The sequence below is a fragment of the Escherichia sp. E2586 genome, from assembly GCF_005781105.1.
Lineage (GTDB): Bacteria > Pseudomonadota > Gammaproteobacteria > Enterobacterales > Enterobacteriaceae > Escherichia.
This window is the reverse complement of record NZ_VATN01000007.1, coordinates 57672-114217: the sequence shown is the minus strand read 5'-3', so window position 1 is coordinate 114217 and position 56546 is coordinate 57672. Positions and strand designations below refer to the sequence as shown.

Annotated in this window: 58 protein-coding genes and 1 pseudogene (2 of these 59 cut by a window edge); 22 read left to right on the top strand and 37 right to left on the bottom strand. The window is 50.0% G+C overall.

Annotated elements, in window-relative coordinates; all coding sequences use genetic code 11:
• The 7 genes in view from lptG to FEK50_RS08445 are tightly spaced (at most 46 nt apart) and all read right to left on the bottom strand, a layout consistent with a single transcriptional unit that may run on beyond the window.
• On the bottom strand, positions 1–371 hold the 5' portion of the coding sequence (lptG, locus tag FEK50_RS08475; protein WP_131162502.1) for an LPS export ABC transporter permease LptG. It extends 709 nt beyond the left edge of the window; 371 of the gene's 1080 nt are visible here — the first part of the coding sequence; its start codon is at positions 369–371; its stop codon lies beyond the left edge, outside the window.
• Positions 368–1438, bottom strand: a complete 1071-nt coding sequence (gene lptF, locus FEK50_RS08470) for an LPS export ABC transporter permease LptF (protein ID WP_131162503.1) — start codon at positions 1436–1438, stop codon at positions 368–370. Before lptF ends, lptG begins: the two co-directional genes overlap by 4 nt.
• A gap of 30 nt (positions 1439–1468) precedes the next feature.
• Entirely contained in the window at positions 1469–2026 is a 558-nt protein-coding gene (locus FEK50_RS08465; protein WP_130259458.1) for a YtfJ family protein, read from the bottom strand.
• An 11-nt stretch (positions 2027–2037) separates the two neighbouring features.
• Positions 2038–2862 (bottom strand): hypothetical protein, encoded by an 825-nt coding sequence (locus FEK50_RS08460; protein ID WP_131162504.1) that lies wholly within the window; start codon positions 2860–2862, stop codon positions 2038–2040.
• Positions 2859–4211 carry a lipopolysaccharide biosynthesis protein gene (locus FEK50_RS08455; protein ID WP_131162505.1) on the bottom strand — a complete coding sequence of 451 codons (1353 nt, stop codon included), beginning with the start codon at positions 4209–4211 and terminating at the stop codon, positions 2859–2861. The genes FEK50_RS08460 and FEK50_RS08455 overlap by 4 nt, the downstream gene beginning before the upstream one ends.
• A 46-nt stretch (positions 4212–4257) precedes the next feature.
• A complete protein-coding gene (locus FEK50_RS08450; RefSeq protein ID WP_131162506.1) occupies positions 4258–5016 on the bottom strand; it encodes a hypothetical protein in 759 nt (252 codons plus the stop codon).
• A gap of 31 nt (positions 5017–5047) precedes the next feature.
• A complete protein-coding gene (locus FEK50_RS08445) occupies positions 5048–5761 on the bottom strand; it encodes a dTMP kinase (RefSeq protein ID WP_131162507.1) in 714 nt (237 codons plus the stop codon).
• A gap of 173 nt (positions 5762–5934) precedes the next feature.
• Here FEK50_RS08445 and FEK50_RS08440 point away from each other — a divergent pair, with 173 nt between their 5' ends.
• On the top strand, positions 5935–6627 hold the full coding sequence (locus FEK50_RS08440; protein WP_130208019.1) for a dTMP kinase: 693 nt from the start codon (positions 5935–5937) through the stop codon (positions 6625–6627).
• A gap of 47 nt (positions 6628–6674) precedes the next feature.
• Here the strand turns inward: FEK50_RS08440 and pitB are convergent, their stop codons facing one another.
• Together pitB and gss are read right to left on the bottom strand one after the other, a co-directional pair.
• Positions 6675–8174: an inorganic phosphate transporter PitB gene (gene pitB, locus FEK50_RS08435; protein ID WP_130208021.1), complete on the bottom strand. Its 1500-nt coding sequence runs from the start codon at positions 8172–8174 to the stop codon at positions 6675–6677.
• 302 nt (positions 8175–8476) lie between these two features.
• A complete protein-coding gene (gss, locus tag FEK50_RS08430) occupies positions 8477–10336 on the bottom strand; it encodes a bifunctional glutathionylspermidine amidase/synthase (RefSeq protein WP_130208023.1) in 1860 nt (619 codons plus the stop codon).
• 204 nt (positions 10337–10540) lie between these two features.
• Here gss and yghU point away from each other — a divergent pair, with 204 nt between their 5' ends.
• Complete coding sequence (gene yghU / locus FEK50_RS08425; RefSeq protein WP_131162508.1) at positions 10541–11407, top strand: glutathione-dependent disulfide-bond oxidoreductase; 867 nt, start codon at positions 10541–10543, stop codon at positions 11405–11407.
• Positions 11408–11538: 131 nt separating this feature from the next.
• On the opposite strand, the gene hybG is transcribed toward yghU, so the two are convergent.
• The 10 genes from hybG to yghX all read right to left on the bottom strand — a co-directional run bounded on the left by hybG (position 11539) and on the right by yghX (position 19566).
• Positions 11539–11787 carry a hydrogenase maturation factor HybG gene (gene hybG / locus FEK50_RS08420; RefSeq protein ID WP_131162509.1) on the bottom strand — a complete coding sequence of 83 codons (249 nt, stop codon included), beginning with the start codon at positions 11785–11787 and terminating at the stop codon, positions 11539–11541.
• Between the two features lie 12 nt (positions 11788–11799).
• Positions 11800–12141, bottom strand: a complete 342-nt coding sequence (gene hypA, locus FEK50_RS08415) for a hydrogenase maturation nickel metallochaperone HypA (RefSeq protein ID WP_000544956.1) — start codon at positions 12139–12141, stop codon at positions 11800–11802.
• The gene (gene hybE, locus FEK50_RS08410; protein ID WP_000134014.1) at positions 12134–12622 is read right to left on the bottom strand and encodes a hydrogenase-2 assembly chaperone; all 489 of its coding nucleotides are present in this window, start codon (positions 12620–12622) and stop codon (positions 12134–12136) included. Before hybE ends, hypA begins: the two co-directional genes overlap by 8 nt.
• Positions 12615–13109: a HyaD/HybD family hydrogenase maturation endopeptidase gene (locus FEK50_RS08405; protein ID WP_001221940.1), complete on the bottom strand. Its 495-nt coding sequence runs from the start codon at positions 13107–13109 to the stop codon at positions 12615–12617. The genes hybE and FEK50_RS08405 overlap by 8 nt, the downstream gene beginning before the upstream one ends.
• A complete protein-coding gene (gene hybC / locus FEK50_RS08400; RefSeq protein ID WP_000083065.1) occupies positions 13109–14812 on the bottom strand; it encodes a hydrogenase 2 large subunit in 1704 nt (567 codons plus the stop codon). The genes FEK50_RS08405 and hybC overlap by 1 nt, the downstream gene beginning before the upstream one ends.
• Entirely contained in the window at positions 14809–15987 is a 1179-nt protein-coding gene (gene hybB, locus FEK50_RS08395; protein WP_000017694.1) for a Ni/Fe-hydrogenase cytochrome b subunit, read from the bottom strand. The genes hybC and hybB overlap by 4 nt, the downstream gene beginning before the upstream one ends.
• A complete protein-coding gene (hybA, locus tag FEK50_RS08390) occupies positions 15977–16963 on the bottom strand; it encodes a hydrogenase 2 operon protein HybA (protein WP_001081870.1) in 987 nt (328 codons plus the stop codon). Before hybA ends, hybB begins: the two co-directional genes overlap by 11 nt.
• Positions 16964–16965: 2 nt before the next feature.
• Positions 16966–18084, bottom strand: coding sequence for a hydrogenase 2 small subunit (hybO, locus tag FEK50_RS08385; RefSeq protein ID WP_130208025.1), 1119 nt, complete (start codon positions 18082–18084; stop codon positions 16966–16968).
• A 188-nt stretch (positions 18085–18272) separates the two neighbouring features.
• The gene (gene yghW / locus FEK50_RS08380; RefSeq protein WP_001059136.1) at positions 18273–18560 is read right to left on the bottom strand and encodes a DUF2623 family protein YghW; all 288 of its coding nucleotides are present in this window, start codon (positions 18558–18560) and stop codon (positions 18273–18275) included.
• 118 nt (positions 18561–18678) lie between these two features.
• Positions 18679–19566, bottom strand: coding sequence for a YghX family hydrolase (gene yghX / locus FEK50_RS08375; protein WP_131162510.1), 888 nt, complete (start codon positions 19564–19566; stop codon positions 18679–18681).
• A 156-nt stretch (positions 19567–19722) separates the two neighbouring features.
• On the opposite strand from yghX, the gene gpr reads away from it, so the two are divergent.
• Positions 19723–20763, top strand: a complete 1041-nt coding sequence (gene gpr, locus FEK50_RS08370) for an L-glyceraldehyde 3-phosphate reductase (protein ID WP_131162511.1) — start codon at positions 19723–19725, stop codon at positions 20761–20763.
• Between the two features lie 39 nt (positions 20764–20802).
• Here gpr and FEK50_RS08365 read toward each other — a convergent pair whose 3' ends face one another.
• Complete coding sequence (locus tag FEK50_RS08365; protein ID WP_000439331.1) at positions 20803–21297, bottom strand: TIGR00645 family protein; 495 nt, start codon at positions 21295–21297, stop codon at positions 20803–20805.
• Between the two features lie 190 nt (positions 21298–21487).
• Here FEK50_RS08365 and yghA point away from each other — a divergent pair, with 190 nt between their 5' ends.
• Entirely contained in the window at positions 21488–22372 is an 885-nt protein-coding gene (yghA, locus tag FEK50_RS08360) for an NADP(+)-dependent aldehyde reductase (RefSeq protein WP_131162512.1), read from the top strand.
• 278 nt (positions 22373–22650) lie between these two features.
• Here the strand turns inward: yghA and exbD are convergent, their stop codons facing one another.
• On the bottom strand, positions 22651–23076 hold the full coding sequence (gene exbD / locus FEK50_RS08355; protein WP_130208035.1) for a TonB system transport protein ExbD: 426 nt from the start codon (positions 23074–23076) through the stop codon (positions 22651–22653).
• Between the two features lie 6 nt (positions 23077–23082).
• The gene (exbB, locus tag FEK50_RS08350) at positions 23083–23817 is read right to left on the bottom strand and encodes a tol-pal system-associated acyl-CoA thioesterase (protein WP_131162513.1); all 735 of its coding nucleotides are present in this window, start codon (positions 23815–23817) and stop codon (positions 23083–23085) included.
• Between the two features lie 251 nt (positions 23818–24068).
• Here exbB and metC point away from each other — a divergent pair, with 251 nt between their 5' ends.
• Together metC and yghB are read left to right on the top strand one after the other, a co-directional pair.
• Positions 24069–25256: a cystathionine beta-lyase gene (gene metC, locus FEK50_RS08345; protein ID WP_130223967.1), complete on the top strand. Its 1188-nt coding sequence runs from the start codon at positions 24069–24071 to the stop codon at positions 25254–25256.
• A 138-nt stretch (positions 25257–25394) separates the two neighbouring features.
• On the top strand, positions 25395–26054 hold the full coding sequence (gene yghB, locus FEK50_RS08340; RefSeq protein WP_064529651.1) for a DedA family general envelope maintenance protein YghB: 660 nt from the start codon (positions 25395–25397) through the stop codon (positions 26052–26054).
• A 39-nt stretch (positions 26055–26093) separates the two neighbouring features.
• Here yghB and yqhC read toward each other — a convergent pair whose 3' ends face one another.
• Positions 26094–26993, bottom strand: coding sequence for a DNA-binding transcriptional regulator YqhC (yqhC, locus tag FEK50_RS08335; protein WP_138211663.1), 900 nt, complete (start codon positions 26991–26993; stop codon positions 26094–26096).
• Between the two features lie 193 nt (positions 26994–27186).
• On the opposite strand from yqhC, the gene yqhD reads away from it, so the two are divergent.
• The 5 genes from yqhD to yqhH all read left to right on the top strand — a co-directional run bounded on the left by yqhD (position 27187) and on the right by yqhH (position 31010).
• On the top strand, positions 27187–28350 hold the full coding sequence (yqhD, locus tag FEK50_RS08330) for an alcohol dehydrogenase (protein ID WP_131162515.1): 1164 nt from the start codon (positions 27187–27189) through the stop codon (positions 28348–28350).
• A gap of 103 nt (positions 28351–28453) precedes the next feature.
• Positions 28454–29281: a 2,5-didehydrogluconate reductase DkgA gene (gene dkgA / locus FEK50_RS08325; RefSeq protein WP_131162516.1), complete on the top strand. Its 828-nt coding sequence runs from the start codon at positions 28454–28456 to the stop codon at positions 29279–29281.
• Between the two features lie 199 nt (positions 29282–29480).
• A complete protein-coding gene (locus FEK50_RS08315; protein WP_131162517.1) occupies positions 29481–30407 on the top strand; it encodes a YbjP/YqhG family protein in 927 nt (308 codons plus the stop codon).
• A 35-nt stretch (positions 30408–30442) separates the two neighbouring features.
• A complete protein-coding gene (locus FEK50_RS08310; protein WP_131162518.1) occupies positions 30443–30691 on the top strand; it encodes a hypothetical protein in 249 nt (82 codons plus the stop codon).
• A 61-nt stretch (positions 30692–30752) separates the two neighbouring features.
• Positions 30753–31010, top strand: a complete 258-nt coding sequence (yqhH, locus tag FEK50_RS08305; protein WP_130210313.1) for a lipoprotein YqhH — start codon at positions 30753–30755, stop codon at positions 31008–31010.
• 41 nt (positions 31011–31051) lie between these two features.
• Here the strand turns inward: yqhH and FEK50_RS08300 are convergent, their stop codons facing one another.
• Positions 31052–33271, bottom strand: coding sequence for a YgiQ family radical SAM protein (locus FEK50_RS08300; RefSeq protein WP_000095187.1), 2220 nt, complete (start codon positions 33269–33271; stop codon positions 31052–31054).
• Positions 33272–33520: 249 nt separating this feature from the next.
• Between FEK50_RS08300 and FEK50_RS08295 the strand changes: the two genes are divergently transcribed.
• From FEK50_RS08295 to FEK50_RS08265, 7 genes are all read left to right on the top strand, one after another.
• On the top strand, positions 33521–34270 hold the full coding sequence (locus FEK50_RS08295; RefSeq protein WP_130210319.1) for a FadR/GntR family transcriptional regulator: 750 nt from the start codon (positions 33521–33523) through the stop codon (positions 34268–34270).
• A gap of 376 nt (positions 34271–34646) precedes the next feature.
• Positions 34647–36119: a mannitol dehydrogenase family protein gene (locus FEK50_RS08290; protein ID WP_131162519.1), complete on the top strand. Its 1473-nt coding sequence runs from the start codon at positions 34647–34649 to the stop codon at positions 36117–36119.
• Positions 36116–37132 (top strand): zinc-binding alcohol dehydrogenase family protein, encoded by a 1017-nt coding sequence (locus FEK50_RS08285; RefSeq protein ID WP_131162520.1) that lies wholly within the window; start codon positions 36116–36118, stop codon positions 37130–37132. The genes FEK50_RS08290 and FEK50_RS08285 overlap by 4 nt, the downstream gene beginning before the upstream one ends.
• 10 nt (positions 37133–37142) lie before the next feature.
• Complete coding sequence (locus FEK50_RS08280; RefSeq protein WP_131162521.1) at positions 37143–38153, top strand: Ldh family oxidoreductase; 1011 nt, start codon at positions 37143–37145, stop codon at positions 38151–38153.
• A gap of 72 nt (positions 38154–38225) precedes the next feature.
• On the top strand, positions 38226–39209 hold the full coding sequence (locus tag FEK50_RS08275; protein ID WP_130210327.1) for a TRAP transporter substrate-binding protein: 984 nt from the start codon (positions 38226–38228) through the stop codon (positions 39207–39209).
• Positions 39210–39250: 41 nt separating this feature from the next.
• Positions 39251–39733 carry a TRAP transporter small permease gene (locus FEK50_RS08270; protein WP_130210329.1) on the top strand — a complete coding sequence of 161 codons (483 nt, stop codon included), beginning with the start codon at positions 39251–39253 and terminating at the stop codon, positions 39731–39733.
• A gap of 10 nt (positions 39734–39743) precedes the next feature.
• Complete coding sequence (locus FEK50_RS08265) at positions 39744–41048, top strand: TRAP transporter large permease subunit (protein WP_130210331.1); 1305 nt, start codon at positions 39744–39746, stop codon at positions 41046–41048.
• 91 nt (positions 41049–41139) lie between these two features.
• On the opposite strand, the gene ftsP is transcribed toward FEK50_RS08265, so the two are convergent.
• The 6 genes and pseudogenes from ftsP to ygiW all read right to left on the bottom strand — a co-directional run bounded on the left by ftsP (position 41140) and on the right by ygiW (position 47912).
• Complete coding sequence (gene ftsP, locus FEK50_RS08260) at positions 41140–42552, bottom strand: cell division protein FtsP (protein WP_130210333.1); 1413 nt, start codon at positions 42550–42552, stop codon at positions 41140–41142.
• 72 nt (positions 42553–42624) lie between these two features.
• On the bottom strand, positions 42625–43362 hold the full coding sequence (gene plsC, locus FEK50_RS08255) for a 1-acylglycerol-3-phosphate O-acyltransferase (protein ID WP_000965725.1): 738 nt from the start codon (positions 43360–43362) through the stop codon (positions 42625–42627).
• A 234-nt stretch (positions 43363–43596) separates the two neighbouring features.
• Positions 43597–45846, bottom strand: a complete 2250-nt coding sequence (gene parC, locus FEK50_RS08250; protein WP_130210335.1) for a DNA topoisomerase IV subunit A — start codon at positions 45844–45846, stop codon at positions 43597–43599.
• Between the two features lie 137 nt (positions 45847–45983).
• Positions 45984–46958: pseudogene (locus FEK50_RS08245) on the bottom strand (ABC transporter substrate-binding protein); the annotation flags it as partial.
• Positions 46959–46985: 27 nt separating this feature from the next.
• Positions 46986–47468, bottom strand: a complete 483-nt coding sequence (locus FEK50_RS08240; protein WP_131162522.1) for a GyrI-like domain-containing protein — start codon at positions 47466–47468, stop codon at positions 46986–46988.
• Between the two features lie 51 nt (positions 47469–47519).
• Positions 47520–47912 carry an OB fold stress tolerance protein YgiW gene (ygiW, locus tag FEK50_RS08235; protein ID WP_096251400.1) on the bottom strand — a complete coding sequence of 131 codons (393 nt, stop codon included), beginning with the start codon at positions 47910–47912 and terminating at the stop codon, positions 47520–47522.
• Positions 47913–48063: 151 nt separating this feature from the next.
• Between ygiW and qseB the strand changes: the two genes are divergently transcribed.
• Together qseB and qseC are read left to right on the top strand one after the other, a co-directional pair.
• A complete protein-coding gene (gene qseB, locus FEK50_RS08230; RefSeq protein ID WP_130261290.1) occupies positions 48064–48723 on the top strand; it encodes a quorum sensing response regulator transcription factor QseB in 660 nt (219 codons plus the stop codon).
• Positions 48720–50069, top strand: a complete 1350-nt coding sequence (gene qseC, locus FEK50_RS08225; RefSeq protein WP_131162523.1) for a quorum sensing histidine kinase QseC — start codon at positions 48720–48722, stop codon at positions 50067–50069. The genes qseB and qseC overlap by 4 nt, the downstream gene beginning before the upstream one ends.
• A gap of 45 nt (positions 50070–50114) precedes the next feature.
• Here qseC and FEK50_RS08220 read toward each other — a convergent pair whose 3' ends face one another.
• From FEK50_RS08220 to FEK50_RS24475, 3 genes are read right to left on the bottom strand one after another with little or no spacing between them, the layout of a single operon-like run.
• Positions 50115–50447: a DUF2645 family protein gene (locus FEK50_RS08220; protein ID WP_131162524.1), complete on the bottom strand. Its 333-nt coding sequence runs from the start codon at positions 50445–50447 to the stop codon at positions 50115–50117.
• A 6-nt stretch (positions 50448–50453) separates the two neighbouring features.
• A complete protein-coding gene (locus FEK50_RS24480; protein ID WP_240780289.1) occupies positions 50454–51164 on the bottom strand; it encodes a hypothetical protein in 711 nt (236 codons plus the stop codon).
• A gap of 2 nt (positions 51165–51166) precedes the next feature.
• Positions 51167–51646 (bottom strand): Hcp family type VI secretion system effector, encoded by a 480-nt coding sequence (locus FEK50_RS24475; RefSeq protein WP_135524394.1) that lies wholly within the window; start codon positions 51644–51646, stop codon positions 51167–51169.
• A 248-nt stretch (positions 51647–51894) separates the two neighbouring features.
• Here FEK50_RS24475 and mdaB point away from each other — a divergent pair, with 248 nt between their 5' ends.
• Positions 51895–52476 carry an NADPH:quinone oxidoreductase MdaB gene (mdaB, locus tag FEK50_RS08210; RefSeq protein ID WP_000065430.1) on the top strand — a complete coding sequence of 194 codons (582 nt, stop codon included), beginning with the start codon at positions 51895–51897 and terminating at the stop codon, positions 52474–52476.
• Positions 52477–52506: 30 nt separating this feature from the next.
• Positions 52507–52821: a putative quinol monooxygenase gene (locus FEK50_RS08205; protein ID WP_000633737.1), complete on the top strand. Its 315-nt coding sequence runs from the start codon at positions 52507–52509 to the stop codon at positions 52819–52821.
• A 44-nt stretch (positions 52822–52865) separates the two neighbouring features.
• Here FEK50_RS08205 and FEK50_RS08200 read toward each other — a convergent pair whose 3' ends face one another.
• The 4 genes in view from FEK50_RS08200 to FEK50_RS08185 are tightly spaced (at most 10 nt apart) and all read right to left on the bottom strand, a layout consistent with a single transcriptional unit that may run on beyond the window.
• Positions 52866–53753, bottom strand: a complete 888-nt coding sequence (locus FEK50_RS08200; RefSeq protein ID WP_000614953.1) for a MurR/RpiR family transcriptional regulator — start codon at positions 53751–53753, stop codon at positions 52866–52868.
• Positions 53750–54697, bottom strand: a complete 948-nt coding sequence (locus FEK50_RS08195; protein ID WP_130261294.1) for an iron-siderophore ABC transporter substrate-binding protein — start codon at positions 54695–54697, stop codon at positions 53750–53752. Before FEK50_RS08195 ends, FEK50_RS08200 begins: the two co-directional genes overlap by 4 nt.
• A gap of 10 nt (positions 54698–54707) precedes the next feature.
• On the bottom strand, positions 54708–55745 hold the full coding sequence (locus FEK50_RS08190) for an iron ABC transporter permease (RefSeq protein ID WP_130210371.1): 1038 nt from the start codon (positions 55743–55745) through the stop codon (positions 54708–54710).
• A gap of 8 nt (positions 55746–55753) precedes the next feature.
• On the bottom strand, positions 55754–56546 hold the 3' portion of the coding sequence (locus FEK50_RS08185) for an iron ABC transporter permease (protein WP_131162525.1). Its footprint extends 191 nt past the window's final position; only the last 793 of its 984 coding nucleotides appear in the window; its start codon lies beyond the right edge, outside the window; its stop codon occupies positions 55754–55756.

Below are 56546 nucleotides of genomic sequence, written 5' to 3'. Positions count from 1 at the left end.
GGCGACGCCACCCACTCATCTATCGCGCCTAACGAAACAGTCCACAGTATCCCGGCGACCAGCGCCACCAGTGCAATACGGAAAATAGAAAAACCGGTGCTGCGAATGGCGGTAAGCTCACTGTTTTTCGATAGCTGCCCAAGACCAACAATCCCACCCAATAACGCGATAAACGGCGAAAGTTCGACCAGTGTGCGCGGTAAGGTCATCAGTACCACCAGCACCGCCTGAGTCCAGAGATAACCACCCGGACTGACATCATCCAGTTCGTTAATCAAGTTGAAGGTGGTAAAAAGCGGCAGCAGTAGCCCGGCAGCGGCAGCAAAACCGAGGAAGAGATGGCGGATTAAATAGCGACTGAAAACATTCATCGGGAAAATTTCTGCAGCAAGGAGAAGTCGCGTGCGACCAGCATCAACAGGCCCATTAGCATGAGTCCGGGCACTAACCACAAACCAGGAATGAGGGGAATCGTGCCGTTAGCCACCAGCGTACGGCAGACGTCACCGCCATAAAAAATGGCAACAAACAGCAACGTCAGTGGCAGTAACGTTGAAAATCGCCCTTGCCGCGGTTTTACCCGACTTAAAGAGATGGCCAGCAGAGCCATCAACAACGCTGTCAGGCCACGGCTTTGTCGCCATTGCAGTTCGGCATGATCGGCAGGAAATACAGAGCGCGCCAGTTCCGCGACCGATTTTGCTTTACGTTTGACGTTGGCACTTTGATCCAGTGGATTAAGATGTAATTGCAGATTACGGTAGATCTGTTCGTTGTCGTCACGACCCTGATGATCAAGAAGATAGGCGGTCCCGTTGTACAACATAACGGTCGGTTTCTCGGGTGATGGGTCAACCACATCAACCGAACGGGCGCGGAAAACACGGGTTCGATTGGCAGTAGAAGTATAAATCAGCGCGTCAGTCAGGCGATTATTATCCTGATCAACCGTCTGCGAAATGATCATTCGTCCGTTATCGTTAGTGTTAAATTTCTTTGCCCGCAACTGGCGAACATCCAGCTCCGACTGCGACTGTTGTTCCAGTTGATAAATCTGCGCATAAGCCCAGGGCCGACCATACATCGACAACAGCGTGACAAAAATACTTAATGGAATTGCCAGATACAGAACGGCTTTATACAAACGTGCGGGACTGGCGCCCGCCGCAGAGATAGCGGTAATTTCCGAGTCGGTATACATCTGCCCAAGTGTCACACCAACCGACACATACAGGCCCACTGGAAGTAACATTTCAAGCGCTATCAGCACTTTGTAGAAAACAACATTAAGTACTACATCAAGCGCTAAAGTCCCATTGGCTGCTTCGGTCAGGTAACGCTGTGCAGAGTAACTGGCGAAGATAAAGATCAAAAAACCAACGATAATCAGCACCAGACGGCGCGTACCACGCATGATGTAGTGTTCAACCAGCTTCATCTCACTAACGTCCTCAATCCTTTGAGTTTTTTATTCATTGATCAGCTTCTGCGCCAACGCAATGACCTGATCAACCTCTTCTGGCGTCAGGCTGCCGTCCTTCGCCCACTGAATTTGCCCGTATTTATTCAGCACCAGAATGGTTGAACTCTGTTCCGGCAGTTGCCAGGCAACGCGCCCCAGACCGCTGCCGTCGATTACGAATTGCGCCCACGGATAACGACGTTTATTTTTTTCAATTTTACCTGTCACAAAATAGCCGGTGCCGAAGATGGCATCATCGGTGTTCACAATGGTGGTGGGCTGAAAACGATCCTGAGGAAAGTTTGCTGTTTCTACTGCTTTGATTAACAGAGAGTTCTTCTTCTTCGCTGACTTTCGTCCGGCGATATACTGAATAATGCGGACTTTTCCCTTCAGCTGCGTGCTGTTCCACTTTTGATAGTAAATTTCGTCATTTTTGAGCAGTAATTCGCCACCGTCCTGAATATAAACAGGTGTGACCGGTTTTCCGATGACGAAATTGTGCGCAGTAGCGCCGAACGAGAAGAGTGAAAATATCAGCGCAGTAATCAGACGAGAGGACATCATTACTCCGGTTATAGCGGAAAACGCGAAATCAGCAGTTCTAAGCGCTGACGAGTATCGCTGTCGAGTGCCACTGGCGCATCATACGATTGGCGATTGTCCAAATCATCCGCCACCATGTCGTCGTGCTTATCCCCCATCAGGCCATTAATGGCCGCCAGGAAGCGGGAAATCTGCAACGCCTCTGTATTTTCGGGATCAAGCGATCTTAGAGTGTCGTAATAAGAAACCTGCTGACTGATGATTTTTCGCACATCATGAAATTCCCTGCCGGTTAGCTGCGGCCTGGCAATAATTTCTTTCAGGATGCGCATTTGCTTCTGCCGATAAGCGATAAAACCATTAACGCTTTCTAGCTGGCTATGGCGTAATGAATAGTTCACCAGCCACCAGACAGGAGAGCTTAAATAAATACGTAACAGGTTGCCGTAATACGACACAATATTTTTCTTACCGTTACGAAAACCATCCTGAAAACGCCCCAGAAAAACGGTCGTTTTGCCAAATAAAAAACCAGCCTGATGCTTCTTTAAATACAGCCGTTGCGCAAAACGCAGATGCTTGTAGCGCGCTCGCATGTATTTATACTGTTTGCGTTCTTCGTCGGTAAGAGAGTCACCTTTAGCCTGCTTCAGGGTCAGGTGGAGTAACGCCTTGCGATTGACTCCGTCCAACCAGAATCTCAGGCACAATGCATAATTATCATGAATAATTTCCGATGAACAACGCAGTGCGATCGTTGGTGGTAAGCTAACTTGAGCGTCAACAACATCATCTTCTTCGACTGCGATAAATAAACGCTCACTGACCTCAAGTGGAAAATATTTTTTCATCATTGGGATTTTTCTCCCACTGCGTTATAGGCCAATAAATGGCGTTGAAAGAACGCCTTTAATGTCGGAATTAACGAGAGCACCACATCAAGACATTGCCCACCGAAGTAAGCAAATGCTGCCCCCAGCACGCCAAACAGATGGCAGAACATGAACAGCAACACGATGTAGCCGATAGAGGCGATGGTTTGCGCCACGAGAAAGGCACGCTGTTTCCCCGCCATTAGCAATAATGACTCCTGTGGGAAGCCCAGCATCGAAATAACAATAGCTCCGAGCATCACCTGGATCAGGTCATACGCTTCGAGATACTTAACACCAAACACCAGTGAAATAAGTGGCTTGCCAACGATTAACACGGCCAGCGCCACCAGAATGCCAATCCCACCAGCCAGTAATCCAGACTTCACACCCAGGAGCCACGGTCTGGTAGTTCGTGGATCTAAGCGCATGACTTCAGGGTAAAAACTCTTACCCAACAAACTGGCGGGCGTCCCGGCAGCATCGAAGAATGTCATGGCGATTTTAAATAACCCGGCAGCAGCTGGCCCTAATACGATCCCCACCAGTACCGTGCTACATGAATTACGCGCCGACCAAATGGAATGGGCAATGTTGGTTGACCAGACAAAACTCCATGCGCCTTTGATGTGTCGGGCAGACTCAAACAGATTCAATTTGAACGCGTTATGGACATTTCTGCGGCGTAATTCGCGCGCGGCAAACCACCAGTACATGGTGCCGCCAACCAGATTCGATGCGTACCAGGCGATAACAAATCCGGCAAAGCCAAAGTTAAAATACCAGGCGATTACGCTGCCCGCCGCACGCAGAAAAGGTTTCGTCGCCTGCTGTACAGCAATTAAGTCGAAGCGATCAACCGCACGCAAAATGCCGGTCGGCGTGGAGGAAGCCATTGAAGGAATAAGTGTGCAATAGAGCGCCGCCAGCCAAAAGCTTTGGTCATCCAGACCTAATGAATGGGAAAGGAATGGCAGTAAGGCAATGCCGCCGACAATCGCCACCGCACCACTGACGATATCCAGCGAGAAGGAAAATGAGACAACATTACGGAATTGCTGAGGATTATTGTTGGTTAATGCTGGCGTTCCGTACTGCACCACCAACTGCCATGTCTGAAACTTAATAAAATCACTAATCGACTTGGCATAAGACTGTATGACGACAAGTACGCCAAACATCGCTGGCGTCATTCCTTTACCGGCGCACGAAAGCGCCAGTAAGCCCAGCAAGGCACTCACGACATTGCTGGAACCTAACCAGGCGCTGTTACGAATAATGGTGCGAAAGGCTCCATCTGCAAACCAATGTTTGATGTTAAAACCTGCCAATTCAGCCAGACCTTATCGTTGAAAAATGAAAAATATCCCGTCTGCCTTAAGTCAAGCTTTGGCGGTCAGAAACGATGGCAACCAGAGAAATCGCTTTCTGTGCCTGTTCCAGCACTTCGCTGTAGGGCGCTCTGGAATCAATCTCTAAAATTTTTGTGCCGTTATAGCCAATCTTCGACATGACGCCGATTTTGTCCTGCAACTCGGCATAGTCATGGTCAGGCTTGCGGGAGATGGCAGTATCAATATCAATCCCCAAACGAATGATTAATTCAGGACGGTACTGCGCCATTTGTTGGTATAACTGTCGCTCGCGCTGCGCCAGAAATTGGTTGATTTTTCCGGTCGCGCGCTCGACGCCAATCCCCGGCCCGTCATAATAAAAACCGGAAATTTCCGCCTGCGGAAAGCGATCGCTTACCACCAGAACGCCGCTTTGCGCCAGTCGCTGAACCTTACGAAGGTTCGCCATTCTTCGCAGCGAGAAGCAGTACATAATCACCGCCGCCCAGAGCGCCGGAGAGCGAGTTTTCATGCTTTGGGTTTTCGAGGATTTTGCCGCCAGTCGCCGCTCCAGCCAGACACCAACCAACGGTAATCGTTTGATTTTGTCGCCGTCTTCACCGGACAGTAGCCCCAGATAGCGCCGCTCGGTTTGCCAGTGCTGTTGCAATGATTTCACCAGATCGGTGGTCAGCGTGGATTTGCCGGTGCCATCGCACCCGACCACCGCAATTAGCCCCGGAATGTAGCTGGGCTGCGGCGCGGTAGTGCTGTTAACAGCTTGCGTTTGTAGTGCATCCATTCTTTAAATCATCCCCTATCCATTTTGGTGATCAGGAAAGTGCGGCGTGAATTGCACGTAGTGACGCTTGCAGGATTTCATCGGCTGGTTGCCGACCATCCAGTTCAAGGATCCTGGTGCCGTTGAAAGTCAGTTGCGGCGTAACGGCGATTTTTTCCTGTAACGCCGCCAGTTGATGGTCAGGTTTACGCGAAAACGCGGTTTGTTCATCAATGCCAAGACGAATCAACAATACGGGCAAATAAGACGCCATCCATTGGTACAGCTTCAGCTCGCGCTGCCTTAACATTTTTACCCAGCCATTACCGCCTTTAGTTTTAGCCAGTTGTGGGCCATCAAAACGAAAGCCAGGGACTTCAACCTGCGGGTAACGGTCGGTAATCAACAAAAAGCCTTGCTGGCTTTTTCTCAACATTTTGCGAAACTTGTACGCCCGCCAGCAGGAAAGCAAATAGATAACCAGCGCGGTAATATTGCCAGGCGGTGTTGAGGGCTTTTCATGTACATGAGCTGCCTTACCCCGCAGATAACGCCCAAAAGGGGCGCCAATTATAGGGAACTGTGAAATCCATTCGCCAATTCGTCCGGAAGACTGCCCAAGATAAATTTGTTCTGTTGGCATTATTGCTGCCAGTTCATTCACCAGGCTTGCCGTGAGGGTCGATTTACCTGAACCATCACATCCCACAATGGCAATAACACGCACTGGCATGGAATTAATTATTGACATATTACGTTGATTCACGAAAAACCCGGCAGCAAATAATGTATTGAATATTACGTGGTCCGTGCTCAGAATATCTGTTCAACCTTATTGTGACAATGGTTAATTGTGACATTGACCTGAATTACGCTTTCATTAAAACATATTAACCAGATAAATATTTGGGATGGATATTTAAATTTAAGGATATATTCATGCAGTCTATAACACCTCCATTAATAGCCGTTATTGGTAGTGATGGTTCAGGCAAGTCAACGGTTTGTGAACATCTCATTACCGTTGTCGAAAAATATGGTGCCGCAGAAAGAGTTCATTTAGGAAAGCAAGCCGGAAATGTCGGTCGTGCAGTGGTAAAACTGCCCTTAATGGGAAAATCGCTTAATAAATCAATTGAACGCAATAAAGTGAAAACAGCGAAAAAATTGCCTGGGCCAGTTCCGGCGCTGGTAATTACAGCGTTTGTCGCCCGCCGCTTACTGCGCTTTCGTCATATGCTTGCCTGTCGTCGTCGCGGGTTAATTGTTTTGACCGACCGTTATCCACAGGACCAGATTCCTGGCGCTTACGATGGTACGGTGTTCCCGCCTAACGTTGAAGGTGGCCGGTTTGTGTCATGGTTGGCAAGTCAGGAACGTAAAGCATTTCACTGGATGGCGAGCCATAAGCCTGATCTGGTCATCAAACTCAATGTCTCCCTGGACGTGGCCTGCGCGCGTAAGCCTGACCACAAACGAGAATCTCTGGCGAAGAAAATTGCCATAACGCCAAAGTTAACCTTTGGAGGCGCGCAACTGGTTGATATCGATGCCAACCAACCGCTGGAACAAGTGCTGGTTGATGCGGAAAAAGCGATAATGGATTTTATGACAGCGCGAGGTTATCGCTAGTCAGAAGTGATAATGCCCGATCGCAGGACCGGGCATTAACAGGAAGGTTAGATAAGCTGCAATGCAATCCAGTACAGACTACCAGACAGAAAAATTGCCGCCGGTAAGGTAAACACCCACGCCATCAGGATACTGGTTACCGTTTTACGCTGTAACCCACCGCCATCTACCACCATCGTCCCCGCCACCGCAGAAGAGAGTACGTGAGTTGTGGAAACAGGCATCCCAATATAACTGGCAAGACCGATAGATACCGCCGCCGTCATCTGCGCCGCCATCCCTTGCGCATAAGTCATGCCGCGCTTACCAATTTTCTCACCGATGGTCATCGCTACACGGCGCCAGCCAATCATGGTGCCAATACCGAGTGCTAAAGCCACCGCCATGATGATCCACACTGGAGCATATTCAATGGTGCTTAACATATCGCTGCGCAGTTTTTTCAGCAGGCTCTGGTCTTCTTTGCTAACGCCTGGCAGTTTCGCCAGCTTCGCAGAGGTATCAGAGATACAAAGCATAATACGGCGCAGCTGACTGCGTTGACTTACGTTTAACGGCTCGTAGCTTTCCATATTGCCCGGCAGCATCGTTTTAACGCGCGCAATCGCATCAAAGGTATTTGCCGGATGACAATGGAACTCCGTCACTTGCGTGCCATCAGTCGATGCCGCAGGCAATGGAGGTTCCATCGCAATCAACTTCTGCGGTAGTTCAGGATGCTGTTGCAGATAGTGTTCGAAATTGATGACGGCATCGCGGGTACGGGTAATTTCATAGCCGGACGCGTTCATATTGACGACGAAACCTGCAGGGGCAATCCCCACCAGTACCAGCATCACCAGGCCGATCCCTTTCTGCCCGTCGTTCGCGCCGTGCGAAAACGCCACGCCCGCAGCGGAAACAATCAGCGCAATACGCGTCCAGAATGGCGGCTTACGTTTGCCCTTTTTCTTTTTGCGATCTTCAGGAATGCGGTGAATACGGTCACGCTTTTTCGTCCCGCTCCAGAAACGACGCAGCAGGAAAATCAGCCCACCCGCAATGACCAGGCCGACGATGGGGGAGACAATTAACGAGGAGAAAATCTTGGTCACTTCACGCAGGTTTAACGCATCCATCACCGACGAGCCGGTCAATAGCGCGTTGGTTAAGCCGATGCCGATAATCGCGCCAATCAATGTGTGTGAACTGGAGGCCGGTAAACCAAAGAACCACGTTCCCAGGTTCCAGATAATCGCCGCCAGCAGCATGGAAAAGACCATCGCCAGACCGTGGGTTGACCCCATATTCAATAGCAAATCGGTTGGCAACATATGGACGATTGCATAAGCGACGCTAAGTCCGCCCAATAACACGCCAAAAAAGTTAAAAAATGCCGCCATTACCACGGCAAGCTGTGGCTGCATGGCACGAGTATAAATAACGGTTGCCACCGCATTCGCCGTGTCATGAAAACCATTAATTGCTTCATAGAACAACACAAATGCCAGAGCAAGTAATAACAAAAGCCCCGTGTATATATCAAGGCCAACAAATAAATTTAGCATATATTAGATTACGCCATTTTGAATTTACGAACGGACGCATTATCAGTGACTTTAACGGCGCGGGCAAAGTGAAATATCATTTTTTAACGATAAAAAGAGTGTTATTTCTTTAGTATCAGATAATAAGTTGCCATTCAAAATTTTAAGAAATAATTAATGGCGAATCATTTCAATTATTAATACATTCATATAGTGAATTTATTAACTTAATGTATTTCAATATTCAATATTTTGAGCATTCCATGAACGATTCTCCGTGCTGATTATTTTTGATAATCAGCACGGGTTTGCGAAAAAGTCTATTACTCTTTCAGCACAATTAACGGCTCAATATCACTCTCTTTTTTGATGACCAGAGATTCATCGCCGCGCAAACACGTCCCACCGTAGTTGCCGCCCACGGTGAAAGTACATACCTGAATGTATTTACCGTCCACTTTTGGCAGACACCACAGTTGCTGGTAGATATTTTTCTGCTCGGCAAATTTACCGCTGGTTTGGTCGAGCACCTCTTCATGATGGCTGACCAGGTCGATATTGCTACCACAGCGACCGGCAATCGGTTTCACGGCGTAACCGGTTTTCACCAGTTCATCATTAACAGTGAAATCGGTATCCAGCAGATAACGATGATGCGGGAACAGCGACCAGAGAATTGGCAGAATCGCTTTGTTGCCAGGGATCACCGTCCAAAGCGGTTCAAAGACCAGCACTTCCGGACGCAGCAGAACGTCGATCAGGCGCACTTCATTTTGCGGGTGACCAGTGCGAATCGGGACCGCAGCAAATTCACGGTCGCTGACTTCGCGAATCTGATCAAACGCCGTTTCCCACGCCCAGGTCTTCCAAACGCAGTTAACCAGTCGCCCTTCCCCATCAATCAGTTGTCCGGCAGCATCCCAGCCCAGTTCATCTAGCCCGCGCAAGATACGCGTTTCAAAGCCCGCCTGTTGCAGCGCCTGCTCCATAAACTGAGCGTGATAGTTCTCTTCAATATCTTTGTCCTGCATGATATGGACAAACGGACGCGCGCGACTGTGTTTCCACGCGCCAGCCAGTTCGGTAATCAGACCTTCCGCCGGATTGAAGCCGTTGCCTTTATAGCCCTGCTCCGCCCAACGTTCGAGGATCAAGCCCGCTTCAGTATGACAGGAGGCGGAGTCGGCGTTGTATTCATAGACCTTCAGGCCACGCTCATCCATACAAAAATCCATACGACCGGTGATCATATGGTGGCGACGACGCTGCCAGGAGAGACGCAAACGCGGCCAGAGGATTTTCGGAATATCGAACAGTGCCAGCAGGTTGTCATCTTTCAGCACTTTATCGGTAGCGTGAAGATACATCAGATGCAGCTCGTTGGTGGCTTTAACCAGTTCCTGTTCGGCGCTCTCCGTAATGGTGTAGTAATGATACGGATCCTGATTGATCACCTGACCGTTCGCCTGCACGTAGGCGTTTTGCAGCGGATCTTTTTCATCCAGCCATTTACCGTCAAACTGGCCTTTGTCTTCCAGGCGCGCTCCGCTGATCTTCAACAAATCGCCTGCAATTTCCGGCTGTGGCAAGCTGTATTCGGTATCTTCCGTCTGAATCATCCAACCCAGAATAGTGGTGTCATCAAAGGTGTCTTTGAGGGTATAGCAGCCGTTTTCTACCACCATCTCCAGCTCGCGCGTCCACTGTTGCCCTTGCGGCAACGGGGAATGAATCACGTTCTGTTCGGCAATACGGACTTTGTTGCCATGTAATTGCGTAATGATGGCGACATGGCCGGTATCTTTAAATTCACCGCCTTTATCCCAGATAAGAAGCGCGCCCGCGACCGGCGCACGCGGCGAACCGTTAGGAAATGCCTGCAATGGCAGAATGTTGTCATTAACCACTTCACGCAAGAAGCGCAGCGAGAAAATCTCCCACGCCATGCCCACGTCAGTGAAGACCACACCGTAGTTCAGAAAGAGAAAACGGCGAGCAAACTCAACGCATTGCCATTTGTGGCCCATATATTCGTCGTCGATATAGCTACGGAATACGGCATCATCTTCGTATTCCTGCGGATCGAGAGAACTGTAATCTGAAGAGTAGATTGCTACACCACCGGGGGCGTAGCCCAATAACGTCCCGAACGGGGCATCCTGGCTGGTCGTTCCTTTGCTCATCACTTTACCTTTAACAATACAACCTAAGCAGTTGGCGTAATTGTTGTGCTCTGATTACCTGCTCAGCGACATTAACCGGACAGAGGTTAGACTTATCATACACCTCAACGCAGCGGCTGGCGCAAAGGGTTAAAAAATTCACATTCTGTACAGCAAGTGACCTGCTACACTGCTTCAACACTACCACTCAGAAGGCAACTCACTATGGCAGACAATACTTATCAGCCCGCGAAAGTCTGGACGTGGGATAAATCCGCTGGCGGCGCGTTCGCCAATATCAATCGCCCGGTTTCTGGTCCGACACATGAAAAAACGCTGCCCGTAGGCAAACACCCATTGCAACTCTATTCGCTGGGAACGCCGAACGGTCAGAAAGTAACGATTATGCTTGAGGAGCTGCTGGCGCTGGGCGTCACCGGCGCAGAGTACGACGCGTGGCTGATTCGCATTGGCGATGGCGATCAATTCTCCAGCGGTTTTGTCGAAGTGAACCCGAACTCGAAAATTCCCGCTCTGCGCGATCATACGCATAACCCGCCAATCCGCGTGTTTGAGTCAGGATCGATTCTGCTTTATCTGGCCGAGAAATTTGGCTACTTCCTGCCGCAGGATCTGGCAAAGCGTACCGAAACGCTGAACTGGCTGTTCTGGTTACAAGGGGCTGCGCCGTTCCTCGGCGGTGGTTTTGGTCACTTTTATCATTACGCGCCAGTGAAAATTGAGTACGCCATTAACCGCTTTACCATGGAAGCCAAGCGTCTTCTCGACGTGCTGGATAAGCAGCTGGCGCAGCACAAGTTTGTTGCGGGAGACGAGTACACCATTGCGGATATGGCGATTTGGCCGTGGTTTGGCAACGTGGTGTTAGGTGGCGTGTATGATGCCGCAGAGTTTCTTGATGCGGGCAGTTATAAGCATGTGCAACGCTGGGCGAAAGAAGTGGGCGAACGTCCGGCAGTGAAACGTGGGCGTATTGTTAACCGCACCAACGGGCCGCTGAACGAGCAGTTGCATGAGCGCCATGACGCCAGTGATTTCGAGACAAATACGGAAGATAAGCGTCAGGGGTAATGGTTGGTGTATATCGCAGCAAGCCATGTAGGCCGGACAAGGCGTTCACGCCGCATCCGGCAATCAGGCACAATGCCTGATGCGACGCTCGCGCGTCTTATCAGGCCTACGAAAGCATCCGGTTTTAATCATCACACGCTGGTAATGTCGTAATCCATTTGGTGCAGTGCGTCTAATGTGGCTTTGGCTTCGTCTTCGTCGATGATGCTCATGGCAAATCCGACGTGCACCAGTACCCACTGGCCCAGCAGATCGGCAGGGTTACCTTCACAAATCAGGGCGATATTCACGTCGCGCTTGATACCACATACTTCAACCTGCGCAAGCTGGTGAATATCTTCACCGACAGCCAGCACCTGGCCTGGAACGCCAATACACATTGTTAACTCCGGTTATTCAACTTCAATACTTTTGACGATCAGCGAATCGCCGGTATCGACACGCAACCGCTCGCCATGACAGATCGGACACTGCGCATCGTGCTGATGAATCTCCACCACCTGGCTGCAATCCCAGCACCAGGCCTGGGCGGGTTTATAGACGATATGTAAATCGCACCCTTGCGCCACCGTTCCCTGGCAGACAATTTCAAAACTAAAACGGACGGCGCTCTCCTCAACGCAGGAGAGCGCGCCAATTTCCAGCCACACGGCGGTGACGCGCTTAACATCGTGCTGCTCCGCCTGCCGTTGGATAATCTCAACGGCGCTCTGGCAAAGCGACAACTCATGCATTTTCGCCACTCCTGCGACCAAACAGCAGGGCGCGACGCCCTGCATGTGGTACATCCGGATTAGTGACTGGCAGCGAAAGGATCATTCGCGCGCAGTCATCCGTCAGGCGTTGGCCCTCTTCAATCGACATGCTGTGCGAAAGCGGCGACATCAGCGAGCAGGAGAGGTATTGCGACACACCGTCCAGTTCGCCAACGGTAAAGGTCATAGTGCCATACGGCAGTTGCAGACCGATTTTTTCACTCACTTTGCGCAGCGGCCAAAGTTGATCCGGGCCGGGGAAGATAACTGCACTCAGCATCCACGGGGTGATCACACACCCCGTCCACTGACCTTCGAACAGCGTAAAGTCGGAAACATACACCGGCATTGAAGGATGCAGAAAAGAGAGATCGTGCATCGAACGCCGGGCAATTTCTTCAAATGCTGCCTGTACTTGCGCCTTCGGGGAGGTCTGGAAACCTGCTATCTCTTCAGTCATGAGTTGCCTCCCGTGGGATAGCTTCCACGCCTGATTCGCGCAGCGCAGCCAGAACCTGCTCAAGCGCAGGTTCAATCATTGCTTCAACCGTCGGCGTTAAGCCGATGTGCGGCTCCAGCGATTCCGGGATCACGCCGACCAGGGTCAGCTTTTTCGGAAACTCACCGGTGAAGCGCAGGGCCGACAAGACGTCGGCCAGGCCAAGCTGATGCGGAGAGATTTTGTTGGTAAACAACGCCGGAACTTCTTCATCCCGCAGGATCATCATCGTTCCCGGCGCGTTCTTTTTCGAGACAATGGCATCGGCAATAATCAGATGATCGCGATTTGCCATGTCGCCAAGCAGCTCCATTCCCGCCGTGCCGCCATCGAGGATCTCAACATAATCCGGCAGAATGTATCGTTGCTCTAACGCTTCAACAATCCGCACACCGATGGCTTCATCGGTCAGCAAAATATTGCCGACCCCTAAGACTAAAATACGCATTACAGAACCTTCACTGAAACCACTTCGTTGCCGTCGGCATCCACTACGTGTACCGCACAGGCCATGCACGGGTCGAAGGAGTGAATGGTACGCACCACTTCCAGCGGTTTATTCGGATCGGCAACCGGCGTGCCCACCAGCGACTGCTCGTAAGGACCGACGTCATCATTGAAGTTACGCGGACCGGAGTTCCAGGTTGATGGAACAACCGCCTGGTAGTTGCTGATGATACCGTCTTTGATCACCATCCAGTGAGAGAGCATACCGCGCGGCGCTTCGAGGAAGCCAACGCCTTTAAACTCACCCGTTGCCGGAATGTTCGGTTTCACAAAGGTGGTGTGATCGCCTTTGCCGATATTGGTGATCAGTGCACTGTACTGGTTTTGCAGGATATCCTGCAATTCGCAGCAGTGAACGGTACGACCAATAATACGGCCCAGCGTGGAGTGCAGCTGCGCCACTTCCAGCGTGTTGCCAGTCAGTTTCTGATAAATCGCAACGATTTCATTCAGTTTGTTCTGGGTAGACTCGCGACCTGCCGCCAGTTTCACCAGCATGTTAGCCAGCGGCCCCACTTCTACCGTTTTGCCGTAGAAAGTCGGCGATTTCACCCAGGAGTATTTACCGTCGTCAGACCAACCGTCGTAAGCCGGAATGGTGGTGCCTTCCCACGGTGCCTGCGGCGCTTCGTCTTTATACCAGGAGTGCTTCGCGCTTTCCTGAATCCCTTTGATCAGGTATTCATCGGAATGGGAAGTGATCGGACGATACGAGGATAGATCCGCATTCTCAATGTAGCCGCCCGGGAACAGGAAGCTGCCGTTTTTGCTGTCGGTCGGGAATTCCGGCACGCTCAGGTAGTTCACCGCACCTTTACCGCGCGTCAGCCATTCCGGGTAGAACGCGGCGATAACGGCGGTATCAACCTTGTAAACCTGCTCAACAAAGTCGCTCAGCTTGTCGATGAAAGACTTGATGTACATCAGGCGCTCAAGGTTCAGCACACCCAGACCGTCGAGGTTGATTGGGTTAGCGACACCACCTACCGCCAGGTTCTGAATGTGCGGCGTTTTACCGCCCAGCAGCGCCACGACGCGGTTAGCGTCACGCTGGCACTCCAACGCTTGCAGGTAGTGCGCTACCGCAATCAGGTTCACTTCCGGCGGCAGTTTCATCGCCGGGTGACCCCAGTAGCCATTGGCGAAAATACCCAGCTGACCGCTGGCAACCAGATCTTTGATCTTGTTCTGAACTTTGGTGAACTCTTCCGGGCTGTTCAGATGCCAGGTCGAAACGCCTTTCAGCATTTCGGAGGCTTTGGTTGGATCAGCTTGCAGTGCAGAAGTGATGTCCACCCAGTCCAGCGCCGAAAGCTGATAGAAATGAACGATATGGTCATGCGTAGTGTGCGCAGCCAGAATGATATTACGGATGTATTGCGCGTTAACCGGAACGTCGATATTCAGCGCACTTTCTGCCGCACGAACGGAAGACAGTGCGTGAGTAGTAGTACATACGCCACAGATACGTTGCACAATCATCCATGCATCGCGCGGATCGCGGTTTTTCACGATCTCTTCCATGCCGCGCCACATGGTACCGGAAGCCCATGCTTTCGAAACGACGCCATTTTCGATTTCGCAATCGATGCGTAAATGCCCCTCAATACGGGTTACCGGATCAATAGTAATTCTCTGGCTCATGCTTTGCTCGCCTCATGACGATTATGATCGTTTTGTTTTAAAGGAGGAAGTATCGGCAGTAGACGAATGAGTACGATGTAAGCGCAAATCTCAATAGCCACAAAACCAATAGAAATCAACAGTTCTTCCCAGGTCGGGAAGTAGGCGTAACCGCCGCCCGGGTTGAATGCCACCAGCGAATAGGTCAGACGCCAGGTTGCACAACCTAACAGCGCGCTCAGTGCTGACAGGAACAGCATGCGGGAATCATTACGCAGCTTCGCCACACGCAGAACCACCAGCGGGAAGAGCATCAGCAGGACTTCAATCCAGAACATCACGGAGTAGAAGTCACCGGCAAACGCTAACGACAGCTTGTCGCGATAGATAAGCTCGCCAAAGCGCAGCACGATGAAAATCGCCAGCAGTACGCTGATGGTATTCGTCAGCTTGACGAACAGGCTCTTTTCATCTGGACCATTGCCACGCAGACCCGCCTGCACCAACGAACCTTCAAAGATGACAATTGAGAAGCCCATGATGAACGCCGTCAGCAGCGAGAACAGCGGCAACATTTCATAGCTTTGCCACAGCGGATGCACTTTGTAGCCCGCCGAGATCATCAGCGACCCCATTGAAGACTGGTGCATGGTCGGCAACAGCGCGCCAAGTGCAATGATGAAGAACATCACCTTGTTCAGACGTTTGAGCGACACTTTCCAGCCCAGACGTTCAAACAGTGCCGGAGCAAACTCCAGTGCCATCACGCCGATGTAGATGGTCATACAGACCGCCGTCTCGAACAGTACCGAGTTCACGTTGAAGTGACCCGGAATGTAGAAGTACGGCAGGTTCCAGTAACGACCAACGTCGATGGTGATCGACAAGCCGCCCAGTGAATAACCGAACAGACTTGCCAACAGCGCCGGACGCACCAGCGGATGGTATTGCCCACGGTTAAAGACGTATACCGCCCACGCCAGCGCCCAGCCGCCACAGGCAAAGCCGGTGCCGATCAACAGGTCAAACGCGATCCACACGCCCCACGGGAAGCCGCCGTTCAGGTCGGAGACAGAGCCCAGACCGAACACCAGACGCTTCACAATCAGGAGCATACAGATGACGATTAACGGTCCAAAAATCATGACCGGTTTACTGATGATTTTGCCGCCCAGCGGTTGTGGATCATGACTCATGATCGTCTCCTCCGTCGTGATGGTCGTTTTTGGTGTTGCGACGAACCAGCACGGTTAAGCCCGCCAGCACAGCCAGTGGTAGCATCATGCCTTTATACAGGGTGTGTTGAATATTTTCGGAACGCGCACCGGTAGAAAGATCGTCCAGTTTCGGCAGGTCGAGATTTTCATAAGGAACGCCCGTCAGTACCAGAACCTGAGTACCGCCGCCCTCTTTCTCGCCGTACAGATGCGGATAATATTTCGGCACCGTATGCAGGTAAGTGTCGCCAGATTTCAGCGTCTGACGCGGATAGTGGTATTCGCTGCCAGGCTTCAGCGCCAGACGTTTTTTCGCCTCCGCCATCAGCTCTTCACGCGTACCAAAAATCACCGCCCCCGCCGGGCATACTTCTACGCAGCCAGGCAGACCGCCTTTATCGAGACGTTCCACACCTTTCTGGTTGCACAGCTCACATTTATGCAGCGCACCAAACGGGTTGTTGTAGTCGTACTTCGGCACGTTGTACGGACAGGCAACCATGCAGTAACGGCAGCCGGTGCACACATCTTTGTCGTAATGGACAATGCCGGTTTTCGGATCTTTTTTCAGTGCAGAAACCGGACACACGGAGACACAGTTCGGATCGACGCAATGCATACACTGTTTCTTAATGTACGCGTAGCCGTTCTCTTCCTGGTCTTTGTTGACGCCCGTGCCGCTGGTCCACACCTGAATGATGTTATTGGTATACGGCGACAGTTTGTCGTTGTTCGACCAGGTCTGTTCCCCTTGCGGGTTACGTTCAGGGAAGTTGATATCCTGACACTTGGTGACGCAAGCCTGACAGCCTACGCACAAGGTCGAGTCGTACAACATACCCAGCGATCCCGGAATTGGCGGGCGGTTTTCAGCAGCCGCATGACTGACAGACGGCAGTGCGCCCGTCAGCAATGCCCCGCAGGAGGCTGCTTTAATAAAATTACGTCTGTTCACGGTTATTCTCCCCGTGAGTCAGCGTTATCTTTCTTTTGCTGACGACCCAGTTCACGCACCGCCATCACGCTGACACCGGCAACCAGCCCAACCACACCGCCGAGCAAACCGATAGCGCCCGCAGAGACGTTGCCGCCTTCTTTAGCGTTGACATCCGGTTTTTGTGAACGCGGCGTCTGGTTTTCGACGTTGGCAAGCTGATGGATGCCTTTATGGAAGCCGACACCCTCTTCGTTACAGCCATAGCATGGGTGACCAATTGCCACCGGCCACACGCCGCCAACGTCGCAGAATTGCAGCGTGGAGCAGTTGCCGTAAGTTTCTGGCCCTTTACAGCCGAGGTGGTACAGGCACCAGCCTTCGCGGTGGCCTTCATCGCCGAACTCTTTGGCAAAACGACCAGCATCGAAGTGCGGACGACGTTCGCAATGTTCGTGAATCAGACGACCATAAGCGAAGGTCGGGCGGTTTTTGTTATCCAGCTTCGGCGGTTTACCGTAAGTGATGATGTGCGCAACGGTCGCGAGGAAGTTGTGCGGGTTCGGCGGGCAGCCTGGAATGTTAATAACGGTTTTGCCTGGCAGAACTTCTTGCAGGCTGACCGCGCCAGTCGGGTTAACCCCGGCAGCGGCGACGCCGCCCCACGCGGAGCAGGAACCGATAGCGATAATGGCTGCTGCGCCTTCTGCCGCTTTGCGGATGTGGTCCACAATCGGCTCACCGGCAACCATGCAATAAATACCGTTATCTTTTAATGGGATGGAACCATCCACAACCAACACATACTGCCCTTTGTATTTCTCGAGCGCGTTGTGTTTGTTCTCTTCAACCTGATGGCCGAAGGCGGCAGAAAGCACTTCGTGATACTCCAGAGAGATAGTCTCCAGCACGAGGTTTTCTACCGTTGGATGCGTCGCACGAAGCAGAGATTCCGTACAACCGGTGCATTCCTGCGCGCCAATCCAGATAACCGGCGGGCGCTGCGGGTTAGTGACCGATTCGGCCATCTCTGCGGCGGCTTTGCTACTTAACCCCATGGTGGCGGCTAATGCTGCACAAAGCTTCATGAAATCACGACGATTAATGCCGTGAGAATGGATGAGGGTGTTATCTCCAGTCATTTATAGTTATTCCGTTGCGAAGACCTGGCATATATTTTGCCTCAACCGCAAAATCAATAATGCGATCGATGCGCCATTTACCACACATTTATTATGGTTATCATTACAATGATACTGCGGCGGGGCGCTAAAACGAAGGGAATAAGCATTAGTGTAATTAATTAAAGCAAGATAATACGTATGTTTGATCAATTTTCGAGGCGATAACCCGCCATAAAAAAGCGCAACGTAGAACAGGAATTATTCTCACGAAAGAAATCCATTACCATCTCTTTATCCAGCCCATAACGGCGCGTCAGAATACCCGCTTCCCAGGCGCTGAGCTGGCGATCGCCGGTCTTTTCATACATCCGGTGCGAGTAGCCTAATACAAAACCACGTTTATAATCGGCGCAAAATTTAGTCACATTAACTGCACTGTCGGCATGCGTTGCTTTTAATCCCGCCATTAAGCCTTTACCGAAATGGTTATTCATCGTTTACCTCAAACGCTATATATCAGTATATATAGCGATATTTTAGGCAAACTCCGACTTTTACGCACGCTATTTTTTCCTGCACATGTAGGACGTTATCCTTTAAGGGATAAACACATCAGGAAAGATATTTATCGAACCATGTCAGCGTCCTTTGCCAGGCAAGATCGGCGGCTGATTTGTCATAACGTGGCGTGGAATCATTATGGAATCCATGGTTAACCCCCGGATAAATATACGCTTCATAGACTTTGTTATTGGCCTTCAACGCCACCTCATAGGCGGGCCAGCCCTCGTTGATTCGGGTGTCCAGTTCAGCATAGTGGAGCAGTAAAGGCGCTTCGATCTTCGCCACATCGGCAGTAGGTGCCTGGCGACCATAAAAAGGCACCGCACAGGCCAGTTCTGGATACGCCACGGCAGCCGCGTTCGAGACGCCGCCGCCATAGCAAAATCCGGTTATGCCAACTTTGCCCGAGGCTTGGGGATAGCGTTGCATAAACTCAATTGCGGCAAAGAAATCATTCATCAGTTTGGTTGGATCAACCTGCTGTTGCAGTTCGCGGCCTTTATCATCATTTCCCGGGTAACCACCAACGGAACTTAAACCGTCGGGTGCCAGAGCGATGTATCCCGCTTTAGCCACCCGCCGTGCTACATCTTCGATATACGGATTCAGCCCACGATTTTCATGTACGACCACCACAGCGGGTGTTTTGTCGCCCATCTTCGCAGGTTTCACCAGATAACCACGAACCTCGCCGTGACCATTTGGCGAAGGATATGTGATGTACTCAGCGACAATCTCCGGGTCGGTAAACTCCACCTGGGTCGCCCACGCGTAATTTGGCTTGAGCAAATCAAACAACGCTAACGCCGTCATCCCGCCCACCGCGTACTTCGCTGCCAGGTTGAGGAACTCACGTTTCGATATTTTCCCGTGAGCGTAATAGTCGTAGTAATCCAGCAACTCTTGCGGAAAATCTTTGGCGGTCAAACGCGGCATCGTTTTACTCCTCAACTGTTGTTTTTTTAAGCAAAGCATAAGCGTGTGTTTTTGCCCAGTTTTTCGTCACTCTGTGAGCGATGCTACGGGATACGTCCAGGTAAATCGCTAGACTAGAAACATTGTTTCGAAATTGAATGGTGGAAAGGAGATGTCATGGTCTGGTTAGCGAATCCCGAACGTTACGGGCAGATGCAGTACCGGTATTGCGGAAAAAGCGGTTTACGCCTGCCCGCGTTATCGCTCGGTTTATGGCACAATTTCGGTCACGTTAACGCGCTGGAATCACAGCGCGCGATCCTGCGTAAAGCGTTTGATTTAGGCATTACGCACTTTGATTTAGCCAACAATTACGGGCCGCCTCCAGGAAGTGCAGAAGAGAACTTTGGTCGCCTGCTGCGGGAGGATTTTGCCGCTTATCGCGATGAACTGATTATCTCTACCAAAGCCGGATACGATATGTGGCCCGGCCCGTACGGCTCTGGCGGCTCACGTAAATACCTGCTCGCCAGCCTCGACCAAAGCCTGAAGCGTATGGGGCTGGAATATGTCGATATCTTTTACTCTCATCGCGTCGATGAAAATACGCCAATGGAAGAAACCGCCTCTGCGCTTGCCCATGCGGTGCAAAGTGGTAAGGCGCTGTATGTTGGAATCTCTTCATACTCGCCAGAGCGGACGCAAAAAATGGTCGAGTTGCTGCGCGAATGGAAAATTCCGCTGTTAATTCATCAGCCTTCATACAATTTACTGAACCGCTGGGTGGATAAAAGCGGCCTGCTGGATACTCTGCAAAATCACGGCGTGGGCTGCATTGCCTTCACCCCACTGGCCCAGGGATTGCTGACCGGAAAATATCTCAACGGCATTCCTGAAGATTCACGGATGCATCGCGAAGGTCATAAAGTGCGCGGCCTGACACCGAAAATGCTCACCGACGCTAACCTGAACAGCCTGCGGTTATTGAATGAAATGGCACAGCAGCGCGGTCAGTCGATGGCGCAAATGGCGTTAAGCTGGTTGCTGAAAGATGAGCGAGTGACGTCGGTATTGATTGGTGCCAGTCGTCCAGAGCAACTGGAGGAGAACGTGCAGGCATTGAATAATCTGGTGTTTAGTGCCGAAGAACTGGCGCAGATTGACCAGCATATCGCCGATGGCGAGCTAAACCTGTGGCAAGCATCTTCCGATAAATAACAAGTTCATACCGGGCGCGAGAACCGCGCCCGAATAAGATCAGTGATTATGACGAGTCAGTCGGTCAAGATAGCCCATCACAAATGCAGAAAGCACAAACGTCAGATGGATAATGACGTACCACATCAGTTTGTTATCCGGGACATTTTTCGCATCCATAAAGACGCGCAGTAAGTGAATGGAAGAGATTGCCACAATCGACGCTGCCACTTTGTTTTTTAGCGACGTTGCGTCCATTTTCCCCAGCCAGTTCAGTTTCTCTTTGTTCTCGGAGATATCCAGCTGCGAGACGAAATTCTCATAACCGGAAAACATCACCATCACCAGCAAACCGCCAACCAGCGTCATATCCACCAGCGACAGCAACACGAGGATCAAATCTGATTCTGCCATTGAGAAGATATTCGGCAGGACGTGAATAATCTCCTGAAAGAACTTCAGCGCCAGGGCAACCAGCGCCAGCGAAAGGCCAAAGTACACGGGGGCAAGCAGCCAGCGAGAAGCATACATTGCATTTTCAAGAAAACGTTCCATACATTCCTGTCGTGTAGTTAAAACGGGCAACAGTATATCGCAATTGAGTTAACAGCACGCAACAGCAAATCAACATATACGTTAACCCGTTATCGCATAAATCCGAGGTTTAGGGATCTTCCTGGTTCCCTGATTACCGTGGTGCGTGCGTCTACCCTTAAAGGACGTTGAACCTGATGGGAGAAAAGCGATGTCTCATTTAAAAGACCCGACCACACAGTATTACACTGGTGAATATCCCAAACAGAAACAACCAGCACCCGGCATTCAGGCGAAGATGACGCCCGTGCCAGATTGCGGCGAGAAAACCTATGTCGGTAGCGGTCGCCTGAAAGATCGTAAAGCACTGGTGACAGGGGGCGATTCCGGAATCGGTCGCGCTGCCGCCATCGCTTACGCCCGTGAAGGCGCTGACGTGGCGATCAGTTATCTTCCCGTGGAAGAAGAAGATGCTCAGGATGTGAAAAAGATCATTGAAGAATGCGGACGCAAAGCCATTCTGCTGCCGGGCGATTTAAGCGATGAGAAATTTGCCCGTTCGCTGGTTCACGACGCGCATAAGGCATTAGGCGGGCTGGATATTATGGCGCTGGTCGCCGGGAAACAGGTTGCCATTCCTGATATTGCAGACCTCACCAGCGAACAGTTTCAAAAGACCTTTGCCATTAACGTTTTCGCGCTGTTCTGGCTAACCCAGGAAGCAATTCCCCTGCTACCGAAAGGCGCCAGTATCATCACCACTTCGTCAATCCAGGCCTACCAGCCAAGCCCGCATTTGCTGGACTATGCGGCTACGAAGGCGGCGATTCTGAACTACAGCCGTGGCCTGGCAAAACAAGTCGCGGAGAAAGGTATTCGGGTGAATATTGTCGCGCCAGGCCCTATCTGGACAGCACTGCAAATTTCCGGCGGACAGACGCAGGATAAGATCCCGCAGTTTGGTCAGAAAACACCGATGAAACGTGCGGGGCAACCGGCGGAGCTGGCCCCTGTATATGTTTATCTGGCAAGTCAGGAGTCGAGCTATGTCACCGCAGAAGTACACGGCGTGTGTGGCGGCGAACATTTAGGCTAAAAAATACCCGGTTGTGTGATAGCAACCGGGCATCATTGTGCTTTTAACCTTGCCGGATGCGGCGTAAACGCCTTATCCGACCTACAAACTCATGAAAACTCAACACGTTGCGATAAATTTTGTAGGCCTGATAAGACGCGCCAGCGTCGCATCAGGCATTGAGCACCGAATGTCGGATGCGGCGTAAACGCCTTATCTGGCCTACCAGCTCGTGCAAATTCAACACGTTGCGATAGATTTTGTAGGCCTGATAAGCGTAGCGCATCAGGCAATTCTCTTTACTTCGCTTTGGCAGTTTCTTCGCCGACCAGACCAATCTTCAGGTAACCTGCCTGATGCAGCTTATCCATTACCTTCATCAACATCTCGTAGTCGACGGTCTTATCTGCACGGAAGAAGATGGTAGTATCTTTCTTACCTTCGGTTAACGCATTCAGCGCCGTAACCATCGTTTCATCGGTGACCGGATCGTTACCGATAAACATTGAGTTGTCCGCCTTCACCGACAGATAAACCGGTTTTTCCGGGCGCGGCTGCGGCGTGCTGGTAGAAGCAGGCAAGTTCACCTTCACATCTACCGTCGCTAACGGTGCCGCCACCATAAAGATAATCAGCAGAACCAACATCACGTCGATAAACGGCGTCACGTTGATATCATGCATTTCGCCGTTATCGTCGAGGTTTTCGTTAAGATGCATTGCCATTGGACATTATCCTGCGCGTAATTTTTGTGCAACACGAACCGGATGCGCAGCGGCGCTGGCTTCCAGATCCAGGTCACGGCTTTGCAGCAACAATACCTGCGCTGCGACATCGCCAAGCATCGCTTTAAAGCCGCCAATCTGGCGTGCAAATACGTTATAGATAACGACCGCCGGAATCGCTGCCACCAGACCGATTGCCGTTGCCAGCAACGCTTCTGCAATACCCGGTGCAACCACTGCCAGGTTGGTAGTTTGCGTTTGCGCGATACCAATAAAGCTGTTCATGATGCCCCAGACCGTACCAAACAGACCAACGAACGGCGAAATTGCGCCGATGGTAGCAAGATAACCGTTACCGCGGCCCATTTGACGACCTACTGCGGCGACCCGACGCTCAAAGCGGAAACTGGTACGCTCTTTAATACCTTCGTTATCGTCGCTGCCTTCTGACAGTTCCAGCTCGTTCTGCGCTTCATTGAGCAAATGCAGGCTTAAGCTTTTGCTACCAAAATCAGCGGCGATATCGCTGGCCTGGTTTAAAGAGCGTGCTTCAGCCAGCAGTTGCTGCTCGCGCTTCAGGCGACGCTTCTGGTTGAAGAACTCTACGCTCTTGCTGAAAAAGATTGCCCAGGTGACTACGGAGGCCAGAATAAGCCCAATCATCACGCACTTAACGACAATATCGGCGTGCTGATACATACCCCAAACGGAAAGGTCCGTCTGCATTAAATTATTACCCACTGTGTATCTCCAGGACGCAAGTCACAAAATCTGCGCACAATAATATCAAAACGACGTCGAATTGATAGTCGTTCTCATTACTATTTGCATACTGCCGTACCTTTGCTTTCTTTTCTTTGCGTTTACGCAGTAAAAAAGTCACCAGTACACCTTTTGCGAAATTTTTCTGCTTTATGCCAATTCTTCAGGATGCGCATGACCTCATTCGTGCTAGTTTAGACATCCAGACGTATAAAAACAGGAATCCCAACATGGCAGACAAACAACTTGATACTCAACTGGTCAATGCAGGACGCAGCAAAAAATACACTCTCGGCGCGGTAAATAGCGTGATTCAGCGCGCCTCTTCGCTGGTTTTTGACAGTGTGGAAGCCAAAAAACATGCGACGCGCAATCGCGCCAATGGCGAGTTGTTCTATGGACGGCGCGGAACGTTAACCCATTTCTCCTTACAAGAAGCGATGTGCGAACTGGAAGGTGGCGCAGGTTGCGCGCTGTTTCCTTGCGGGGCGGCAGCGGTTGCCAATTCCATTCTTGCTTTTGTTGAACAGGGCGATCATGTGTTGATGACCAATACCGCCTACGAGCCGAGCCAGGATTTCTGTAGCAAAATCCTCAGCAAGTTGGGCGTAACGACATCATGGTTTGATCCGCTGATTGGTGCCGATATCGTTAAACATCTGCAGCCAAACACTAAAATCGTGTTTCTGGAATCGCCAGGCTCCATCACCATGGAAGTCCACGACGTTCCGGCGATTGTTGCCGCCGTACGCAGTGTGGTGCCGGACGCCATCATTATGATCGATAACACCTGGGCTGCCGGAGTGCTGTTCAAAGCTCTTGATTTTGGTATTGATGTTTCTATTCAGGCCGCCACCAAATATCTGGTAGGGCATTCGGATGCGATGATTGGCACTGCTGTGTGCAATGCCCGTTGCTGGGAGCAACTGCGGGAAAATGCCTATCTGATGGGGCAGATGGTCGACGCCGATACCGCCTATATGACCAGTCGTGGCCTGCGTACACTGGGCGTGCGTCTGCGCCAACATCATGAAAGCAGCCTGAAAGTGGCAGAATGGCTGGCCGCACATCCGCAGGTTGAGCGAGTTAACCACCCTGCTCTGCCAGGCAGTAAAGGCCATGAGTTCTGGAAACGAGACTTTACAGGTAGCAGCGGACTATTTTCCTTTGTCCTGAAGAAAAAACTTAATGATGAAGAACTGGCGAACTATCTGGATAACTTCAGTTTATTCAGCATGGCCTTCTCATGGGGCGGGTATGAATCCTTGATCCTCGCGAACCAGCCAGAACATCTCGCCGCCATCCGCCCGCAAGGTAAGATCGATTTTAGCGGCACCTTGATTCGCCTGCATATTGGTCTGGAAAACGTCGACGATCTGATTGCCGATCTGGACGCCGGCTTCGCGCGAATTGTGTAACGTTGCCAATTTGGACAATTTTGCAGACATTTAATTGTGAATAGTCTTAAATTGTTGCGTCCGGGATCAAGGCGTCCCGGACGATTCAGGAGTACAATAGTCAAATTAAGGCTTAAACGCTGTTCCACAGGAAAGTCCATGGCTGTTATTCAAGATATTATCGCTGCGCTCTGGCAACATGACTTTGCCGCGCTGGCGGACCCTCACATTGTTAGCGTTGTTTACTTTGTCATGTTTGCCACGCTGTTTTTAGAAAACGGCCTGCTGCCCGCCTCATTTTTGCCTGGCGACAGCTTGTTGATTCTGGCTGGCGCATTGATTGCCCAGGGGGTTATGGATTTTCTGCCAACAATCACGATTCTGACTGCCGCAGCCAGCCTGGGTTGTTGGTTGAGTTACATTCAGGGGCGCTGGCTGGGTAATACCAAAACGGTGAAAGGCTGGCTGGCACAGCTTCCGGCCAAATATCACCAGCGCGCCACCTGTATGTTTGACCGCCACGGTCTGTTGGCGCTGCTTGCTGGACGTTTTCTCGCCTTTGTCCGCACGCTGCTGCCAACCATGGCGGGGATTTCCGGACTGCCAAACCGCCGCTTCCAGTTTTTCAACTGGTTAAGCGGGTTGTTATGGGTCAGCGTGGTAACCAGTTTTGGCTATGCCTTAAGCATGATCCCGTTTGTAAAACGCCATGAAGATCAGGTGATGACGTTCCTGATGATCCTGCCGATTGCCTTGCTAACCGCTGGCTTGTTAGGCACGCTGTTCGTGGTGATTAAAAAAAAGTACTCTAGTGCCTGACGATTTCCTCCGTTCCCGGTGGCCATGCCGGGAACGCATTTAACTCCCCTGCATCGCCCGCATTCTGGCGGCATCTTCTCCCGGTGTCACACCGAAATAACGCTTAAACTCACGGCTAAATTGCGACGCGCTTTCATAGCCGACTCGCATCGCCGCCGCGCTGGCCTTCATGCCGTCGTGGATGATCATCATTCGCGCCTTATGCAGACGGTAATTCTTCAGATACTGCAACGGCGAGGTACTGGTGACAGACTTAAAATTATGGTGGAACGCCGAAACGCTCATATTGGCTTCTGCTGCCAGTTGCTCAACGCTCAGGTTTTCGGTGTATTTATTCTCAATTCGTTTCAGCACGCGGCTAATCAGGCTGAAATGCGTCTGGCGACTGACCAGTGCCAGTAACGCGCCGCCGCAAGGCCCCGTCAGCACATAGTAAAGAATTTCGCGGATAATCTGTTTACCGAGAATGCGCGCATCCAGCGGTCGTTCCATCACATCCAGTAACCGCTCCGCCGCGCATAAAATCTCTTCGGACAATGTAGCGGAATTTATACCGCTGGCAGCCATTGACGGCTGGAACTGTTCATCTTCGCCAATGTCCATCAACAGCTCTTGTAACTGCAAAATATCGACATTGAGACGCACCCCCGCCAGTGGCACCTCTGGCGTGGCATAGGTTTCGCACTCAAACGGCAACGGCACCGTCAGCAGCAGGTATTCATTGGCGTCATAGCGAAACACGCGTTCATTGATATAACCGATTTTATGCCCGGAAAAGAGAATTATGATGCCAGGTTCATACATCACTGGCGTACGCGCACCGGGGTTCTCGCCATACAATAAGCGCACATCAGGCAACATATCTGACAAACTATTTTCTTTATCTTTCAGTCTATTAATTTTATCCGTCAGTAGGCGGCATATCTCTTCACGTTTCATATCGCGTAATTTCTTAGGAATAATGCGGCAATTTGATTGTGCGCAATTTTGTACCATTTCTCCAGCACTCTGGAGAAATAGGCAAGACATTGGCAGAAATGAGCATTGAGAGCCACGACGCAGGCGACCACAATGAAAAACATCAGGCAGACCGATCTCTGCCCTCATATTGACCCAGCAAAGGGAGCAAGTAATGAACAACTTTAATCTGCACACCCCAACCCGCATTCTGTTTGGTAAAGGCGCAATCGCTGGTTTACGCGAGCAAATTCCTCATGGCGCCCGCGTATTGATTACCTACGGCGGTGGTAGTGTGAAAAAAACCGGCGTCCTCGATCAAGTTCTGGATGCACTGAAAGGTATGGACGTGCTGGAGTTTGGCGGTATCGAACCAAACCCGGCTTATGAAACGCTGATGAACGCCGTAAAACTGGTTCGCGAACAGAAAGTGACTTTCCTGTTGGCGGTTGGCGGCGGGTCCGTGCTGGATGGCACCAAATTTATCGCCGCAGCGGCTAACTATCCGGAAAATATTGATCCGTGGCACATTCTGCAAACGGGCGGTAAAGAGATTAAAAGCGCTATCCCGATGGGCTGTGTGCTGACGCTGCCAGCGACCGGTTCTGAATCTAACGCGGGCGCGGTTATCTCCCGTAAAACCACTGGCGACAAACAGGCGTTCCATTCTGCCCATGTTCAGCCGGTATTTGCCGTACTCGATCCGGTTTATACCTATACCCTGCCGCCGCGCCAGGTGGCTAACGGCGTAGTGGACGCCTTTGTGCACACAGTAGAACAGTATGTGACCAAACCGGTTGATGCCAAAATCCAGGATCGCTTCGCAGAAGGTATTTTGCTGACGCTGATCGAAGATGGTCCGAAGGCCCTGAAAGAACCAGAAAACTACGATGTGCGCGCCAACGTTATGTGGGCGGCGACCCAAGCGCTGAACGGTTTGATCGGCGCTGGCGTACCGCAGGACTGGGCAACGCATATGCTGGGCCACGAACTGACCGCGATGCACGGTCTGGATCACGCACAAACTCTGGCTATCGTCCTGCCTGCACTGTGGAATGAAAAACGCGACACCAAGCGTGCGAAACTGCTGCAATACGCTGAACGCGTCTGGAACATCACCGAAGGTTCCGACGACGAGCGCATTGACGCCGCGATTGCCGCTACCCGTAACTTCTTCGAGCAATTAGGCGTGCCGACGCATCTTTCCGACTACGGTCTGGACGGCAGCTCTATCCCGGCATTGCTGAAAAAACTGGAAGAACACGGCATGACCCAACTGGGCGAAAATCATGACATTACGCTGGAAGTCAGCCGCCGCATCTACGAAGCCGCCCGTTAAGCTTTTTACGCCTCAAACTTTCGTTTTCGGGCATTTCGTCCAGACTTAAGTTCACAACATCTCACCGGAGCCTGCTCCGGTGAGTTCATATAAGGAGGAACGTATGGCTAATCCAACCGTTATTAAGCTACAGGACGGCAATGTCATGCCCCAGCTGGGACTGGGCGTCTGGCAAGCAAGTAATGAGGAAGTTATCACCGCTATCCAAAAAGCGTTAGAAGTGGGTTATCGTTCAATTGATACCGCCGCAGCCTACAAGAACGAAGAAGGTGTCGGCAAAGCCCTGAAAAATTCCGCACTTAACAGAGAAGATCTGTTCATCACAACGAAACTGTGGAACGACAACCACAAGCGCCCCCGCGAAGCCCTACTCGACAGTCTGAAAAAACTCCAGCTTGATTATATCGACCTCTACTTAATGCACTGGCCCGTTCCCGCAATCGACCATTATGTCGAAGCATGGAAAGGAATGATTGAGCTGCAAAAAGAGGGATTAATCAAAAGTATCGGCGTCTGCAATTTCCAGATCCACCATCTTCAGCGCCTGATTGATGAAACTGGCGTGGCGCCTGTTATTAACCAGATAGAACTTCACCCGCTGATGCAGCAACGTCAGTTGCATGCCTGGAACGCCACACACAAAATCCAGACCGAATCCTGGAGCCCATTAGCCCAGGGTGGGAAAGGCGTATTCGATCAGAAAATCATTCGCGATCTGGCAGATAAGTATGGCAAAACCCCGGCACAGATTGTTATCCGCTGGCATCTGGATAGCGGACTGGTCGTAATCCCGAAATCGGTCACCCCTTCACGAATTGCTGAAAACTTCGATGTCTGGGATTTCCGTCTCGACAAAGACGAACTTGGTGACATTGCAAAACTCGACCAGGGTAAACGCCTCGGCCCCGATCCCGACCAGTTCAGCGGCTAACGCACAAATTCTCCCGGTAGCGGTAATGTTCCGCTACCGGACTTTTCAGAAATCATTTATTCCCCTCGCCTCCCGCCCGTTGTTACTCTCCCCTGTTCAGGAACACCAGATATAAGGACATCATCATGCGGAGCTGGAAGCTCTTAAAGGAACAACTCATCTACACCAGGGATAAACGCAATGGAGAGGTGAAAAACAGATGAAAATAATGGTTCTGTTTTTGGCAGCCTTTTTGAGTTTTACCCTCCAGGCGCAATCCCCCTCGCTAACCGCTGAACAAACAGTCAGGCAGATTTATCAACACTATACCGGTGGGGCTAGTGTTCCTTATTTCGCTGATAACAGTGAGCAAGCAATAACATCAACGCGAATGCAAAAGGCACTAACCTTGAATGACAATCTCACACTGCCGGGTAATATTGGCTGGCTGGATTACGATCCGGTTTGCGATTGTCAGGATTACGGCGATCTGGTGTTAGAAAGTGTCGCGGTTACTCAAACGGATGCCGATCACGTAGATGCCCTTGTGCGCTTTCGTCCCTATAAAGACGATAAAGAAAAGACCACGCAAACACTGAAGATGGTGGCAGAAAATGGTCGTTGGGTGATTGACGATATTGTCAGCAATCATGGCAGCGTCTGGCAGTCGGTTAATGGTGAGAATGAAAAAATATTGGCGCTACTGGCATCGCTGCAAAAAGAGCAACCTGAAGCCTTTGTCGCCGAGTTGTTTGACCATATCACTCATTATAGCTGGCCCTGGACGTGGGTTGTTTCCAACACCTATCGCCAGGCTGTTAATGCCTTCTATAAAACTACCTTCAAGACTGACAGTAACTCCGATGAAGATATGCAATTAGAGCGGCAATTTATCTACGACAACCCAATCTGTTTTGGCGAAGAGTCGTTATTTTCACGCGTTGATGAAATTCGTGTGCTGGAGAAAACTGCCGACTCCGCTCGTATTTATGTTCGTTTTGTATTGACCAATGGCAACAGCGAAGAGCAAGAATTTGTTTTACAGCGGCGTGAAGGTAAGTGGGAAATTGCCGATTTTATCCGCCCAGGCGGCGGAAGTTTACTTAAACAGATTGAAGCGAAGACTGCCGCCAGATTACAGCGGTGAGCGGAATAATTAATACCAGATAAAGGAAACTGGAAATGAATAATCAACTGTTACTCTTTTTTCTAATGTTCATACTCACAGGCTGCGTCAGTAATGAAAAAATCAGTCATGTAGAAAATGATATTCATCTGATAAATATAAAAGTCGATCAACTCCAACAGGAAATCAACGCTTTACGTCAGGAAATTCAGGTAGCGAAAGAAGCGGCAGAAAAAGTTAACACACGGCTGGATGATGCCGGAAGATGGCCAGACGGAATTTGGGCGCACCCGCCACGGTGGTAATACTCCACTAAACATCAATCAACTATTAATCATAACAATAAAAAACAGGGAGAAATAAATAATGAAAAAGACTTTCAGCGTGGGAACACTAATTCTGGTAACTGGCTTATTAAATGGGTGCGTCAATGAGCAAAAGGTCAATCAACTGGCGAGCAATGTGCAAACATTAAATGCCAAAATCACCCGACTTGAGCAGGATATGAAAGCATTACGCCCACAAATCTATGCGGCAAAATCTGAAGCTAACAGAGCCAATACGCGTCTTGATGCGCAGGACTATTTCGATTGCCTGCGCTGCTTGCGTATGTATGCGGAATGACAAAACAATCCCCGGCAGCATTCTGTTACCGGGGATTTTTTTTAACGTCCGACCGCTGCTTTAGGGCGTTTCTTCGCGCCAGCATTCACCGGACGAGATTGCGTAGACGACGCTTTTTTTGCCGTAGCAGGCGTCTGACGCTGGGTCGCCATCGGCGTATGTTTAGTCAACGCCGGACGGGTATTGCGGTTCTGACGGCGAGCTTCGCGCATCTCTTCAATGGTTGGCGCAGGCACTAAGCAATCGCGACGGCTGCCAATCAGATGCTTTTTACCCATTGCTTCCAGCGCCTGGCGGATTAACGGCCAGTTTGCCGGATCGTGGTAACGCAACAACGCTTTATGCAAACGACGCTGCTTGTCGCCCTTCGGTACGAAGACGTCTTCACTCTTATAACCAATCTTCGCCAGCGGGTTTTTCCCGGTGTAATACATGGTGGTCGAGTTAGCCAGCGGCGATGGGTAGAAGTTCTGTACCTGGTCGAGGCGGAAGCGATGCTTTTTCAGCCACAGCGCCAGGTTCACCATATCTTCATCACGCGTACCCGGGTGCGCGGAGATGAAATAGGGGATCAGATACTGCTCTTTACCTGCCTGTTTGGAATAGGTATCGAACAGCTCTTTAAAGCGGTCATAACTGCCCATGCCCGGCTTCATCATCTTCGATAACGGCCCTTCTTCGGTATGTTCCGGGGCAATCTTCAGATAACCACCTACGTGATGGGTCGCCAGCTCTTTGATATAGCGCGGGTCTTCCACGGCAATGTCGTAACGCACGCCGGAAGCGATCAGGATCTTCTTGATACCTTTGAGATCGCGAGCACGGCGATAGAGATTGATGGTCGGTTCGTGGTTAGTGTCCATATGCGGACAAATATCCGGGTAAACGCACGACAAACGGCGACAAGTTTGCTCGGCGCGTGGCGATTTGCAGCGCAACATATACATGTTGGCAGTTGGCCCACCGAGATCGGAAATCACGCCAGTAAAGCCTGGAACAGTGTCGCGGATCGCTTCAATCTCATTGATGATCGAATCTTCCGAACGGCTCTGAATAATGCGCCCTTCATGCTCGGTAATAGAGCAGAAAGAGCAGCCGCCAAAGCAGCCGCGCATAATATTGACCGAGAAACGAATCATTTCGTAAGCCGGAATACGGGCGTTACCATAAGCCGGATGTGGCACGCGCTTATACGGCAGCGCAAAGACGCTGTCCATCTCTTCGGTAGAAAGAGGAATAGCAGGCGGGTTGATCCACACATAGCGGTCGCCATGTTTTTGCATCAATGCCCGGGCGCAGCCTGGGTTAGTTTCGTGGTGCAGAATACGCGAAGCATGGGCGTACAGGACTTTATCGCCCTTCACTTTCTCGAAAGAAGGCAGCAACACGTAGGTTTTTTCCCACGGTTTCGGGCGCGGTGGCTGCACGGTAACGGCTTTGGCTTCTTGTTTTTTCGGCGCCACCGGTTTGTTATCCGCGCACGGCAAATCTTCGCCATACGGATGCGGGATCGGGTCGATTTTGCCCGGGGTATCGAGACGGGTGGAATCCACGCCGCTCCAGCCTGGCAGCGCCTCTTTCACGATAATCGCGGTATTACGCACATCGCGGATTTCGCTAATCGGCTCGCCCATTGCCAGACGGTGCGCCACTTCCACCAGCGGACGCTCACCGTTACCGAACATCAGCATGTCGGCTTTAGAATCCACCAGCACCGAGCGGCGCACGGTGTCAGACCAATAATCATAATGTGCTGTACGACGCAGGCTGGCCTCGATACCGCCGAGGATCACCGGCACATCTTTCCACGCCTCTTTACAACGCTGGGTATAAACCAGTGTGGCGCGATCCGGACGCTTACCTGCGACGTTATCCGGCGTGTAAGCGTCGTCATGACGTAAACGGCGATCGGCAGTGTAACGGTTGATCATCGAGTCCATATTGCCTGCGGTAACGCCGAAAAACAGATTCGGTTTACCCAGACGCATGAAATCGTCTTTGCTGCTCCAGTCCGGCTGGGCGATGATCCCAACGCGAAAGCCCTGCGCTTCCAGCATACGACCGCAAATCGCCATCCCGAAGCTTGGGTGATCGACATACGCGTCGCCAGTAACCAAAATGATGTCGCAGCTATCCCAGCCAAGTTGATCCATCTCTTCACGAGACATCGGCAAAAACGGTGCCGGTCCAAAACAGGCGGCCCAGTACTGCGGCCAGGAGAACAGGTCGCGATCCGGTTGGATCAGGGAGATAGAGCTCATTTTGCTTCCAGAAATGGTAAAAAAATAATCAAAGGCCGGGGATTATACGCTGTATCACGCGCGGAAATGAAGTGATGTTGATAAACGGTGACGAAATACCCTGGTGAAGTTTTCACTGCCGATCGGGGCAAACACATTTAAGGCTAGCGGTATCGTGGCAACTGCCGCTACTATTTATGCCGATCAGCAACGTTCAGGTCATGTTGCACGACGATCGGCTATCCGAGGACACCCACAGTAAGGCAAGGTATGGAACAGGTTATTACAAAGCGCCGCTATTACGATATTGGTCTACAGATTGAAGAGTTGCTGTATTCAGGCGTATTCAAAGCCGGAGAGCGCTTACCTTCAGAACGTGAACTGAGCGAGCGGTTTAATACCAGCCGGACTACCATTCGTGAAGCCATCATTATGCTGGAACTGAAAGGCGTACTGAATGTGAAGCAAGGGTCAGGGATCTTCTTTGTCGATTCCACCGATAAGCTCAATCAGAAATCATTAATGCCTTATTCAGAAATTGGCCCGTTCGAACTGTTGCAGGCGCGCCAGGTGATCGAGAGCAATATTACCGGTTTTGCAGCCAGCCAGATCAGCTTTAACGAATTACAAGAATTAAAGAAAATCATTAGTTTGCAGGAAAAGGCGATCGCAGCGGAAAGTGATAAATTTGAAGAGCTGGATCACCGATTTCATAGCCTTATTGCCGAAGCAACGCAAAATCGTGTGCTGATCAAACAAGCCGCCGAATTATGGCGGGCAGTGCGCACAGAAAACCCCCGCTGGAAGAAGCTGAACTACAAGTATTTGCACGAAAAGCCTTTGCGTCTGCAATGGCTGGAAGATCACCGGGCTATTGTTCTTGCGCTGCAACAGAAAGATTCAGAGCTTGCCAGAGAAGCGTCCTGGAACCATCTGGAAAACAGCAAAAATGAACTGATCAAAATCTTCAAACAAGACGCTTCCATTAGCGACTTTGATGACTTTTTCTTCGCTCGTTAACCTTCATTTATCCAGAGCTGACGTGAAAAATGACGCTGGCTCTGCATCCCCCCTCACCTGGTACACTCTATCTTGTTAATTGGTCTAATGAATTATCAACGGACTGATGATAAAGCGCGCTTTGCTCGTGCCGAATGCAGCGTGAATACCTAATCTGGCATAAAAAATTAAAATTAAATACATTACACAATCATCGCCAGCCTGATCAGCGTAGCGCATCAGGCAGTTTTACGTTTGTCATCCATCTCAAATCACTTCCTCTTGTTCTGTTCCGTACTTTTACCTTTCTCTGCAAGCGTGATGCATCTCTCTGTTTTTGGTCTAATGAATTATGTAAATTGGTCTACACACACCAACTACCAGGAGTAAGCACATAATGTCAGGGAACGAGAGCATCACTGTCGCCCACCATGATCAGGTCACCACCTGGCCTCGAGACGGGTTACAGGCTGATATTGTCCATATTGGTTTTGGCGCTTTTCATCGCGGACACCAGGCTGTCTATACTGATCTTACTAATCAGCTTTCGAACACCCGCTGGGGGATCTTTGAAATCAACCTGTTTGGTGATGCTCAACTGATCGAAAACTTAAATGCGCAAAATGGGCTGTTTTCGGTGGTGGAAACGTCTGCATCGCAATCTACCTCACGCCTTGTACGCTCGGTGACTGGCGGTATCCATACCCCCGTGGACGGTATTGCCGCAGCAATCCAGAAATTGACTGAACCTCAGGTAAAAATCGTTTCATTAACCATCACCGAGAAAGGCTATTGCCTCGATTCGCAAACGCGATCACTTGATCTCACCAATGGATTAATCAAACACGATCTACAAAACCCGGATGCGCCTCAGTCGGCTATTGGCTTGATCGTCTGTGCTTTGCAACAACGTAAAGCAGCCGGACTTGCCGCTTTTAGTGTGCTCTCCTGCGATAACTTGCCTGACAATGGGCATCTGACGCGAAATGCCGTTCTCGGTTTTGCCCGCCAACTGGACCAGTCCCTGGCTCAGTGGATCGAAGAAAATGTCTCATTTCCAGGCACGATGGTCGACCGCATTGTTCCGGCAATGACCGAATCGCAATTCGCCTTACTGGAAACTAAAACTGGTTATGCCGATCCCTGCGGGATTGTCTGCGAATCATTTCGCCAGTGGGTGATCGAAGATAATTTTGTGCATGGGCGACCGGAATGGGATAAAGCAGGTGCGATGTTTGTCAGCAATGTTCAGCCTTACGAAGAGATGAAGTTACGCATGTTAAACGGTAGCCATTCATTTCTGGCTTATAACGGCTCACTGGCAGGCTATGAATTTATCTGGCAATGCATGGAAGACGCTAATTTTCGTTCCATTACCCGCCATCTGATGATCAATGAACAAGCCCGAACACTTAATCCTGATTTAAATATCGACGTCCAGGAATACGCCGACCTGTTAATTGAACGCTTTAGCAACCGTAATGTTGCACACCGTACGGGGCAAATCGCTATGGATGGTTCGCAAAAGCTTCCCCAGCGTGCGCTAACTCCCTGGCTTAAATTGCATCAGCAAAAGCAAAACAATGCTGTTCTGTCACTGCTCGTTGCTGGTTGGTTGCATTATGTCATTGAAGCTGTTGAGAAAAGCCAGTCTGTCGCTGATCCAATGAGTGAACAATTTCATGCGCTAATAAAGGAACAACAAGACGCATGGCAACAGGCGCTCGCATTACTGCACCTTAGCGCCATATTTGGTGAATTAAGTAATCATCAGCCCTTTATAAATGAAATAAAAATTGCCTTTGCAAATATAAAAAACAAGGGCATCAAGGCCACAATCAGCCAATTATTATCGGACGAGCAGAAATGAAAACATTAATTTGTCAGCAGCCTGGCGTTATGGAGTATGTGGAAAAGGATATTCCCGTGCCAGCAGATAACGAAGTGCTATTAAAAATTAAAGCCGTGGGTATCTGTGGTACGGATATTCACGCATTTGCCGGCAGACAGCCTTTTTTTAGCTACCCACGTGTATTAGGTCATGAAATATGCGCCGAAGCAGTTTCACAAGGCAGTCAGTGTCAAACGGCACAATCAGGCCAGCGCTATTCCGTTATCCCATGCATTCCGTGTGGCGAGTGCGCTGCCTGTCGGGAAGAGAAAACGAACTGCTGTGAACGTGTTTCGCTGTATGGCGTGCATCAGGATGGGGGTTTTAGTGAGTACCTTGCGGTACGTGAAGACAACCTTGTGCCGCTCCCTGACGAGGTCAGCGACAGCGCCGGCGCATTGGTTGAATGCTTCGCCATTGGAGCACATGCCGTTCGTCGGGCTGAGATCAAGGCTGCACAAAACGTACTGGTGATTGGCGCCGGGCCAATCGGTCTGGCAACAGCAGCCATCGCCCGGGCTAAAGGGGCGCAGGTTGTTGTTGCTGATATTGATAGTCAACGTCGCCAGCACGTTGTGGATAATCTTGCTATTAATGCCTTCGATCCCACACAGGAAGATTTTATTGCCGCGCTTCGTGAAACCTTTGGCGGCGACCTGGCTTGCGTCGTACTTGATGCTACGGGAAATAAAGCCTCGATGAGTCAGGATGTCAATCTTATTCGTCATGGCGGCAAAATTGTTTTCATCGGTTTGTATATCGGTGAACTCGTTATTGACGATCCGACTTTCCATAAAAAAGAGACAACGTTACTCAGTAGTCGCAATGCCACACGGGAAGATTTCACGTTAGTTATTGAACTGATGCGCAGCAATAAAATTCACGAAAACTTAATGAAAAACCAGGAATTTAATTTCTTTAATGTTGGCGAAAATTACCAACGTAACGTTGTAGAAAATAAAAATATGGTCAAGGGTGTGATCACTTTTTAAGGGAACAAAGATGACAACTGTTTATGTCGGTGAAGCAAATTTAAAATCACTGGTACACCACAAATTATATACTGCCGGGCTGGATACTAACACCGCACAACAAGTTACGGATGTTTTAGTACATGCCGATATTACCGGTGTGCATTCTCACGGTGTTATGCGTGTCGAACATTATTGCACTCGCCTTGCTGCCGGAGGGTTAAATAAAACCGCGCAATTTAGTATTGAGCAAATATCACCGTCAGTGGCCATTCTCGACTCTGATGACGGGATGGGGCATTCAGCATTAATTAGCGCCACAGAGCACGCCATCAAACTGGCACAGGAAGAAGGTCTTGGGTTTGTTAGCGTTAAAAACGCCTCTTACTGTGGCGCGTTGTCTTATTTTGCAGAGATGGTCACCAACCAAGGATTGATTGCTATCGTAATGACGCAAACCGATACCTGCGTAGCGCCTCATGGCGGTGCCGAGCGCTTTTTGGGAACTAACCCCATCGCCTTTGGCTTTCCGGTGGAAAGCAGCCACCCGATGATTGTTGATATGGCGACCAGTGCCACTGCTTTTGGCAAAATACTTCATGCAAAAGAAACTGGCAAACACATTGGTGAAGGACTGGCGATAGATAAAGACGGTAATGGCACCACTGATCCGCATAAAATTGAAAACCTGTTACCTTTCGGTCAGCACAAAGGTTCAGGCATTGCGCTGGCTATAGATGCACTGACTGGCGTGCTGATGAATGCGAATTTTGGTAACCATATTGTTCGCATGTATGGCGATTATGACAAGATGCGTAAGCTGGCAAGTTTGGTTATTGCCATCGATCCGAAAAAGCTCGGCAATCCTGTTTTTGCTGAAACTATGGCGCAAATGGTCACGGAACTTCATGCCGTTAAACCGGTTCCCGGCGTTGAAAAAGTATTAGCACCGAACGATCCACAAATGCACTATAAAGAAAAATGTCAGCAGGAAGGTATTCCCGTTCCGGCAGGGATTTTCCATTATCTGACAGAGAATTAATAATCTCTTTTTATTCTAACGATAGAAAAGCGCTGTATTTATCGTTTCTGTTATATTAACCAGGAGCAGGATATGAAAGCACTTCGTCCTCTGACGGCATCGCTTATGCTGTTGACCAGTTGTTTATTAATTTCCAATACCACACTGGCAAAAACAACATTAAAACTCAGTCATAATCAGGATAAAAGCCATGCTGTCCATAAAGCATTAAGCTATTTAGCTGATAAAACCAAAGAATATTCTAATGGTGAACTAGTTATTCGTATTTACCCAAATGCGACATTGGGTAACGAGCGCGAATCACTGGAACTAATGAACTCTGGCGCATTGCAGATGGTGAAAGTGAATGCTGCGTCACTGGAATCTTTCGCCCCGGATTACAGTCTTTTCAGTCTGCCTTTCTTATTCCGCGACCGTGAGCATTATTATCGCGTTCTGCAAAGCGATTTAGGTAAACAAATACTCAAGTCATCAGAAAGCAAAGGTTTTGTGGGTATTACGTATTATGACGGCGGTGCGAGAAGTTTTTATTCCAATAAACCGATTACAAAACCTGAAGATTTAGCAGGAATGAAAATTAGGGTTCAACAAAGCCCCAGCGCCATTGCAATGATGAAAGCACTTGGCGGTGTCGCCACACCGATGGCTCAGGGAGAACTTTACACTGCGCTCCAGCAAGGTGTTGTTGATGGCGGAGAGAACAATACCGTTGTCTATTCTGATATGCGTCACGCCGAGGTGGCAAAAGTCTATTCACGTGATGAACACACCATGGTGCCTGATGTGTTAATTATTAGCACCAATGTGTTGAATAAACTTGGCGACAAAGAGCGTACGGCATTATTAAAGGCAGCCGATGAATCAATGATGCAAATGAAAGATGTCATCTGGCCTGCCGCTGAAAAAGAAGCCTACGACAAAATGAAAGAGATGAACGCAACAGTGGTTGATGTTGATAAATCCGCTTTCAAAGAACGCGTAAAACCGCTATACGATGAATTTAAAGCAAAAGATGCACAATCGGCCAAAAACCTTGAGCAAGTAGAAAGTATGTAACCCTAATGGGCAGGTAATCCCTGCCCTTTCATGGAAGACTTATGCGCACACTCACTCATATTCTTAATAAGATCCTTGCCGGATGCTGCTGTATTATTCTCGCCATTATGGTGTTCTGCGTAACATGGCAAGTTATTGCTCGTTTTATTTTTAACGCTCCCAGCACCGTGCTTGATGAATTTACCCAGATTTTATTTATGTGGATGATTTTACTTGGCGGTGTATATACCGCTGGGTTAAAAAAACATCTGGCGATTGATTTGTTGGCTCAGAAACTTCCTGCGGCATCTGTTCTGACGCTTGACAGTTTTATCCAAATTATTATTACCGTTTTTGCAGTTATTTTTATGATCTATGGAGGAAACATTGTTGTTGAAAAAGCACAACATGTTGGACAAATTTCTCCTGTATTAAAATGGCCGATGGATAAGGTCTATTGGGTTATGCCTGCCAGTGGGCTTATTCTGGTCTGGTATTCAGTGATGAATATTATTGACAACTATCGTAAACGGAATTCTCATTAACGAGGGAAGTATGGACTTTGAATATATCTACCCCGTCTTAATTTTATTTGGCAGTTTTGCCGTCATGCTGGCAATAGGTGTGCCAATTACTTTTGCTATTGGCCTTTCTTCACTGTTATCTATTATTACTGCCTTACCTCCCGATGCCGCCATTTCTGTGATTTCGCAAAAAATGACAGTGGGACTGGATGGCTTTACGTTATTAGCCATTCCCTTTTTCGTGTTAGCCGGAAACATTATGAATACCGGAGGCATCGCCCGACGGCTGGTTAACCTGGCGCAAGCATTAGTTGGACGTCTGCCTGGCTCACTGGCTCATTGTAATATCCTTGCAAACACGCTGTTTGGTGCTATTTCAGGTTCTGCTGTTGCGTCAGCCGCCGCGGTAGGTGGGATTATGTCACCACTGCAGGAAAAAGAGGGCTATGATCCGGCGTTCTCTGCGGCAGTGAATATTGCCTCTGCCCCCATTGGTCTGATGATCCCACCGAGCAATGTGTTGATTGTTTATTCCCTCGCCAGTGGAGGCACTTCTGTTGCAGCGTTGTTCTTAGCTGGATACTTGCCAGGCATTCTCACCGCTGCTGCTTTAATGTTTGTGGCGGCTCTTTATGCACGACGTAACCATTATCCAGTGGCAGAACGCATCAATTTTCGTCAGTTTTTGCAAATATTCCGTGAATCAATACCCAGCCTGATGCTTATTTTTATCATTATTGGCGGTATTATCGCGGGGGTATTTACGCCCACAGAAGCATCGGCAATAGCAGTAATTTATAGTTTATCCCTGGCGATGATTTACCGGGAAATCACCCTTAAGAAGCTCAATGATATTCTGTTAGATTCGGTGGTAACCAGTTCAATTGTTCTGTTACTGGTAGGCTGTTCGATGGGGATGTCATGGGCCATGACGAATGCTGATGTGCCTGAGTTAATCAACGAATTGATTACCAGCGTTTCGGATAACAAATGGGTCATTCTTCTTATCATTAATATTATTCTGTTGATCGTTGGCACCTTTATGGATATCACACCAGCGATCCTGATATTTACACCTATTTTTCTGCCGATCGCCCAACATCTGGGGATAGATCCGATTCACTTCGGCATTATTATGGTTTTCAACTTAACCATCGGTCTTTGCACACCTCCTGTCGGTACCATTCTGTTTGTTGGTTGCAGTATTGGCAAGGTCAGTATCGACAAGGTAATAAAACCATTGCTGCCGATGTTTCTGGCATTGTTTGTGGTGATGGCAATGATTTGTTATTTCCCGCAGCTCAGTCTGATGCTGCCTGGGTTATTTTCAACCTGACAAACAGACGGGCCTGAATGATTCAGGCCCGTCTGTTTACGTCTTTACTCACTGTGAGGACTGCATATCGCCAGGAGATTTAATTGGTCCATTACGGTATCGGATTGACCAACAGCTGCCCTATCGAGCCGCGATCGGCCATTTCCAGCGTCTGGCTATTAAAGTAGAACGGGAAGTGCGCCCAGGAAGGCTGACCGAAATAGACAAGCAGCTCCACTTGTCCGTCGACCCAAACGGTATCTTTCCAGCCTCTGTCTTCCGGGAACGGCATTGCGCCGTTAACGTTGCGGATCTGGAACATCACGCCTTCAATATGGAACGCTTGCGGTTCATCTGCTCGTACGGTCCAGCGCTCCCATGTTCCTTGCTGCGCGGTGACATCAATACGGTTGACGTCCCACAGCTTTCCATTGATACCTGGGTCATCACTCAGACTGATATCACGGCTGCGAATCGGCGAACCGGCCATGATTTCGGTTGGCAGCAGGCGCATCGGAAGACTGTCTGTGACCAGCGGCAGAAGACCGGTTGGGCGCAGCGTTAGCACCAGCGTGGAAACCAGAATGCTGGATGGCTCAAAGAAGCCACGAATACGATCAACAATGCTCGCCGCTTCGCCACAGGTGATAGACACTTCATCACCGTTGCTCATATCCACCAGAATCTCGCGGCGCTCGCCCGGTGCCAGCGAAAGTTGCTTCACCGACACTGGCGCAGGCAGGAATCCCTGATCGCCAGAAATCACATGTAACGGGCGACCATCGCTCATCTGTAGTTGATAGCGACGAGAGTTCGACGCGTTCAGCAGTCGCAAGCGCACCCAACCACGCGAGACTTCAACGTACGGGCTTTGCACACCGTTGACCAATAACGTATCGCCAACAAAGCCGCCGCTTCCTGGCTCGCTGTATTCCGGCGTGCCAAAGTTATCCAGCCTTTTATCCTGGATAATGACTGGAAAATCATCCACGCCATAATGGTTAGGGATTGGCAGCGACTTGCTGACTTCATCTTCCACCAGCCACATTCCGGCAAGGCCGTTATAGACCTGCTGTGCCGTGCGGTTGGGGGTATTGGCGTGATACCACAAGGTCGCTGCGTTCTGGCGAATGGGGAGTACGGGCGCCCAGTCAGCGTTTGGCGACATCATGCGTGCCGGACCGCCCATCAGTGGGCCTGGCACCTGTAGCCCGGCCACCGTCATTGAGACATTTTCTGTCAGTCGGTTGCTGTAAATCAGCTTAACATCATCGCCCTTCCAGACGCGGATAGTCGGCCCAAGATAGCGACCATTGATACCCCAAACCGACGCGCGCGTTCCTGGCGTAAATGACCAGTGCGCACGCTGTACGGTCATAAACAGCGGTTGCCCACGGCGAGATTCAAGCAGCGGCGGAACGGGCAATGGTTGCTGTTGACCGGCTGCGCTGGCCTTCAGGGGGACAGCACCTGCACAGAGTGCAATCCCCGATGCCTGAATGAACTGACGCCGACTGAGTGACATATTTGCTCCATGTAAAACTGGCTAAAGTAATACCGTGCAGGAAAGTGTTCCCGCAAAAAACAGATTGCCGACTTAAACTTTTCCGGCGGCTTCGCGCTCTGCGACTTCTTTATCGAGCTCGGCGATTTTTTGTTCCATTATCGAACGACAATGGGCAGCCAGCTCGCGAACCTGATCTTTACCATATTGACTGACATCAATTGGCGGCAGCATTTCTACGATCACTAAACCATTATTCAGTCGGTTAAGATTAATCTTATTCGAAGTCGTGGAAACACACACGGGAATAATCGGAACGCCTGCGGCAATCGCAGCATGAAATGCCCCTGTTTTAAACGGCAGCAGACCGCGACCACGGCTGCGCGTTCCTTCCGGAAACATCCAGATGGAGATACGGCGTTTTTTGAAATGATTCACCACTTCGGCGATCGTGCCGTGCGCTTTAGTGCGATTGTTTCTGTCGATCAATAAGTTACCGGTTAACCAGTACAACTGCCCAAAGAAGGGGATCCATAGCAAACTCTTTTTACCCACAGTGACTGTCGGCGGCTGCACGATGTTTGATGCCGTCACCATGTCATAGTTGTTCTGGTGGTTAGCGATATAGATAGCATTGCCGTAGCTTTCAGCATCAGCAGGTTTGCGACATTCGACCTTCAGGCCGTACAGCGGCGCAAGACGACCAAACATATGCCCGAAGGTAGCCACATGCTTCGGATTACGCGGGCTGAAAAGGCAGTAAATAGAGCCGAATACACAGACTAAGATGCTGTAAATAACGGTAATAATAAGACGAAAGATATATAGCATAACACCCTCTGAAGATCTGAGAGACTGGCATTGTACGTCACCTGAAATCAGGTTAGGGCATTGTTAAAAGCCGCTCTCTGGAAAAACGTATTGTTAATCGCAACGCATGAATAAACAACGGTTTCAAGGGAATTTTTATTGTTTATACAGACTAAATGCGGCACCGGATGACGACTTCAACGTTTCATCCGGTTCACCTTTTTGACAGGAGAAGGTATGGCCCTCTCCTGCATTTTACTCTTCGTTGTCAGCACGCCGCGGGGAGTCAATCTCGACACGGTCAATACGCTGCAAACCACGCATCAAGGTGCCGCGACGGCCACGCTCACCGGTCACTTTCAGCAACTCTTCCGGGCGCAGTTTAATTTTGCGTTTCCCGACATGAATCGTCAGCGTACTTTGTGGGGGCAGGACATATAGATGTGCAAGACCATCCTCGCCACGAGCGGCTTCTGCCGACGGGATGTTAATGATCTTGTTGCCTTTACCCTTCGACAGTTGCGGGAGCTCACTGACCGGGAACATCAGCATACGTCCAGCCAGAGTGATCGCCAGCAACATATCGGAAGGATCCTGAATCACCACTGGCGGCATAACATGCGCGTTTTCTGGCAGAGTAATCAGTGCCTTACCTGCACGGTTACGCGCCACCAGATCGTTAAAGGTACAGACGAATCCGTAACCTGCATCGGAAGCCATCAACAGTTTCTGATCGTCGCTTTCCATTAGCATGTGATCAACGGTAGCACCTGGCGGCAACGTCAGTTTACCGGTGAGCGGTTCGCCCTGACCACGCGCTGAGGGCAGCGTAATGGGGTCGATGGCGTAGCTGCGTCCGGTAGAGTCAACAAACACCACAGGCTGGTTACTCTTGCCTTTCACCGCAGCTTTGAAACTATCACCTGCTTTGTAGTTCAGACCTGGGGCGTCGATATCATGGCCTTTGGCACTACGCACCCAGCCCATCTGCGACAACACAATGGTAACCGGCTCAGACGGCAACATGTCGTGCTCGCTCATCGCTTTCGCTTCTTCGCGTTCCTGCAGCGGCGAACGGCGATCGTCACCATACGCTTGTGCGTCGGCCTGTAGCTCTTTTTTCAGCAGGTTATTCATTTTGCGCTCGGAAGCCAGAATGCCTTGCAACTGATCGCGCTCTTTTTCCAGCTCGTTCTGCTCACCGCGAATCTTCATCTCTTCCAGTTTGGCGAGGTGGCGCAGTTTCAGTTCGAGAATCGCTTCCGCCTGAGTTTCCGTAATGCCGAAGCGCGACATCAGCGCCGGTTTCGGTTCATCTTCATTACGAATGATCTCAATCACTTCGTCGATGTTGAGAAATGCCACCAGCAAACCTTCGAGGATATGCAGGCGCTTGAGGACTTTCTCCAGACGATAGTTCAGACGGCGGCGTACGGTATCACGACGGAACACCAGCCATTCGGAGAGGATTTCCCGCAGATTTTTCACCGCAGGACGCCCATCCAGACCGATCATATTGAGGTTAATACGATAGCTCTTTTCCAGATCGGTGGTGGCGAAGAGGTGATTCATCACCTGCTCCATATCCACGCGGTTGGAACGCGGCACGATCACCAGACGGGTCGGGTTCTCGTGGTCAGATTCATCGCGCAGATCGTCAACCATCGGCAGCTTCTTGTTGCGCATTTGCGCAGCAATCTGTTCCAGTACGCGCGCGCCAGAAACCTGATGCGGTAGTGCGCTGATAACCACCGCGCCATCTTCTTTCTTCCACACCGCGCGCATACGCACAGAACCGCGACCGTTTTCGTAGATTTTGCGGATCTCCGCTCGGGAGGTAATGATTTCCGCTTCGGTCGGGTAGTCCGGTCCCTGCACGATATCCAGTAACTGGTCGAGCGTGGTATTGGGCTGCTCAATTAAGGCGATTGCCGCCTGCGCGACTTCACGCAGGTTGTGCGGCGGAATATCCGTCGCCATGCCGACGGCAATGCCAGTGGTGCCGTTAAGTAAAATATTCGGCAAGCGGGCAGGGAGCATTTTCGGCTCTTGCAACGTGCCGTCGAAGTTTGGCACCCAATCCGCCGTTCCTTGCCCCAGTTCACTTAATAAAAGCTCGGAATATTTCGACAGGCGGGATTCGGTGTAACGCATTGCTGCGAACGATTTCGGATCGTCCGGCGCCCCCCAGTTCCCCTGCCCGTCCACCAGCGGATAACGGTAAGAGAATGGCTGCGCCATCAGCACCATCGCTTCATAGCAGGCGCTGTCGCCATGCGGATGGTATTTACCCAGTACGTCACCGACAGTACGAGCCGACTTTTTAAATTTGGCGGTAGCATTCAGGCCCAGTTCTGACATCGCATACACAATGCGGCGTTGAACGGGTTTCAGACCATCACCAATAAACGGCAACGCACGGTCCATGATCACGTACATGGAGTAGTTTAAGTAGGCGTTCTCCGTAAACTCATGCAGCGCAAGGCGCTCTGCCATATCGCTCATTAATTCTGATTCCTCAACTTATTCGCCAGCCTTCAAAGGGGCAATATTGCTGGAGATACTACATTATCTGCCGCGTCGAGTCACAGGAGATCAGCGTCATTAGCGCCGCCGGACGTGCTCCGGCGGCGATAAAGGCATCAATGTGCCTTGATATACAACTCTTTGCTGTAAACATAATCCTGAGGATTATGCAGCGGGAAACCGCCAACGTAGGGTTTAAGCAGTTTGATCAGCAGTTGATAGTAGATGGGAATGAGCGGAGCCTGCTGGTTGATAATGGCCTCGGCCTGTTGATACAGCACGTTACGTTTCCCCGCATCAGTGGTTTGCGCCGCCTGATTCAATATCGCGTCATACTGCGTGTTTTTCCAGTGACCGACGTTCTCTTCACTATCGCTTTTAAGCGTGTTCAGGAAAGTGGAAGCATCATTGTACGTCGCATCCCACGACTGCCGCGACAACATGAAATCACCGCTACGCCGGGCATCAAGATACGTTTTCCACTCCATCGTGCGCAGCGTCACCTGTGCGCCAAGCCATTTTTTCCATTCGGAAGACAAGGCTATCGCCGTTTTCTCATGCAGATCGTATTTGTTGTAGAACAGTTCAAAGCGTAGCGGGTGAGAGGCGTCGTATCCCGCCTGTTTCAGCAAGGCTTTTGCCATCGCGACGCGCTCACTCATTGGCTGTTGCAATTCATCGAACGTCGCCGCACTAAAAACTTCTATCTCTGGCGGCGTCAGCGTGGTTGCAGGCGTTCGCAGTCCGAGTACCTTTTGCGCGATTAACGACCTGTCGACCGTCAGATATAGCGCCCGCCGGACACGAACATCGTCAAACGGCGGTTTCTGCATATTGAAGTTGTAATATTCGCTGTTCAGACGCGGGATAATCTGCAACTCGCCTGGCAACGATTTTTCGATAGCAGGAATTTGCTGCGCCGGAACCCAGGCCAGATCGACCTCTCCCGCGCGATAGCGGTTATAGCCAGTGACCGAATTATCCAGCGCCAGATACTCGACCTGCTGCAAAACGGTATGCTCTGCATCGCGGTACTTAGAATTTTTGCGAGCAGTAATCTTTTCGTTAACGACCCACTTATCAAGCACAAAGACACATTTGGCTCACAAGATTCCCCATCACACCAACGGCACATAAACATCCGTTTCCAGTCGCTGCTCTGTCATCCCTTCGGCAAGATTGGTGTAGTGAAACAGGAGCGGTGCTTTACGCATTTTCTCACCACTTTCAGGAAGCCAGCGGCGAATGATGGCCCAGATGGTATGAGATATGTTATCCGGATTGCCAACATGGCGGGCAACGGCATAGCGTCCCGAAGTAAGTTCACCATTACTCACGCCATAACGATTCTCCGGAATCGGTTCGTTAACGCTGCCGCAGATATCAAAGCGAAACGCATCTGGTGAGGTGGTGGCAGGATCGTCCCAGGCGACGCCAAAGGTCTGGCTTTGATTAACAGGGGAAAGCCCCGTCTCTTTGCGCCACATGATAAATTTCGCCACGCTGTAGTTGAGCAACTCAGGACTACCGCGATGCGGCAAAATCGCCACATGGGTGGATGGAAAATCGATAACACTTACTTTCAAGGTCTGGTTTTTCATTTTGCCTCCCTGCGAAATTATTCCCGGGAACGCGTCCCGGGAGCGGTAAAATTACGGGTTTACTTTGCGGATCTGTTTAACGTCAATTTCAACAGAGTTCCAGTCTTTATCCACTTCGCCCTGAATCTCAACCGTATCTTTCGGCGTTACCGTCACACCGTTCCAGCGTTTATGGTCGATATCTACATTGATGGTGCCGCTGGCATCTTTGAACAGGTACAGATCGTCAGAGATGCGCTCAACGATATTGCCACGCAGAGTTACCCAGGTGTCGTCACGCAGAGATTTCGCGTTTTCTACGTTAGTTACGCTGCCGTTCGGCCCCTGGAATCCTCCGGTCTGACTTTGTGTTGCCGATGGGCCAGAAAAACCCCCCTGCTCTGCTGCCATTACCGGTGCGCTGCACAGGGCCATTACTGCAATTGCTGCTGCGAATTTTTTCATGTTTGTTACTCCCTTTAATGTCTGTTTCCGAGCATTAAACAAGATAGTCCTTAACAACTTCTTAAGGAAAAAAAAGAAAATTTAGGGCTGTACAGAGCACGTTACAACACGGTTTACTTGCAACAAATACAGTTATCGCAGGGATGAAAAGATGCGAATTTTACTGATAGAAGATGACATGCTGATTGGCGATGGCATCAAAACAGGTCTGAGTAAGATGGGTTTTAGCGTCGACTGGTTTACGGAAGGTCGTCAGGGAAAAGAGGCGCTCTATAGCGCACCTTACGACGCGGTAATTCTGGATTTAACCTTACCGGGCATGGATGGCCGCGATATTTTGCGCGAATGGCGAGAAAAAGGTCAACGTGAGCCGGTACTGATCCTGACCGCGCGCGACGCACTGGCGGAGCGCGTAGAAGGTTTGCGCCTGGGGGCCGACGATTATCTGTGCAAACCTTTTGCGCTGATAGAAGTCGCCGCCCGGCTGGAAGCCCTGATGCGTCGAAGCAACGGGCAAGTCAGTAATGAGTTACACCACGGCAACGTAATGCTTGACCCCGGCAAACGTATCGCCACCCTGGCAGGTGAACCCTTAACGTTAAAACCAAAAGAATTTGCCCTGCTGGAACTCCTGATGCGCAACGCCGGTCGGGTACTGCCGCGCAAACTGATTGAAGAAAAACTGTATACCTGGGACGAAGAGGTCACCAGCAATGCCGTCGAAGTGCATGTGCATCATCTGCGGCGCAAACTCGGCAGTGACTTTATTCGTACCGTTCATGGTATAGGCTACACATTAGGTGAGAAATGAAATTTACCCAACGCCTTAGTCTGCGAGTCAGGCTGACGCTGATCTTTTTGATTCTGGCCTCGGTGACCTGGCTGCTTTCCAGTTTTGTCGCCTGGAAGCAAACAACGGATAACGTCGACGAGTTGTTCGATACCCAGTTAATGCTGTTTGCCAAACGGTTAAGTACGCTCGATCTCAACGAAATCAATGCGGCAGATCGTATGGCAAGAGCGCCGAAGAAATTCAAACACGGTCATGTAGATGATGATGCGCTAACCTTTGCCATCTTTACCCACGATGGAAAAATGGTGCTCAACGATGGCGACAACGGGGAGGATATTCCCTATCACTATCAACGTGAAGGATTTACTAACGGTCAACTGGTAGATGAAGATGATCCCTGGCGTTTTGTTTGGATGACGTCGTCTGATGGTAAATACCGCATTGTTGTAGGTCAGGAATGGGAATACCGTGAAGACATGGCGCTGGCGATTGTCGCCGGGCAATTGATCCCGTGGCTCGTTGCGTTACCCATTATGTTAATCATCATGATGGTACTGCTGGGTCGTGAACTCTCGCCGCTGAACAAACTGGCGCTTGCGCTACGTTTGCGCGATCCCGACTCAGAAAAACCACTTAACACCGCAGGTGTACCCAGCGAAGTGCGTCCACTGGTCGAGTCGCTGAATCAACTTTTCGATCGTACACATGCGATGATGATCCGTGAGCGGCGCTTTACCTCTGATGCAGCTCACGAACTGCGCAGCCCATTAACGGCGCTGAAAGTGCAAACCGAAGTCGCACAGCTTTCCGATGATGATCCACAGGCACGGAAAAAAGCACTAATGCAATTACATTCCGGGATCGATCGCGCTACCCGCCTGGTTGATCAGTTGCTCACCCTGTCGCGGCTCGACTCACTGGATAACCTTCAGGACGTCGCGGAGATCCCGCTTGAAGACCTCCTGCAATCGTCAGTGATGGATATTTACCATACGGCGCAGCAGGCAAAAATTGACGTGCGGCTGACGCTCAATGCCCACGGCATCAAACGCACCGGGCAACCGCTATTGCTAAGTCTACTGGTCCGAAATCTGCTGGATAACGCAGTACGTTACAGTCCACAGGGCAGCGTGGTGGACGTCACTCTGAATGCAGATAATTTCACCGTAAGAGACAACGGCCCCGGTGTGACACCAGAGGCACTGGCGCGAATTGGTGAACGTTTCTACCGCCCCCCTGGACAAACCGCTACCGGCAGCGGGCTTGGGCTGTCGATTGTCCAGCGAATCGCCAAATTGCATGGCATGAATGTTGTGTTTGGGAATGCGACACAAGGTGGATTTGAGGCGAAGGTGAGCTGGTAGTGCATATGTCTATGAGAGCCGTTTAAACAGCTCTCATAGATATTCTTAATAGCAAAATATAAGCTGTCCCCAAAAAAGCCACCAACCACAAACCAGACAAATAACGAGCGAGAATACATATAGCCAAAACTCGAACATTTCCCGAACAAAGAGTTTTCTTAAGATGATAATAATAAGTGGCGTCAGAAGAAAAAACGCGGTTATCACTGCTTGTAATATACGTTCTTCGCCTGATACGGAAGGTATATTGCAAATATTGTCTCCCGACTCAAGCATCCAGTCATACTCATTGAAAGCAAAAAAAGCATCTATTAACCAATAAGTAAGCATTATATATAACAGAGCTTCAAATATTGATAGTAGTTTTTTCTTTAACATCTCTAATTACTCATTAATCAATTTTTTGATATGTTCTCTAATCTCTAACAACCTCATACCATAAGAGATGAATTTATAATCATCTGTATCACGTGCAGGCACATTATTAATTAAATAAACAAAAAAATCCAAATCTCGTTCAACACCACGATTATATCTAATACCAGCCATAATATACTGTTCATTCGTCATATACAGTGTTGCCGAAGAGGGATAATCAAAAAGGGCAAGATCTCTTAAATGAGTAGCAGCAATTTGAAAGGTAAAATCATCTTCCATTAGGCACGTCGCTAACTCTAACTGATTTCTGGTAGTTAATTCAGAAGGATCAAGACCTAGAGTAATCGCTGCGGTTCGTATTTGTATACCCATTGAGCCAAATGATGTTTTATTTTCAGGCATATCTAACAATCCGATCATTCTTTTTGTTTCATATATCTGAAACTTATAATTTTCAGGCATACCTCCTGACTCAATCCAGGCCACACCGCCAAGTAATTCTGGACGGATCCCAGCGGCATATGCATGTTTAATTATTTTGTCCCTATTATATTGTACATATGCATCTTTATAAGCATTTAAATAATATACTCCTGAACGGCGGCTCGAATCATTTTTTCCTAACTTCCAGAGTAAAACGTCCATTTCATCCCATTTACGGAACTTCGTTTGTGGAATTGTACAATACCTATTTTTTATAGTCAGCTCGCTTTTCATATTTAAAAAACCCTTTCATCCCAACAACTATATGATTCCGTACTCGCAACATGGTGCTTCCATGTTATATTTTTATAATTAAGAACAATGACCTCTTCCGGTTGATTACCCGCGTGTGTAATTGAGTGTGGATAACAAGTCAGAATATTCAATAAATGTGCCCCTTGCAATTCAATTGTGTAAAACCTTTCAATACAACCGCCAGAATTAAGTCTATAAAAATTAAATGCAGCTGATAACTCTTCATTTTCAGAAAGAGCAGCATTTAATAAAGGAGAGGATTTATCTATTGGCTTATAAAATTTTATGGGATGATGTACTACATTATATTCTCGACTTAAAGAATGGTCGAACTGTAAAACAAAGATTTCATCCTGATGATTTATTTGATATTTATTACCAATAGATGCATACGAACCACAGCCCTCAGAGATCAAACCTTGTATTTTTCCTTTAATTGATAAATATATGATATTTGACATATATATTCTCCATAATTATTTTCCCGAAAAACTCCTGTATCATTTGCATAATACATCTCTCCTGTAGGAGCTTATGGGAAGTCGATTTCAGTATTGTCATTTTCAGAAAATATTTATCCTGCATCGGTGAGTCAGAGCAAAATCAAACTTTTGCAAAATTCGCAAAAGACTTTGCACATTTTGCTAATTTCACCGCACCGCTCTGTGACGTACTATAGTCGGCAAACGTCTCACCTTGAGGATAAAAAATGAGCAACATCCTGATTATCAACGGCGCGAAAAAATTCGCCCACTCCAATGGTCAACTGAACGACACCCTGACCGAAGTCGCGGATGGCACGCTGCGCGACCTCGGGCATGATGTCCGCATCGTTCGCGCCGACAGCGACTACGATGTCAAAGCCGAAGTACAAAACTTTCTCTGGGCTGATGTGGTGATCTGGCAGATGCCAGGCTGGTGGATGGGCGCACCGTGGACGGTGAAGAAATATATCGATGATGTGTTCACCGAAGGTCACGGCACGCTGTATGCCAGCGATGGTCGTACCCGCAAAGATCCGTCGAAAAAATACGGTTCTGGCGGCCTGGTACAGGGCAAAAAATATATGCTTTCCCTGACCTGGAACGCACCAATGGAAGCCTTCACCGAAAAAGACCAATTCTTCCACGGCGTTGGCGTTGACGGCGTGTATCTGCCGTTCCATAAAGCAAACCAATTCCTGGGTATGGAACCGCTGCCGACATTTATCGCTAATGATGTGATAAAAATGCCTGATGTTCCCCGCTATACTGAAGAATATCGCAAGCATCTTGTAGAGATTTTTGGTTAACTAGGGCTCTGGCTTTAGAAGGAGTTAACCATGATTACAGTAATCGCAGAAATCCGTACTCGTCCTGGTCAACATCACCGTCAGGCGGTATTGGATCAATTTGCTAAAATCGTTCCAACCGTACTGAAGGAAGAAGGTTGCCACGGCTATGCGCCGATGGTGGATTGCGCTGCTGGCGTGAGTTTCCAGTCTATGGCGCCGGACTCTATCGTGATGATTGAGCAGTGGGAAAGTATCGCGCATCTTGAAGCGCACTTGCAGACCCCGCACATGAAAGCGTACAGCGAGGCCGTAAAAGGCGATGTGCTGGAGATGAATATCCGCATCCTGCAACCGGGGATTTAACCTTCCTGAAAAGAGGCCGGTGTTGCTACCGGCCTCAGGTCAGATTAGCCATTCTTTCTTCCCGTTTTCAAACCCCGATGGAAATCGTTAATTCGCTTAATGGTTTTAACCGCACGCTGCGGCATCGCGGAAGCCACCGACCAGACAATCATTTCCAGACACAACAATACCGTACCATGTAGTGGCGTTTTCCCCTTTTCATCCCCGCGCGGAACATGAATCACGATACTGGCGTCTTTGCTAAAACGTGAATCCAGCGCGTTTGTCAGCAAAATAACAGGGATCCCCAGCCGTCTCGCTTCACGCAGCGTTGTCAGCCCTTCCCGGTGCGCAGATTTTTGCGCCATCATGATCAGAACATCACCTCGCTGAAGCGCGATCAATTGCTCGGCAAGGCCAATACCCGTACGGTTTAGCGCCGTGGCAGGCAAGCCTATGCGGTTGAATAGTCGTGCGGTATAGTCCGCCAGAATACCCGAAGCGCCAATGCCAAAAATTGCGACTTGCCGTGCCTGCACCAACAACGCTACCGCTTGCGCAAGCGCGTGGCGGTTTTCAGGCTCTGACAGGACATTACAGGTATACAAATGCCCTTCAAGAACAAAGTCGATTGCGGTGTTAACATCGCTCGTCAAGTTACTCACCGTCGTAGACATCTTTTCGCTGGAACTAAGGGCTGGACCAAGCCACTGTTCCAGAGTGCGTTTCAGATCACGCAGCCCGGCAAACCCCAGGGCCTGGATAGCCCGAATCACTGTGGCATCGGAAGTGTTCAACGTGGCCGCAATTTCCATCGCCGTTTGCTCGAGTACCACTTCACGATGCTCATTAATGTAGCTGGCGACAGCTCTTAACCCAGGCGTTAACTGACTCGCGCGAGTGCGAAAACGCTCACCATAAATATCAACCCGCGTTTTGTCTTTCTGAATCATTTGGCCTCCGGTAGAGGTCGTCCCGCAATTTGTGATTGTATCTGCGCAGCCATCAGCCCCAGAGATGCAAAGGAGTTAGAAATCGCCTCTTCACGAGAAATCAACACATAGCGTCCTGAACGACAGGCCGTCAGAAACTGACACCACCCCGGCATGACTTTTTCCATTGCTGCCAGCTCATCCTGAGGTTTACCACCGGTGTCACCGCGCCAGGTTGCAAAAACAAAATCGGCATCCAGTTCAGGCAAACGCTCCGCGCTCACATCCATTCGCCCACCTTCAGGAATGCTCTCAATCAGCGGTGGAAAGCGAAAACCAGCATCGCGTAATACCCGCCCCAGCGAATGATAGCTATGCATCACATTAATTTTTCCCTGATTTGCCTGAATCACCGATACCGTTATTTTTTGGCTGTCCAGCGTCGCCTTCAGCGCATTGATTTGTGCCTGATAGCGGCGTTCAAGTATCGCCAGCTGCGCCTGTGTTCCTGTAAGTTCTGCCAGCTTGCGGTAGATTTCTGGCGCCCCCCCTTTGAGATGATCAATGCTCACCGTGGGCGCAATTTTTTCCAGTTGTTCAATAGGCGTATTACGGGTCGGTTCTGTGATGATCAGGTCAGGCTTTGCCGCCACAATCGCTTCAATATCAATGTCGGCTGTTCCAATGAAGGCGATCGATGAATTATCGAAGTCGACACCTGTCAGTAATGCGCCTGATCGAATGAAATGGCTACCGTCAGGCCGTGTTCGCCCGTGGCTGGCGACAGGAGGTACACCAAGCTCAATCAGAGGAATAGTGATATCAAGATCGTGTAAAGAGACAATTCTCTTTGGATGAGCAGGAACAGTGACTTTGCGCCCTAAATCATCGGTAAAGACCTGAACAGGTTCTGTCGCGCGGGCAAAAAATGACAACAGTATCAGCAGTGAAAAAAATAAACGCATATAACTCCCGTTAAAAACTGTTCCTGCGCTGCCAGAGCAGTAGCAAAAAGAATGGTCCACCAATCAATGAAATAATGATTCCGGCAGGCAGTTGCAAAGGCAAAAAAGCCAAACGACCAATGCTATCCGCCAGGATGACTAACAACGCCCCCGATACGGCGCTCCCCAGCAGTAATGTCGTCTGCCCGCCACGTAGAATAAAACGTGATATATGGGGTGCTATCAATCCGACAAAACCGATGTTACCAACACACGAAACGCAGACGGCTGTCAGGATTATTGGTGCGGCTACACGTAACAACGCCAGACGAGAACTATTCACCCCTAACCCAGTTGCAACCTGATGACCAAGCAGAGCGATATCCGCCGTCCTGGCGGTGAACAGCAATAAAAGAGCGGCTGGCAACATCCAACAGGCTGAAATACCGACTAACATCCAGTTAGCTGCATGCAGGCTTCCCGATAACCACATCAATGCAGTTTGTACATCTCGAACATCTGCAGTGGTCATAAATACACCGATACCGGCGGCGAAAAACCAGGAAACACCAATGCCAATCAGAACAAATCGCGGGCGGGAAATATCGCGCGCACAAAAAATCACGATTAAAGCCACCAACAAGCCACCAGCAAGACCAGCCACTGGACGCCAGAACATTCCCAGCATTGGAAACTGGAAGATCAGCCACAGCACCGCCACGCTACATCCTTCTTTGACGCCGATTAAACCGGGATCGGCAAGGCCGTTACGCGCAATGGATTGCATCGCTGCCCCCGCCATACCTAACATGGCTCCGCATAGCAATGCCATGATGACTCTCGGCAAGCGAATATCCTGCACAATATAACGTGCGTCTGTGCTTACGTTTTCTGGAGCAAACAACGCTCGCCCTACTTCCGATGCCGGGATAGAGAAAGAGCCATGCATCAGACCGAATATCAGTATTCCAACCGCAAACAGAAACAGCCCACCAAGCAACACCAGATTTTTAGGGCGTACCAGCGTCGAAAACTTACCAACACGTAGTGGGCGTAGCCCGACGTTCATTATCCGACTCATTTGAACATCCTCGTCGCCATAATGACAAAAACGGGCGCACCAACTAACGCCGTCATGACACCGGTCGCTAACTCATGGGGCGTGAAAAGCGTCCGGGCAATAATATCTGCCAGTAATAACAATAAGGCGCCGATACAAGCTGAAAGAGGGAGCAGAACGCGCAGATCCGCTGATACCAGACGCCGGACAATCTGCGGTACCAACAGGCCGACAAAGCCAATGGGGCCAGCAATCGATACGGCTGCGCCACAGAGCAACGCGATCGCAAGCAGGGTGAATGTTCGCGTGCGTAGTACCGAGACGCCCAGACCTTGCGCCATGCGATCGCCCAGAGCCAGCATATTAAGAGAGGGCGCGAGGTAAAGGGCTAATACAAATCCCCCCAGAGAAAACCAGCCGGACGTACCCAACGTCGCCCAATCCTGCCCTGCTAAATCACCTGCTAGCCATGTCCGCATCGCCAGCAGCGTTTGTTCGTCAAGAATCAGGATTGCCGCCGTTATTGAGGACACGAACGCCGATAGCGCCACGCCGCATAAAGTAACTTTCATTGGCGTTAACCCTGAACGCCCTGCGGAGGAAAGCAGCAATATCAACAGGAACAATAACGCGCCTCCCGCAGATGCCAGCAGTGGACGTCCAACAGGAAAGGCCAGTCCAAGCGCGCTGGCGGCAACGACAGCGAGGGCGGCTCCGGCATTTAAGCCTAAAATATGTGGCTCTCCCAATGGGTTACGAATGACAGCCTGCAACAAAGCACCAGCAACACCAAGAGAAGCACCGGTGAGC

What these genes read in the sequence shown, in the direction of transcription:
- lptF (WP_131162503.1), bottom strand. Translation starts at nt 1,438, where the DNA reads ATGAAGCTGGTTGAACACTACATCATGCGTGGTACGCGCCGTCTGGTG.
- FEK50_RS08465 (WP_130259458.1), bottom strand. Translation starts at nt 2,026, where the DNA reads ATGTCCTCTCGTCTGATTACTGCGCTGATATTTTCACTCTTCTCGTTC.
- FEK50_RS08460 (WP_131162504.1), bottom strand. Translation starts at nt 2,862, where the DNA reads ATGATGAAAAAATATTTTCCACTTGAGGTCAGTGAGCGTTTATTTATC.
- FEK50_RS08450 (WP_131162506.1), bottom strand. Translation starts at nt 5,016, where the DNA reads ATGGATGCACTACAAACGCAAGCTGTTAACAGCACTACCGCGCCGCAG.
- FEK50_RS08440 (WP_130208019.1), top strand. Translation starts at nt 5,935, where the DNA reads ATGCAGTCTATAACACCTCCATTAATAGCCGTTATTGGTAGTGATGGT.
- pitB (WP_130208021.1), bottom strand. Translation starts at nt 8,174, where the DNA reads ATGCTAAATTTATTTGTTGGCCTTGATATATACACGGGGCTTTTGTTA.
- gss (WP_130208023.1), bottom strand. Translation starts at nt 10,336, where the DNA reads ATGAGCAAAGGAACGACCAGCCAGGATGCCCCGTTCGGGACGTTATTG.
- yghU (WP_131162508.1), top strand. Translation starts at nt 10,541, where the DNA reads ATGGCAGACAATACTTATCAGCCCGCGAAAGTCTGGACGTGGGATAAA.
- hybG (WP_131162509.1), bottom strand. Translation starts at nt 11,787, where the DNA reads ATGTGTATTGGCGTTCCAGGCCAGGTGCTGGCTGTCGGTGAAGATATT.
- hypA (WP_000544956.1), bottom strand. Translation starts at nt 12,141, where the DNA reads ATGCATGAGTTGTCGCTTTGCCAGAGCGCCGTTGAGATTATCCAACGG.
- hybE (WP_000134014.1), bottom strand. Translation starts at nt 12,622, where the DNA reads ATGACTGAAGAGATAGCAGGTTTCCAGACCTCCCCGAAGGCGCAAGTA.
- FEK50_RS08405 (WP_001221940.1), bottom strand. Translation starts at nt 13,109, where the DNA reads ATGCGTATTTTAGTCTTAGGGGTCGGCAATATTTTGCTGACCGATGAA.
- hybC (WP_000083065.1), bottom strand. Translation starts at nt 14,812, where the DNA reads ATGAGCCAGAGAATTACTATTGATCCGGTAACCCGTATTGAGGGGCAT.
- hybB (WP_000017694.1), bottom strand. Translation starts at nt 15,987, where the DNA reads ATGAGTCATGATCCACAACCGCTGGGCGGCAAAATCATCAGTAAACCG.
- hybO (WP_130208025.1), bottom strand. Translation starts at nt 18,084, where the DNA reads ATGACTGGAGATAACACCCTCATCCATTCTCACGGCATTAATCGTCGT.
- yghW (WP_001059136.1), bottom strand. Translation starts at nt 18,560, where the DNA reads ATGAATAACCATTTCGGTAAAGGCTTAATGGCGGGATTAAAAGCAACG.
- yghX (WP_131162510.1), bottom strand. Translation starts at nt 19,566, where the DNA reads ATGCCGCGTTTGACCGCCAAAGATTTTCCGCAAGAGTTGCTGGATTAC.
- gpr (WP_131162511.1), top strand. Translation starts at nt 19,723, where the DNA reads ATGGTCTGGTTAGCGAATCCCGAACGTTACGGGCAGATGCAGTACCGG.
- FEK50_RS08365 (WP_000439331.1), bottom strand. Translation starts at nt 21,297, where the DNA reads ATGGAACGTTTTCTTGAAAATGCAATGTATGCTTCTCGCTGGCTGCTT.
- yghA (WP_131162512.1), top strand. Translation starts at nt 21,488, where the DNA reads ATGTCTCATTTAAAAGACCCGACCACACAGTATTACACTGGTGAATAT.
- exbD (WP_130208035.1), bottom strand. Translation starts at nt 23,076, where the DNA reads ATGGCAATGCATCTTAACGAAAACCTCGACGATAACGGCGAAATGCAT.
- metC (WP_130223967.1), top strand. Translation starts at nt 24,069, where the DNA reads ATGGCAGACAAACAACTTGATACTCAACTGGTCAATGCAGGACGCAGC.
- yghB (WP_064529651.1), top strand. Translation starts at nt 25,395, where the DNA reads ATGGCTGTTATTCAAGATATTATCGCTGCGCTCTGGCAACATGACTTT.
- yqhC (WP_138211663.1), bottom strand. Translation starts at nt 26,993, where the DNA reads ATGAAACGTGAAGAGATATGCCGCCTACTGACGGATAAAATTAATAGA.
- yqhD (WP_131162515.1), top strand. Translation starts at nt 27,187, where the DNA reads ATGAACAACTTTAATCTGCACACCCCAACCCGCATTCTGTTTGGTAAA.
- dkgA (WP_131162516.1), top strand. Translation starts at nt 28,454, where the DNA reads ATGGCTAATCCAACCGTTATTAAGCTACAGGACGGCAATGTCATGCCC.
- FEK50_RS08315 (WP_131162517.1), top strand. Translation starts at nt 29,481, where the DNA reads ATGAAAATAATGGTTCTGTTTTTGGCAGCCTTTTTGAGTTTTACCCTC.
- FEK50_RS08310 (WP_131162518.1), top strand. Translation starts at nt 30,443, where the DNA reads ATGAATAATCAACTGTTACTCTTTTTTCTAATGTTCATACTCACAGGC.
- yqhH (WP_130210313.1), top strand. Translation starts at nt 30,753, where the DNA reads ATGAAAAAGACTTTCAGCGTGGGAACACTAATTCTGGTAACTGGCTTA.
- FEK50_RS08300 (WP_000095187.1), bottom strand. Translation starts at nt 33,271, where the DNA reads ATGAGCTCTATCTCCCTGATCCAACCGGATCGCGACCTGTTCTCCTGG.
- FEK50_RS08295 (WP_130210319.1), top strand. Translation starts at nt 33,521, where the DNA reads ATGGAACAGGTTATTACAAAGCGCCGCTATTACGATATTGGTCTACAG.
- FEK50_RS08290 (WP_131162519.1), top strand. Translation starts at nt 34,647, where the DNA reads ATGTCAGGGAACGAGAGCATCACTGTCGCCCACCATGATCAGGTCACC.
- FEK50_RS08285 (WP_131162520.1), top strand. Translation starts at nt 36,116, where the DNA reads ATGAAAACATTAATTTGTCAGCAGCCTGGCGTTATGGAGTATGTGGAA.
- FEK50_RS08280 (WP_131162521.1), top strand. Translation starts at nt 37,143, where the DNA reads ATGACAACTGTTTATGTCGGTGAAGCAAATTTAAAATCACTGGTACAC.
- FEK50_RS08275 (WP_130210327.1), top strand. Translation starts at nt 38,226, where the DNA reads ATGAAAGCACTTCGTCCTCTGACGGCATCGCTTATGCTGTTGACCAGT.
- FEK50_RS08270 (WP_130210329.1), top strand. Translation starts at nt 39,251, where the DNA reads ATGCGCACACTCACTCATATTCTTAATAAGATCCTTGCCGGATGCTGC.
- FEK50_RS08265 (WP_130210331.1), top strand. Translation starts at nt 39,744, where the DNA reads ATGGACTTTGAATATATCTACCCCGTCTTAATTTTATTTGGCAGTTTT.
- ftsP (WP_130210333.1), bottom strand. Translation starts at nt 42,552, where the DNA reads ATGTCACTCAGTCGGCGTCAGTTCATTCAGGCATCGGGGATTGCACTC.
- plsC (WP_000965725.1), bottom strand. Translation starts at nt 43,362, where the DNA reads ATGCTATATATCTTTCGTCTTATTATTACCGTTATTTACAGCATCTTA.
- parC (WP_130210335.1), bottom strand. Translation starts at nt 45,846, where the DNA reads ATGAGCGATATGGCAGAGCGCCTTGCGCTGCATGAGTTTACGGAGAAC.
- FEK50_RS08240 (WP_131162522.1), bottom strand. Translation starts at nt 47,468, where the DNA reads ATGAAAAACCAGACCTTGAAAGTAAGTGTTATCGATTTTCCATCCACC.
- ygiW (WP_096251400.1), bottom strand. Translation starts at nt 47,912, where the DNA reads ATGAAAAAATTCGCAGCAGCAATTGCAGTAATGGCCCTGTGCAGCGCA.
- qseB (WP_130261290.1), top strand. Translation starts at nt 48,064, where the DNA reads ATGCGAATTTTACTGATAGAAGATGACATGCTGATTGGCGATGGCATC.
- qseC (WP_131162523.1), top strand. Translation starts at nt 48,720, where the DNA reads ATGAAATTTACCCAACGCCTTAGTCTGCGAGTCAGGCTGACGCTGATC.
- FEK50_RS08220 (WP_131162524.1), bottom strand. Translation starts at nt 50,447, where the DNA reads ATGTTAAAGAAAAAACTACTATCAATATTTGAAGCTCTGTTATATATA.
- FEK50_RS24480 (WP_240780289.1), bottom strand. Translation starts at nt 51,164, where the DNA reads ATGAAAAGCGAGCTGACTATAAAAAATAGGTATTGTACAATTCCACAA.
- FEK50_RS24475 (WP_135524394.1), bottom strand. Translation starts at nt 51,646, where the DNA reads ATGTCAAATATCATATATTTATCAATTAAAGGAAAAATACAAGGTTTG.
- mdaB (WP_000065430.1), top strand. Translation starts at nt 51,895, where the DNA reads ATGAGCAACATCCTGATTATCAACGGCGCGAAAAAATTCGCCCACTCC.
- FEK50_RS08205 (WP_000633737.1), top strand. Translation starts at nt 52,507, where the DNA reads ATGATTACAGTAATCGCAGAAATCCGTACTCGTCCTGGTCAACATCAC.
- FEK50_RS08200 (WP_000614953.1), bottom strand. Translation starts at nt 53,753, where the DNA reads ATGATTCAGAAAGACAAAACGCGGGTTGATATTTATGGTGAGCGTTTT.
- FEK50_RS08195 (WP_130261294.1), bottom strand. Translation starts at nt 54,697, where the DNA reads ATGCGTTTATTTTTTTCACTGCTGATACTGTTGTCATTTTTTGCCCGC.
- FEK50_RS08190 (WP_130210371.1), bottom strand. Translation starts at nt 55,745, where the DNA reads ATGAACGTCGGGCTACGCCCACTACGTGTTGGTAAGTTTTCGACGCTG.